The sequence below is a fragment of the Streptomyces sp. NPDC046335 genome (assembly GCF_055587985.1).
Genome location: NZ_JBVJFF010000006.1, coordinates 55,734 through 111,948, shown reverse-complemented (window position 1 = coordinate 111,948; position 56,215 = coordinate 55,734). Strand labels below are relative to the sequence as shown.

Sequence of the window (56,215 nt, the reverse complement as noted above, 5' to 3'; positions counted from 1 at the left end):
CGCCTGGCGGGAGACCCTGGCCGGGGTCGACGAGGCGACGCGCCTCGCGCCCGCCAGCACCGGGACCGGCGTCGAGCGGCCGGGCCGCGTGAGCGTCGGGCTCGGGCAGGAGTTCAGCGACCGGCTGCGGTCGTTCGCCCGTGAGCAGGGCGTCACCCTGACCACGGTGCTCCAGACGGCCTGGGGCCTGCTGCTCGGCAGGCTCACGGGGCGCCGTGACGTCGTGTTCGGCTGCCCGGTGTCCGGGCGGCCCGCCGAGGTCGGGGGCGTCGAGTCGATGATCGGCCAGCTCGGCACCACCATCCCGGTGCGCGTGCGCCACACTCCGGACCGGACGGCCCGTGACCTGCTCGCGGACGTGCACGCCGAGAGCGTGGCGCTCGCCGACCACCACCACATCGGCCTGCCCGAGATCCAGCGGGCCATGGGCGTCGGTGAACTCTTCGACACCATGCTGGTGATGGAGAACTTCCCGCTGTCCAGCAGGAAGCGCACCCCGCTCGCCCCCGGGCTCGACCTGGCCGGGGTGGACATCACCGACGCCACGCACTACGCCCTGACCGTCATCGTCATCCCCGACGACGAGATCACCATCGGCCTCGGCTACCAGCCGCGCGCGTTCGCCGAGTCGACCGTGGAGGACTACGGCCGCTGGCTGGTCAACCTCCTGCGGGAGATCGTCGAGGACCCGGCGCGGCCGGCGCTCCGGCTGCCCGCGCTCGACCCCGCCGAGCGGGAGCGGGTGCTGCGCACCGGCACCGAGATCGTCGCGGCCAAGGAACGCGGCCCCTGGCTGGCGGAGTTCGCCGCCCGGGTCCGCCACAAGCCCGACGCCGAAGCCCTGGTCTGCCGCGACCGCAGCCTCACCTACGAGGAGCTGGACCGGCAGGCCAACCGGCTCGCCCACGCGCTGATCCGGCGCGGGGTACGGCCGCAGGACCCGGTGGCGGTCCTGCTGGGGCGTGACATCGAGATGACCGTGGCCCTGTTCGCCGTGGCCAAGGCGGGCGCGGTGTACGTGCCGATGGACGCGAGCTACCCACGCGAACGCCTCGCGTACATGCTCGACGACATCGTCCCTGCGGCCGCCGTGACGACCGGCGCCGACGTCCCCTCCGCCCGCGACATCCCCGTACTGCGGCTCGACGACCCCGCCACGCTGGCGTCGATGCCCGACACCGACCCGGCAGAGGCACGCGCCAGGCTCACCGACGACGCGCTCGCCTACGTCATCTACACCTCCGGCACCACCGGGCGCCCCAAGGGCGTCGGCGTGACCCACCGCGGCGTGCCCGACCTGATCGCGCTCCAGGAGGAGGTCGTCGGGGTCACCGAGCACGACCGGTACCTGCACTTCGCCTCCACCAGCTTCGACGTGGCGTTCTGGCAGACCATGGTGCCGCTGCTCTCCGGCGGCACGTCCGTGATCGCCCCGGAGGAAGTGCGGGTACCCGGCGACGAGTTGCTCGACTACATCGTCGAGCACCGGGTGACCGGCGTGAACCTGCTGCCGTCGTTCCTGGCCGCCATGCCCGACGACCGCACCGTCGACCCTGACGTGTTCTTCGTCGTCGGCGCCGAGCGGCTCGACCCTGAGCTGGCGCGCCGCTGGGGAACGGGCCGCAAGGCGCTCTTCAACGCCTACGGCCCCACCGAAGTCACCATCAACGCCGTGACCTGGCACTACGACCCGGCGGACCCCGGGCCACTGCCGATCGGCCGCCCCGACCCCAACGTCCGCGCCTACGTGCTCGACGGCGGACTCCAGCCCGTCGGCACCGGCGTCACGGGCGAGTTGTACCTCGGCGGACCCAGCGTGGCCCGCGGCTACCTGGGCCGCCCGGGACTGACCGCATCGGCGTTCGTCGCCGACCCCTTCGGCACGCCGGGGGAGCGGATGTACCGCACCGGCGACCTCGTGCGCCGGCGGCCCGACGGACAGCTCGTCTTCCTCGGCCGCGTGGACCACCAGGTCAAGATCCGCGGCTTCCGCGTCGAGCTGGGCGAGATCGAGTCCACACTGACCCGCCACCCCGACGTCCGCGCCGGCGCGGTGATCATCCGGGACGACCGGCTCGTCGGCTACGTCATCCCGACCGACGGCGCCGACCTGGACACCGCCAAGGTGCGCGCGTACCTGGCGGAGGAGCTGCCGGACCACATGGTGCCGACCGTGCTCGTGCCCATCGACCGGCTGCCGCTCACCCCGGGCGGCAAGCTCGACCAGAGCGCTCTGCCCGCCCCTGAGATCGCCTCCGCCGCCCGGCGCGAACCGGCCACCGAGGCCGAGGCCGTGCTGCTCGGCGTCTTCCGTGACGTCCTCGGCACCGATGACATCGGCCCCGACGACGCGTTCTTCACCATCGGCGGCGACAGCATCGTGTCGCTGCAAGTGGTCTCGCGGGCCCGTCGCCAAGGGCTCGGCCTGACCGCGCGGGACGTCTTCGAGGGGGAGACGGTCGCGGGCATCGCCGCCCGGGCCCGCGCCCTGGACGGCGGCACGGCACCCGCGACCGGCGACGCGCCGCTGACCCCGGTCATGCGCGACCTGCTGCGCCGCGCGGGCACCGCCGCCGACGGCTTCTGCCAGTGGGTGGAGGTCTGCGTCCCGCCGGGCGGCGACGAGTCGGCCTGGCGGGCCGTGCTCGACGCCGTCCTCGCCCGGCACGACATGCTGCGCGCCCACCTCTCCGGCGACGTGCTGCGCGTCCCGCCGGTCGGCGCCGTGACCGCCGCCGAGGTCCTGACCCGCGTACCGGCCACGGACGACATGCGTACCCAGATCGCGTCGCACATCGCCGAGATCCGCGCGTCGATGGACCCGCGCACCGGTCCGCTGCTGCGCGCCCTGTGGGTGGACGCCGGGCCGGAACGTCCGGGCAGGCTCGTCCTGATCGCCCACCACCTCGTGGTCGACGGGGTCTCCTGGCGCGTACTGCTCGACGACGTGGAGCACGCCCACTCCGGCGGCACGCTGACCCGGCACGGCCAGTCGTTCGTCGGCTGGGCGCGCTCCCTGCGCGACGCCGACCGGCGGGCCGAACTGCCGCACTGGCGGCGGATGACCGCCACCCCGGCGCTCACCGAGGCACTCGACCCCGCACGGGACACCGTGGCCACCGCCGCGCACCACGAGATCTGGCTCGACGCCGAAGCGACCCGCGCCCTGATCACGACCCTGCCCGCCGCCCACCGCACCACCCCGGACGCCGTACTGCTCACGGCCCTCGCCCGGGCGGTACGCGACTGGCGCGGCACCCCGGAGCTCCTGGTCGCGCTGGAGAGCCACGGCCGGCCGCCGCAGGTCGACCTCTCCCAGACGGTCGGCTGGTTCACCGCCGTCCACCCCGTACGGCTCGACGCGGGCGACGACATCCAGGCGGTCAGGGAGCGGCTGCGGGCCCAGGGCGACGGCCTCGGCCACGGCATCCTCACCTCGGCGCACCTGCTCGACCCCGTACGGCCGGAGGTCGCCTGGAACTACCTCGGGCAGTTCCCCGGCGCCCCGGCGAAGGAGACGGCGTGGCAGGCACCGCCGGACGCCGACCCGCTGGGCTCCGGCGGCACCGACGGACTGCCGCTGCCGCACGCCCTGATGATCAACGCCCTGGTGCGCGACGACGCGCTCGGCATCCGGATCACCTGGCCGTCCGCGCTGTTCACCGCCGAGGAGGTCGAGGACCTGGCCGAGCACCTGCGCATCGCCGCTCGGAGCGTCGCCGCCGCACCGGAGATCAAGGGGCTCGGCGGAGGCCGCCCGGTCGCCGAGGTCCAGCCGCTCACCCCGCTCCAGGAGGTGATGCTGCGGCACTCGCGCACCGAGCGCCCCGACCCGTACACCGTCCAGTCGGCGTTCACCCTCGCGGGACACCTCGACGTCGACGCCCTGCACGCCGCGGGCGCCGACCTCCTGGCCCGGCACCCGAACCTGGGCGCCGTCTTCCCCGCGGACCTCGCGGTGATCCCCGAATCGCCGCGCCCCGACTGCCGGGTGTCCGACGAGCCGCCCGAGGAGGTGCTGGCGGCCGACCTGGCCGAGCCGTTCGACCTCGCCGAGGGACCGCTCGTCCGCCTGACCGTCATCCGGCGCGAACCGGACCTGGCCGACCTGGTCCTGACCACCCATCACGTACTGTCCGACGGCTGGTCGGCCCCGCGTATCCTCACCGAACTGTTCGCCCTCTACACCGCGCGCGTCCGGGGTGAGGAGCCCCGCCTGCCCGCGCCCGTGCCGTTCGCCGACTATCTGCGCCGGCGGTCCGAGCACGAGCCGGACCTCGACGCCTGGGCCGCCGAGCTGGACGGCCTGCCCGAAGGCGACTACCTCACCCGTGACTTGAACGGCGGTGACGTGGGCCCCGCCTGGCAGGAGCCCACACTCATCGAGTTCGACGCGGCGCTGGTGGACGGTCTCTCCGACCTCGCAGCCCTCCACGGCCTGACCAGGAACACGCTGGTCCAGGGCGCCTGGTCGCTGCTCCTCGCGCGGCGCTCCGGCCGCGAAGACGTCTGCTTCGGCGCCATGGTCGCCTGCCGGCCGCCGGAGGTGACGGGCGTCGAGGAGATCATCGGCCTGCTGGCCAACACCGTGCCCGTACGAGCACGGCTCAGCGGCACGCTCGCCGAGACGCTCGCCGATCTCCAGGCCCGGCAGCAGGCGTTGGTCGAGCACCACCACGTCGCCCTGACCGACCTGGAACGGCTGACCGGCCGCCGCAGGCTCTTCGACAGTCTCGTGGTCTTCGAGAACTACCCGGTCGACCCCGACCGGCTCCGCGAACCCGCCCCCGGGCTCACGGTCGTCGGGACCCGCTTCCGCGAGTCCACCCACCACCCGGTGACCCTGACGGTCATGCCGGACGGCGACGGCTGGACGGGCGTACTCGGCCACCGCGCCGGGGTGGACATCGACGGACTCGCCGACGAACTGCTCGACGTACTCCGTACGCTGGGCAGCCACCTGGACGCCGACGTGTCCGCACTCCTGGAGCGCCCGTGAGCGAGAAGGCGGCGAACGAGACGGTGGAGGCGCCACCCGCGCGGGTCGACGCCGGGCTGCTGCGGATCGCGTTCATCCTGGTGCTCGGCACCTTCATGGCCACGATCGACGCCACGATCGTCAGCGTCGGCATCGACACCCTGGCCGCGGAGTTCGACGCCTCGGTCACCGAGATCCAGTGGGTGTCCACCGCCTATCTGCTGGCCGTCGTGGGCGCCGTGCCCGCGTCCGGCTGGCTCGCCGGGCGGTTCGGCGGACGGCGGACCTGGCTCGCCGCCATCGGGGTGTTCCTGCTCGGCTCGGTGCTGTGCGCCCTTGCCTGGTCGGCGCCCAGCCTGATCGTGTTCCGGGTGATCCAGGGCCTCGGCGGCGGGCTGCTCCCCGCGACAGGGCAGGCGCTGCTCGCCCGTGCCGCGGGGCCCGGCCGCACCGGCCGGGTGATCAGCATCGTCGCGGTCGTCCCGCTCTTGTCACCGGTCCTCGGCCCGCTGGCCGGCGGCTCCATCCTCGGCGTGGCGCCCTGGCCGTGGCTGTTCCTGGTCAACCTGCCGATCGGCGCGGCCGCGGTCCTGCTCGCCCGCCGCCATGTGCCGGACGTACCGCCCTCCGCCGAGCGCACGGCGTTCGACCTGCGCGGGGCGGCGCTGCTCTCACCCGGCCTCGCCGTACTGGTCTACGGGCTGACCGAGGTCTCGCACGGCGGCACCCTGTCGGCCACGGCCGGCATCGTCGCGGGTGTGGCGATGCTGGCCGGGTTCACCGTCCACGGCCTGCGTACGCGCGGCACACCGCTGGTCGACCCCCGCCTCTTCACCCGGCCGCCGTTCGGCGCCGCCGCGCTCGCGCTGCTCGTACTGGGCGCGTCGGTGTTCGGCACGATGTTCCTGCTGCCGCTGTACTTCCAGACGGGCCGCGGCCTGTCCGCGTTCGAGGCCGGGCTGCTCCTGGCCCCGCAGGGGGTGGGCGCGGCGGCCGGGTCGGTCCTGGTCAACCGTACGATCGACAAGGTCGCCCCGCGCACCCTGGTGGTCACCGGCATCGGTCTGATCCTCCTGGGCACGATCCCGTTCACCCAGCTCGGCCACGCGCCCCCGGACGCGTTGATCGCCGTGGCGCTCGCGGTACGGGGCGTCGGCATGGCCATGATCGGCGCGCCGGTGATGAACATCGTCTACAGCCGCATCGAGCCCGCCCAGCTCCCTCGCGCCTCGGGAGCGCTCAACCTCCTCAACACGGTGGGCGGTTCGCTCGGCACGGCGGTGCTCGCCGTGGTCCTACAGAGCCGCCTCACCACCCGTGGCCAGGACGTTCCCCAGGCGTTCGCCGACACCTTCTGGTGGGTGCTCGGCTTCTGCCTGCTCGCGGCGGCGGGCGCGACGAGGCTGCCGAGGACGTCGAACCAGAAGCGTCCCGCTGCATGATGTAGGCATGATCACCGTTCACCTGACGTATGAGATCGACGCCGACAGGATCGAGGACTTCGAGGAGTACGGCCGCCGCTGGGTCGGTCTCGTCAACCGCTTCGGCGGGACCCACCACGGCTACTTCCTGCCGAGTGAGGGCGACAGCGACATCGCCTACGCCCTCTTCTCGTTCCCCAGCCTCGCCGCGTACGAGCGGTACCGCACGGACAGCGTGTCCGACCCGGAGTGCCAGGACGCCTTCGAACTGGCCCGCCGCACGCGGTGCATCAAGCGGTACGAACGCCGCTTCCTGCGGCCGCTCGACGGCGTGTCCCAGGCCGCCGCGAGCCGCGAGGCCTGACCGTTCCCACGCAGGGCGGCAGGTCCGCCCCTTGACGTCGGTGGCCACAGCCAATAGTTTGCGGTGGCCATCGACCTGCGACCAGTGAAAGGGGCGACCAGCGGATGAACACCAACTCCGACCTCGGTCGCCTCGCCCAGCGCACGGTCTGGATTCCGGGGCGGATCGCGCACGGCGCCTGAGTCCGCCGCCCTGATGTGCCCGTCCGCGGCACGCTGATGCCCCCGTCGCCGGTGGCACATCCAGGGTTCCGCATCCCCCTTCCTTCGCTCTCTTCCGGCACGCCACTGCCGCGTGCTGTCTTGCGCTGCTCCTCTTCACGCGGCGGCGTGCCTGAACACAGAAAGCTGCCTGAAATTGGCGAACATGACTGAATCGACCGACCGTGCACCGAAACGAAGGCCTGTCATGACAGAGGCGCGGATCACGGTCAACGGGAAAGAAACACCGATCGCACCGGCCGCACCCCACACCACGGCGCTGGATTTCCTGCGCGAGCGGGGCCTCACCGGTACCAAGGAGGGCTGCGCCGAGGGTGAGTGCGGCGCCTGTTCGGTCCTGGTGGCCCGCCCCGGGGTGAACAAGCCCACCGACTGGGTGGCGGTCAACGCCTGCCTGGTCCCGGCCGCGGCTCTCGACGGCCAGGAGATCATCACCTCCGAAGGCCTCGCCACCGCGGGCGAACCCGGCACACCGGCCACCCTGCACCCGGTGCAGGAGGAGATGGCGGCTCGCGGCGGTTCCCAGTGCGGTTACTGCACGCCGGGGTTCATCTGCAGCATGGCGTCCGAGTACTACCGGCCCAACCGCTGCGCCCACGCGGATTCGTCGGACAGCACCGACCCGGCCGAAAGCGCTGACGCCGAGCACGGTCCGAACGGTTTCGATCTGCACGCGCTGAGCGGAAACCTGTGCCGCTGCACCGGCTACCGCCCGATTCGCGACGCCGCGTTCGCCGTAGGTACGCCCACCGACGACGACCCCCTGGCCCAGCGCCGCGAGCAGTCCCCGCCCGCGCCCGTCGCGACCCAATACACCCAGGACGGCAGGGAGTTCCTCCGTCCGAGCACCCTGGCCGAGGTGCTGCGGCTGCTGCGCGAGCGGCCCGACGCGGTGGTGGTCGCCGGGTCCACCGACTGGGGCGTCGAGGTGAACATCCGCTCCCGCCGCGCGGACTGCGTGGTCGCCGTCGACCGGCTGCCCGAACTGCGGGAGCTGCGCGTCGAATCCGACTGCGTCGAGATCGGGGCGGCGCTGACGCTCACCGAGACCGAACGCCGCCTCGACGGCCGCGTCCCGCTGCTTGCGGAGCTGTTCCCGCAGTTCGCGTCCCGGCTCATCCGCAACAGCGCGACCCTCGGCGGCAACCTGGGGACCGGCTCTCCCATCGGTGACAGCCCGCCGGTGCTGCTCGCCCTCGACGCGTCGGTGGTGCTCGCCGACGCCGACGGCGAGCGCGAGGTCCCCCTGTCCGACTACTTCACCGGTTACCGGCAGAGCGTGCGCCGTCCCGGCGAACTGATCCGCGCGGTGCGTGTCCCGCTGCCGCTGTCGCCGGTCGCGGCCTTCCACAAGATCGCCAAGCGGCGCTTCGACGACATCTCCAGCGTCGCCGTCGCCTTCGCGCTCGACATCGAGGACGGCATCGTCCGCAAGGCCCGCATCGGCCTGGGCGGCGTGGCCGCCACCCCCGTCCGTGCCCTCGCCGTGGAGGCGGCCCTGGAGGGTGAGCCCTGGGAGGCGCGGACCGTCGAGGCCGCGGCCCGGGTGCTTGAGAGGGAGGGCACGCCGATGGACGACCACCGCGCCAGCGCCGGTTACCGCTCCGCGATGCTCGGCCAGAGCCTGCTGAAGCTGTACGCACAAACCACCGAGGGTGTGTCGTCATGAGCCAACTGTCCGAGCGCCCCGAGAAGCCCGTCGTCGGCGTCTCCATGCCGCACGAGAGCGCCACCCAGCACGTCACCGGCACCGCGCTCTACACCGACGACCTGGTCCAGCGCACCAAGGACGTCCTGCACGCCCACCCCGTCCAGGTCATGAAGGCCCACGGCAGGATCACCGCGCTGCGCACCGAGCCCGCGCTCGCCGTGCCCGGCGTGGTCCGCGTACTGACCGGCGCCGACGTGCCCGGCGTCAACGACGCAGGCATGAAGCACGACGAGCCGCTCTTCCCCGACGAGGTCATGTACTACGGCCACGCGGTCGCCTGGGTGCTCGGCGAGACCCTGGAAGCGGCCAGGCTCGGCGCGGCGGCCGTCGAGGTGGACCTCGACGAACTGCCCTCCGTGATCACGCTCCAGGAAGCGATCGCGGGCGGGAGCTTCCACGGGGCCCGGCCCGTCATGCTGACCGGCGACGTCGACTCCGGCTTCGCCGACTCCGCGCACGTGTTCACCGGCGAGTTCCAGTTCTCCGATCAGGAGCACTTCTACCTGGAGACGCACGCCGCGCTCGCTCTCATCGACGAGAACGAGCAGGTGTTCATCCAGAGCAGCACCCAGCACCCTTCGGAGACCCAGGAGATCGTCGCGCACGTCCTCGGCCTGCACAGCCACGAGGTGACCGTGCAGTGTCTGCGGATGGGCGGCGGCTTCGGCGGCAAGGAGATGCAGCCGCACGGGTTCGCGGCCATCGCCGCGCTCGGCGCAAGGCTGACCGGCCGGCCCGTCCGGCTGCGGCTCAACCGGACCCAGGACCTGACCATGTCCGGCAAGCGGCACGGGTTCAACGCCACCTGGAAGATCGGCTTCGACGACGACGGACGCATCCGCGCCCTGGACGCCACCCTGACCGCCGACGGCGGCTGGAGCCTGGACCTCTCCGAGCCCGTCCTCGCCCGTGCGCTGTGCCACATCGACAACACGTACTGGATTCCCAACGCGCGCATCGCCGGGCGCATCGCCAGGACCAACAAGGTCTCCAACACCGCGTTCCGCGGCTTCGGCGGACCGCAGGGCATGCTGGTCATCGAGGACATCATCGGCCGGTGCGCGCCACTGCTCGGCCTGGACCCGATGGAGTTGCGCGAGCGCAACTTCTACCAGCGGGGCCAGACGACGCCGTACGGCCAGCCGGTCACCCAGCACGAACGGATCTCCGCCGTCTGGCACAAGGTCCAGGAGAACGGCTCCATCGCCGCCCGTCGGCGCGAGATCGCCGCCTTCAACGCCGCGCACCCGCACACCAAGCGGGCCCTCGCGGTCACCGGCGTCAAGTTCGGCATCTCGTTCAACCTCACTGCCTTCAACCAGGGCGGCGCGCTGGTCCTCATCTACAAGGACGGCTCGGTCCTGATCAACCACGGCGGCACCGAGATGGGCCAGGGCCTGCACACCAAGATGATCCAGGTGGCCGCGACCACGCTGGGCATCCCGCCGCACAAGGTGCGCCTCGCCCCGACGCGGACCGACAAGGTGCCCAACACCTCGGCCACCGCCGCGAGTTCGGGGGCGGACCTCAACGGCGGGGCGGTGAAGAACGCCTGCGAGCAGTTGCGCGAACGGCTGCTCCAGGTGGCCGCGACCCAGCTCGGCGCGAACGCCTCGGACGTACGCATCGTCGAGGGCGTCGCACGCTCCCTGGGCGGCGACAAGGAACTGGCCTGGGACGACCTGGTGCGCACGGCGTACTTCCAGCGGGTGCAGCTGTCGGCGGCCGGTTACTACCGGACCGAGGGGCTGCACTGGGACGCGAAGGCGTTCAGGGGCTCACCGTTCAAGTACTTCTCCCACGGCGCCGCCGCGGCCGAGGTGGAGGTCGACGGGTTCACCGGCGCGTACCGCATCCGGCGGGTGGACATCGTGCAGGACGTCGGCGACAGCCTGTCCCCGATGATCGACATCGGTCAGGTCGAGGGCGGCTTCGTGCAGGGCGCGGGCTGGCTGACACTGGAAGACCTGCGCTGGGACACCGGTGACGGGCCGAACCGCGGGCGTCTGCTCACCCAGGCCGCGAGCACCTACAAGCTGCCCAGCTTCTCGGAGATGCCCGAGGAGCTCAACGTCACGCTGCTGGAGAACGCCACCGAAGACGGCGCGGTGTACGGCTCCAAGGCGGTGGGTGAGCCGCCGCTGATGCTGGCGTTCTCGGTCCGTGAGGCCCTGCGGCAGGCCGCCGCCGCGTTCGGACCGAGCGGGGCGAGCGTCGAGCTGGCCTCGCCCGCGACACCGGAAGCGGTGTACTGGGCGATCCGGGCGGCCCGCCAAGGCGGTGTCTCCGGCGGTGGATTGGTCCACGACGGCTCAGCCGCCAACGGCCATGCCGTCGACGCCGGGGCCCGAAGCGACGTGAAGACGCTGAGTGGTGCCTGACATGACATGGGTCGCCGCGGTCGCACGGCTGCGAGCGCGCAGGGAGCCCGGCGTGCTCGTGACCGTCGCGGCCGTGCGCGGCCACGCCCCGCGCGACGCCGGCGCGAAACTCGTCGTGGGGCAGACGCAGGCGTGGGGCTCGATCGGCGGTGGCAACGTCGAGGCCGTCGCGATCGACCGGGCCCGGGAGATGATCGCCGCGTCGACGCGGGAGCCGGAGCTGATGGATTTCGCCCTGAACGACAAGGTGGCCAACCGGCACGGTGTGCAGTGCTGCGGCGGCACGGTCACCGTGCTGCTCGAACCGCTGGCGGTGGTACGGGCGGTGGCGATCTTCGGCGTCGGACACGTCGGCCTGGAACTGGCGCGCGTCCTGGCACGTCAGGACCTCGACCTCCATCTGGTCGACACCCGCTCCGACATCCTCACCGAGGAGCGGCTCGGCGTCCTCGCGGACGCGGTGGGGCAGGTGCACGTGCATCACACGCCGCTGCTGCCCGAGGAGGTGCTCGCGGAGCTGCCGCACGGCACCCACGTCCTGATCATGACCCATGACCACGCCGAGGACGCCGCTCTGTGCGACGCCGCCCTGCGCACGACCCACCTCGGCTCCATCGGTCTCATCGGGTCGGCGGCCAAGTGGGTGCGGTTCCGCAAGCGCCTCGCCACCGAGGGCGGTCACGACAAGGCCACCATCGACCGGATCAAGACCCCGATCGGGCTCGCGGACGTCAACGGCAAGGATCCCGCGACGATCGCCGTGAGCGTCGCCGCCGATCTGCTGCGCACTTTCGAGACGGAGGGGAACTGACCAGGAGTACTGACCAGGGGAACTGACTCTCCCTCCGGGGCGCCCGGCCGACGTGACGGGCCTGCTGCGCGCGGTCAGGCGATCCCGGTGCCGCGCAGCAGCAGCAACGCCACGTCCACCGTCGCCACGGCCACGGCCGCCGCGAACGTCGCCCGCTCCCTGCGGCGTCCCAGCACCGCCCCCGCCACCGCGATCAGCCCGGCCGCCGCGAGCGCCGTCACCCCCCACCCGCCGGGCGCTCCGGCCGGGCCCAGGGTGAGGACGGCGGACGCGGTCACCAGGGGCACGGGCAGCAGCAGCCGTGCGCGTTCCGCGCCCAGCCGGTGCGGCCATCCCCGTACGCCCGTCGCCAGGTCCGCGCGAATGTCCGGCAGTACGTCCCCCAGGTGGGCGCCGACCCCGAGCAGCGCCCCGGCCGCCACGACCCACCAGGCCGGCCAAGGCTGTCCCGGCAGACCGAGCGCCACGAACGCCGGGAGCGCGGCGAAGCCCAGCGCGTACGGCACCCACGACCAGACCGTCGCCTTCAGGCGCAGGTCGTACGCCCACGCCGCCGCCACCCCGGCCAGGTGAACGACGCCCGCCCATGGGCCGCAGGCAAACGAGAGCGGCACACACAGAGCCAGCGAGGCGTACGCGGCCACCCACACCTGCCGCACGCCGACCGCACCGTCGGCGACCGGTTTGCCGCGGCGGCCCGCGGCGATGTCCCGGCGCGCGTCGAACGCGTCGTTGCACCAGCCGATGGACAACTGCCCGGCCAGCACGGCGGCAGTGGTCAGGAAAGCACGCGCCACGCCCTGTCCCGCGGTCACGGCCAGCGCCGCCGTCAGAGCGGTGACCGCCACGACAGGACCCGGGTGACACGAGCCGGCCAAGCCGCCGACCCGGCAGGACCGACGCATGACCGCGCCGCCGGCCGTCGACTGCTCGGGAGTGCCCACCCGGCCGATCGTAGGCGGGGCCGGCCCCGCACCCGCCGACCCACGCGGCCGGACGGGCGATCCCTGGTGCGGAACCACCGGACCGGGGAACAGATGCAGGCAACTCACTCCAGTCGGTACACCGGGCGGGAAACATATGACGCGGATCGCCGCCGTTCGCGGTGCCCTCGCAGCGCACCGTCACACCCAGTCCGAGATCACCGACATGGTGGCCCGCACCTGTCTGCCGCAGGGCGCCGACCGCCGGGTCCTCGACCGGCTGCACCGCGGCGCGAAGGTCCGTCGGCGGCACATGACACTGCCGCTCGAACGGTACGCGGAGCTCGACGGTTTCGGGACCGCCAACGACGCCTTCATCGAGGCCGCTCCCGCCCTGGGCGCCACAGCCGTCCGGGACGCGCTGCGGGCGGCCGGTCTGGCCCCGGCCGACGTGGACCTGCTGATCTTCACCTCCGTGACCGGTGTCGCCACCCCCTCGATCGACGCCCGGCTGGTCGGCCGCCTCGGGCTGCGGCCGGACGTCAGGCGACTGCCCCTGTTCGGCCTGGGCTGTGCCGCGGGCGCCGCCGGCCTGGCCCGGATGCACGACTACCTGCTGGGCAGGCCCGACGACGTGGCGGTCCTGCTGTCGGTCGAACTGTGCTCGCTCACCTTCCAGCGCGACGACGCCTCCATGGCCAACCTCGTCGCCACCGGGCTGTTCGGCGACGGCGCGGCCGCGGTCGTCGCGTGCGGCGCCGACCGCCCGCACGGGATCGCGGGCCCTACGGTCGTGGACACGCGCAGCCACCTGTACCCGGACACCGGGCGCGTCATGGGCTGGGACGTCAAGGACTCCGGCTTCCGCGTCGTCCTCGACCCGAGGGTCCCCGACGTGGTGCGCGAGCACCTCGCCGACGACGTCGAGGGGTTCCTCGGCGACCACGGCCTGAAGCCGAAGGACGTGACCGCCTGGGTCTGCCACCCCGGCGGCCCCAAGGTCCTGCACGCCGTCACCGAGGCCCTCGACCTGCCAGAGGAGGCTCTCGACGTGACCTGGCGCCACCTGGCCGACGTGGGCAACCTGTCCTCGTCGTCGGTGCTCCACGTACTGCGCGACACCCTCGCCGAACGCCGCCCGCCGCCGGGCACGCCGGGGGTGCTCCTGGCGATGGGGCCGGGCTTCGCCTGCGAACTGGTCCTGCTGCGCTGGTAGTTCGGCGGCCGACGGGCATGGCGGAGGGACATGGGCGAGAGGCGTGGTCGGGGGAGATGGACGAGGGGTGTGGTCGGAGGCTGTGGAGCACATGATCTGGTACGGGCTGCTGGTGGCCGCCGTCGCCGCCGAGCGCGTCTGCGAACTCGTCGTCGCCCGCCGCAACGAGCGCTGGAGCACCCTCCGCGGCGCGACCGTGTCCGGCCAGGGCCACTACCCGGCGATGGTCGCCCTCCACACCGGCCTGCTGCTCGCCTGCCCCGCCGAGGCGTGGCTGGCCGACCGGCCCGTGCTGCCCGCCCTGGCCTGGCCGATGCTGACCGTACTGGCGGCATCCCAGGCGCTGCGGTGGTGGTGCGTCCACACTCTAGGGCCCCGTTGGAACACCCGGGTGATCGTGGTCCCCGGGCTGCCGTTGGTGACGGGCGGCCCCTACCGGTGGCGGTGGCTGCGGCATCCCAACTACGTGGCCGTCGTCGCCGAGGGCGTGGCCCTGCCCCTGGTGCACACCGCGTGGATCACCGCCGCCGCGTTCACGGTCCTCAACGCCGCCCTGCTCACCGTGCGCGTCCGCTGCGAGAACCGGGCGCTGGCCGCCGAGTCCACCCCGGCCACCTCCGTTCCGGCATGATCGACGTCCTGGTGGCAGGCGGCGGACCGGCCGGCCTCGCCGCCGCCATCCACGCCGCGCGGGCCGGCCTCGAAACCGTGGTCGTCGAGCCCCGGAACGGACCGGTGGACAAGGCCTGCGGCGAAGGAGTCATGCCCGGCGGTGTCGCCGCCCTGAGGACACTGGGCGTCGAGGTCACCGGCCGCGAACTGCGGGGCATCCGCTACGTGGACGGCACCACCCGTGCCGAAGCGCCCTTCCGGGGACACGGCGGACGGGGAATCCGCCGTACGACGCTGCACTCCGCTCTGCACCGGCGCGCTCTCGGCCTCGGGGTGCGGATGGTGCGGGGCAAGGTCGGCGAGGTGCTCCAGAACGCGGACACGGTCACCGCCGCCGGGATCACGGCCCGCTGGCTGATCGCCGCCGACGGCCTGCACTCCCCGGTCCGCAGGGGCCTGGGTCTTGACCTGCCGGGGCGCCCCCACGGCCGTTACGGACTGCGCCGGCACTACCGCGTCGAGCCGTGGACGGACTTCGTCGAGGTCCACTGGTCCCGGCACGGCGAGGCCTACGTGACGCCGGTCGGTGACCACCTGGTGGGCGTCGCCGTCCTCAGCCGCGTCCGGCGCGGATTCGACGAGCACCTGGCCGACTTCCCGGCCCTCGCGGCGTCGCTGCGCGGCCCGGCCGCGACCGACGTGCGCGGAGCCGGACCGCTGCGACAGCGCGTACGGTCCCGGGTCGCCGGCCGTGTCCTGCTCGTCGGCGACGCCGCGGGGTACCTGGACGCCCTCACCGGTGAAGGCATCGCCCTCGGCCTTGCGACGGCCGGGGCCGCCGTCCACGCCCTGGCCACCGGACGACCGGAGGAGTACGAGCGCGCCTGGACCCTGCTGACCCGGCGCCACCGGCTGCTGACGGGGGCTCTGCTCGCCGCGGGGCGCCGCCCGGGGACCGCCCGCCTCATCGTCCCCACGGCCGCCCGGCTGCCCTCGGCGTTCGCGGCCACCGTGCGCGCCTTGCAGTAGCGGAGCGGGGGCGAGGGACGGAGGGGGCGCGGCAGGGCCGCCATGTTTCGGTGAGGTTACGCCACTTCGGGCAGGCCGGAAGTGCCGCTTGACCAGGGGTTTGACGCGGGCGGGCGGCAGTTGCGCCACCCGCCCTCTCACCCTGTGAATGCCGCATGCCGGAAGTCTTGTTCCACGACCGGCGGTAGTCCTAGGGTCGGGCCACCCCGCACGACCGACCTGGCGTACGGCTGACTCCGGGCTTCGCCGTACGCACGGCACACCCTTGTCACCCGCACGCGGGGCACGGCGTGCGCGGAGTGGCAACGGCGCAGGCATGCGGAGTACGGAAGCGGGCGAGTGAGTTGGCGAGCGAGCAACGGAACGAGCGGTCGGCGGAGCAAGGCCGGAGCGAGGGGCAAGAACCGGCGCGGGCGGGTCTGGGGGAGCGGCCCGGCAGACGCAGGTTCCTGGTCGGGACGGGGCTGGCGGGTGCGGCCGGGCTCATCGGCGCTCCGGCCGCCGGGGCCGACTCACCCGGCGCGTTGCGGGCGGAGCAGTTCAAGGGGGCCAAGAAGCTGCTCGTACCGGAGCTGTTGATGCTGCCGGGCGGCCCGAAGCGGGGGCAGGCGGTACTCGTCGACGGCAGGAAGTTCCGGGCGGTCGGCCCGGCGCGCAAGCTCATGGCGGCCCACCCCGGCCTGCGGCCGGTCCGCCTGGACGGGCACCTGATCATGCCGGGCTTCGTCGACGCGCATCACCACCTGACCCAGAGCTTCGGCAAGGCCCAGTCGTTCGGGCAGCCCTCGGAGATCTTCAAGACGATATGGGAACCGCTGGAACACGCGCTCGACAAGGAGAGCGCCTACGTGTCGGCGAAGCTGGCCGCCCTTGAGGCGCTGCGTGGCGGCTTCACGACGGTCGCCGATGCCGGGACTCGGGCGCCGGTCGACGTGGCCGTCGTGGCGAAGGCGACAGAGGAAGCCGGTATCCGATGCGTACTGTCCAAAGTCGTTTCCGACGGGAAGGGCGGACCGGAACACCTGGGCCGGTGGGACGCGCACCCACTGATCCATCCCTCGCTGGCCATCCCCGTACCCGAGGACGCGTCCGCGAAAGTCCTCAAGCGGACGGCGGACCTGTGCCGCGAGGCCGACGCGGTCTTCCAGGTCCACGTCAATGAACATCTGGCCTCCGTGGAGAGGTCGTTGAAGAGCGTGGGCCGGCGCCCGGTCGAGTACCTGCGGCATCTCGGCGCGCTGGGCCCGCGGACACTGGGTTCGCATGCCACTCTGCTCACGCCCGGCGAGATGCGGATGCTCGCCGACTCCGGCGCCGCCATCAGCTACAACCCCGTGGCCAGCGCCTGGAAGGGCAACGCCGTGGCGCACGCCACCATGCTGGCCGCGATGGGGGTGCGCTTCGGTACAGGCACGGACGGGACGCGCGGCGACGGATTCCGCCTCGTCGACGCCGCGGAGACGGCGCAGCGGCTGGCGTACGGCATGGCGTCGGGGGATTCCTCGTGCGGCGCGGGGCGCATGTGGCTGGAGCATGCGACAACGCTCAGCGCCGACGCGCTCGGTCTCGGCAAGGTGACCGGGGAGATCGCGGAGGGAAAGGCCGCCGACTTCCTCGTCGTGGATCTCAATGTCCCCGAGCTCACTCCTTCGTATGACCTGGAGTGGGAACTCGTCCGCCTGGCCAACCGCGACCAGATCACCGCCGTCGTGGTCGACGGCAAGCTGCGGCTGTGGGAGGGCTGGCCGCCGGACTGGGACGGCCGCGCGCTGGTGGCACGGGCGGCGAAGATGGGCCCCGAGGTGGTGCGCCGAGCGAAGCTGGAGCGCGTGGAGCCGCGGTAGTCGTCGGGCTCACCGCTCCGGCGGGAGCCACCTGGCGACGGCGAACGCGACCACCGTGATCGCGGCGGCCAGGGTCAGCGTCGCGGTGTGCAGGCCCCCGGTGAACCCGTCGACGACCGCCCGGTGCAGGTGGGGGTCGGAGGTGCGGGACACGGCCTCCGCGACCGTCGTCGGCCGATCGGGACCGGACAGCCGCGAGGGCAGTCGGGCCGTGAACACGGCAGCGGTGATGGTGCCGGTGACGGCGATGCCGACAGCACTGCCCAACTCCCTCGCGAGGCTCTGCAACGCGGAGCCCGTTCCGGCCCTCTCATCGGGCAGCGCGCTCATCATGGCGTGCGAGAGCAGCGGGCTCGCGGTGCCGCAGCCGAGGGCGGTGAGCCCGGCGCCCAGGGCGTAGAGCTCGTACGGGGTGCGGGCGTCGGCGGCCGACACCACGCACAGCCCGGCGGCCAGTACCAGCATCCCGATGAGGACGGTGCCGCGCCGGCCGCACACCCGCTCCAGCAGCAGGCCGATGCGCGGTCCGGCAAGGAGCGCCGCTGCCATCGGCAGCAACCGCAGCCCGGATTCGAGCGGCCCGTACCCCTTCGCGTACTGGAGGTACTGGCCGTTGAGGTAGAAGAGGCCGAACATCCCGGCGAAGAGCGCGGCCATCCCTGCCGCGCCCGCCCGCACGGCGGGCCGCGCGAAGAGCCGCGGGTCGAGGAGCGGGTCACGGGCGCGCAGTTCGTGCCGGGCCCAGGCGGCCAGCAGTACGACCGCCGCCGCGCAGGCGGCCAGCACGGGCGGGGCGCTCCAGCCGGATTGCGGGCCGGAGACGATCGCGTAGAGCAGGGCCAGGAATCCGGCGGTGAGCAGGGCGCCCGCGAGCGGCGCGGCGGGGCTCGGACGGCGGGCGGTGACGGGCGCAACGGCGGCCACCAGGAGCAGCGCGCACAGCGCGAGCGGGATCAGGCAGAGGAAGAGCGTGCGCCAACTGCCGTACTCGATGGCGGCACCGCCGCCCACGTTGCCAAGGACGGCAGCGAGCCCCGTCATCGACGCCCACACGGCGACGGCCTTGCGCCGGGCACGGTCGGGCAGGCCCTCGACCAGCAGGGCGAGCGTGGTGGGCAGCACGGCGGCCGCGCCGACGCCGCTGATCATGCGTCCGGCGATCAGCACGGCGATGTGCGGGGCAGCGGCGCAGATCACCGCGCCGAGGGTGAAGACCCCCATGCCGCACATGAGCGTCCCCTTGCGGCCCCTGCGATCGGCGAGCGCGCCGGCGGGCACCAACAGGCAGGCGAACATGACGACATAGCCGTCCACGACCCACACCACGGCCTGGGCGGAGGGCCGCAGGGCGTCGGCCGACAGGTCGGGGATGGCGAGGTTGACGGCGGAGACCATGCCGATGACCAAGGTGACGCACAGGCACATCGCCAGCGTGGTCAGCGCGGGCGGGCGGTTTGGGTGTGAGTGTGGGCGTGGATGTGGATGTGGGTGGACGGTGTCGGGGTGGCCGGTGGTGGGCACGGCGCGGGTGGCAGGGGTGGGATCGGCGTGATCCAACGGGACCTCCGTGGAACGGGCGTCGGCCCGCGAAGCCGCTACAGCAAGGAGCTGTCGTTGCTGTCGGAGCCGTCGTTGCTGTCGGCGCTGAGGGCGCGGTCGGTGTACTTGGTCGCCCGGTCGAGCGTGGCGTGCAGGGTCAGCCGGTCCCCGCGCAGGTGCAGGAACTCCAGGTCGGCCGGGCGGCCGTCGGCGAGGCGGGTGAGGCGTTCGACGGCGAGGATCGCGCCGCCCTCGGGCATCTCCAGGACCGCGCAGGTCGCCGGATCGGTGACCGTGGCGTGGACGGACACTTCGGCCGAGCCGAGGGGCATGCCCGTCGCGGTCTCGATCAGGTCGAAGACGTCGTGGTTCTCCAGCGTGCGTGGCGTCTTCCCGGCGTGCGCCAGGAGGGGCTCGCCCACCTCGGGAATCAGATACGTGCAGTCCAGGGAGAGGGGGACGCCGTCCACCCGGCGCAGCCGCTCCAGGTAGACGGCCGGGCCCCCTTCGGGCAGCTCCAGCCGGCGCGCGACCGTGAGCGGCGGCCGCAGGACGCGGGCCTCGCGTACCTCGTTGACGACGGTGCCGTGCCGCTGGAGCACCTCGGCGAGCCCCGAGAGTTCGCCCAGCGGATGCTCGTAGGCGCGGCCGATCACGACCGTGCCCACGCCCCGGCGGCGTTCGACTAGACCTTCGTCACGCAGGAGCCCCAGGGCCTCCCGGACGGTGTTCCGGGTGGCGTCGAACTCGGCGATCAGGGCGCGCTCGTCGGGCAGTACGCCACCGGGGAAGGCACCGCGCATGACCTGCCTGCGCAGCACACTGGCCACGGTCCGGGCCCGGTCGGCCCGCGTCAGCGGCACGCCGGACCCGTCACCCCTCGGCTTCGGATCGCGCATGGCTCCCTCAAGGTGGATACGTGGGTGTCCGGCGCGGGCAGAAACCCGTGCCGGACACCGACGCTAGGCGAGCAATGTTGCCGCGAAGTTACGCCACCCCATGTGACCTGCGGCGATGCCATGACCTGGGGTTTCATGGGCCGGCCGGCAGGGGTGCGCCACCAGCGCCGGTGGGCGGACCGAGGGGCCGGTCGGCGGACCGGGGAAAGGTGGGTCAGTCGGTGGAGTGGGGGACGGCGGGGTCGGGTCACTCGGGGCGCGCGGGCCTGGCCGCCAGTGACGCCGTGACGACCACCGGTGCCAGTCGCCCCGCGTCGCGCAGAGCCTCAGCGGTCATCTCCACCAGCCACACCGCGATGTCCGGCGACCACTCCCGTGTGCCGCAGCCGAACCGGACCGCCTCGCGCATCCCCTCGGTGTGCACCGCCCGGTCGAGATCGAGGTCCAGCCCCGGAAGCCCGCCGTCCGCCCCCGGTGTGAAGACGTCCACCGCCCCCTGCGACTTCTGCCGTACCGCCTCGCACAGGGCCGCCGCGTCGCGCGCGTCCGCGCCGCCCTCGCCGGGGCGGCAGGAGACGGTCACCACCACCTCGTACCGGGCATCCGGATCGGCAAGCTCGAACCACGACGCCAGCTCGGTCTGGTGGAAGGCCGTGTCGCGCTCGGTCGCCCCCAACGGCAGGTGGGCGTGCAGGCCCGTGAACGTCACCGCGCCCACGCGGGCCAGCGTCTCGGACAGCACCAGGGCGATCGGCCGGACAGGAAGTCCCGGACGCGCAGGATCGGTGCGAACCCCCGCACCCAGCCACGCCAACCGGCGCACCTCACCGTCCTGCGTCCAGTCGCCGCCGACCTCTTCGTGGGCCCACGCCGTGGGTTCGTGCTCGGCCGTGACCTCGCCGTCCTCGTGCAGCAGACCGCCCACGGTCCGCCAGCCGTAGGAACCGGCCCGGTCGACGGCGAGGAAAAGGAGGTCTTCCTCGACGGACCCCTCGGTATCAGCGTTGGCATCGGTGTCCCGCGTCATCACCCGGTCGAACCACGGATGAAGCTGGAGGGTCCCGTGCAGACCGACGACGACGGTGGGGGGAAACACAGGCAGGCACTCCCGGAAAAGAAAAGCAGGCGGTGCCGGAAGAGTATCTTCCGGCACCGCCTCAGCCGTTGATCACAGGCCGCAGGTCAGCTTCTGCGTCGCGGTGGTCTTCTTGGAGCTGTCGTCCGGGTAGCCGATCAGATCGACGTCGATGACGCTGCGGAAGGAGTTCACGCCCACGTTGGCCGTGCACTTGTACGCGGCCGCCGTGCGCTTGCCGCTGCCGCCCCCGGAGTAGACGTTCTTCGCCGCCTTGGTCAGGGTCTTCCACTCACCCCCGCGCTTGACCTGAAGCCAGACGGTGACCTTGGCCTTGACGCCCCTGGCCGGGCCGCTCAGGTTCTTCCACCAGCCGTGGGCGTTGATGTTTCCCCGCACGGTGTGCGAGAAGTGCACGGCGTCGCCACCGGTCTGGAACGCCCCGATGCCGGAGGCGCGGCTGGAGGTCGAAGCGGCGGCGCCGCTGTTCTGCGGAGTGTCGGAGCCGGCGGCCTGGGCCGGTGCGGCCACACCGACGGCGAGCAGAGTGGCAAGGGCGGCGGAAGCCGCTCCCATACGCATACGCACGTGAAATTCCCCCAAGAATCGTTCGGTCGCGGCATGTTCGGCGCGACGCTCGTACGTGCCGCAGTCTAAACACCTGGTCGGGGGCCTGTTCGCGGCGGTCCCCCCCATGAGCGGAGAGGGCGTGGCGTCAGTGGTCGCGCGGCGCGTACATGAGGACGCCCATCCCGATGAGGCAGATGACGGCGCCGGTGATGTCGTAGCGGTCGGGACGGTAGCCGTCGGCGACCATGCCCCAGGCGATCGACCCGGCGACGAAGACACCACCGTACGCGGCGAGGATGCGTCCGAAGTCGCCGTCGGACTGGAGGGTGGCGACGAATCCGTAGAGGCCGAGCGCGATGACGCCGGCGCCGATCCAGATCCAGCCCTTGTGTTCGCGGACGCCCTGCCACACCAGCCACGCCCCTCCGATCTCGAAGAGTGCGGCGACGGCGAACAGGGCGACGGAGCGGGCGACGAGCACGGTGGCGGGAGCTTTCTGTGGAGGAGCGGAGGCGGTAGCCGGGGCACGGTCGGCACTGCCGCTCGGAGGTGTCTCCGTCCGACGATCCGTCGGCTCCCGGCCCGTCTCAGTGGTGCGCGGGAAGCGTGATGCCGTAGGCCCTCATCTTGCGGTAGATCGTCGTACGGGAGATGCCGAGCCGCTGCGCCGCCAGCAGTTTGTTCCCGTCCGCCGCCAGCAGGGCCCGGACCAGGGTGTCACGCTCGGACGCCTCCCACGCGCTCAGGGACCGGCCGCCCGCGCTGTGCAGGGACGGTGGCAGGTCGCGGAGTTCGATCCGGTACGTGCGGCGGCCCGCGGCGGCCTTGTTCAGGACGAGATTCAGCTCGCGGACGTTGCCGGGCCAGTCGTGCCGGCGCAGCACAGGCAGCACCTCCGGTGCGCACTCCACGCCCGCGCCGACGCGTCGCAGCAGGCAGTCGACCAGGACCGGCAGGTCCGCGAGCCGGTGCCGCAGGGCGGGTACCGCTGCCGCTTCGGCGAAGCAGCGCCTCAGGGGCTCCGGCACGCCGGGAGCGCTGTGGAGCGTGCCCACGATCCATGTGCCCTCCGCCGCCGCGGCGTCCAGCGCCCGGGCGACGGCGAGTCCCTGCTCGGGGGGCACGGCGCCGACGTTCCGCAGGACCAGGGCGCGGCCGGGCCCGGTGGGCGCCGCGCGCAGGGCGGCCGACAGGTCGGCCCCGGTGCCGGCGGCCTGTGGGTCAGTGGCGTCCACGATCACCGGCACCCAGGCCGCCCCGGTCAGCGTGTGCGCGGCACGGACCAGCGCGGACTTCCCTGTCCCGGGCTCGCCGTGGAGCAGGAGCGGTGCCCGTTCGCGGGCGCGGCGCGACACCGTACGGGAGACGGCGTTCCATGCCGGGTCCGTCCCGGCCAGGCCCGGCAGCGGCCACGGCCGGTTCGCGTCCAGCTCCGCACGGGAGCGAGAGCCGGTACGCGAGCCGGTACGCGGACCGGTACTTGACCCCGCTCCGATACCGGAATGGCGGGCCTGGTCGGCGGGGCGGTCCACGAAGGCCAGTTCCAGCAGGTACCCGGCCGCGCCCGCCGGGCTGTCGATCCGGCGGCACCGCATCAGCACGGTCTCCCCGCCGGTCAGCTGCACCTGCTTGCGGGTGCGCGGCGCGTGCCCCAGTTCGGCGGCGGCCTCGTGCAGCAGCCGGTGGTCGTCGCCGGTGAGCCTCGCCGTGGCCGCGGGGTTGGCGAGCACGAGATCCTGGCCGAGGCAGAGCACCGGCCGGTCCCCGTAGTGGGTCACTTGCTGGAACGCCTCCAGCAGGGCCCGCTGGTGCGAGCTGCCGAACTCGTACATCGTGCGCTCGATGTCACCGGCGGCCTCCTGCACCAGGGCTGCCATGAGCGTGCGTGCCGGTCCGTTCCAGCAGGTCAGGTTCATGGCTCCCTCGACCCGCCCGGTGACCGAGTTGCGGATCGGGGCGGCCGCGCAGGAGACGTTCTGGAGGCGTTCGTTGAAGTGCTCGGTGCCCAGCACCACGTTGGGCCGACGGTCCTCCAGCGCGACTCCGATGCCGTTCGTACCGACGAACTGTTCGGCGTAGTTGAAGCCGGGCGCCAGGTGGACCCGGTCCAGGTGCGCCGAGAGCCGCTTCTCCCCGACGCGGCGGTCGCGTACCCAGCCTTTGCGGTCCGTCACGATCACACAGGCGTCGGAACCCGCCAGCGCCTGTTCCAGCCGGTCGAGGACCGGCGTGGCGGCGCGGACCAGGCGGCTCTCCCGGTCGTAGTCCGGCTGGTAGGGGACGACCACCTCGTCCGTGCCGATCCCCAGGTACTTGGAACGCCGCCAGGAGTTGCGGATGCCCTCGGGCACGACCTCCGCGGGCAGCTCCGCGTTCTCCAGGAACTTCAGGCGCGCTCGCGCGATGGTCCGGTCCCGCGCTGTGCCGTCGCTGAGCATGGCGCCTCCGATGAGCGTGTTTCCGCCATATTACGAACGCGTTTGCGCCTGTCAACGGGTGGTTCGCCATGACTTTCCCGGCCGTTCGCCGTGCCCGGCCGGGGGCGGCCCTGGTGTGTTCCACATTGAAAAACTCGACGGCGTCTCCCGCCCCCACGCTGATGGACAGCACCGCGGCACCGCAGCGACCTGCGGCCGCTCACCGTCGAGCACAGGAGCAGCACCATGACTTCCTCCGACAACGCGCCCCGTACCGCGATCGTCACCGGTGCCGCCCGTGGCATCGGCCGCGGCATCGCGGAGCGGCTGGCCCAGGACGGGCTGGATGTGGCCGTCGCCGACCTCCCCGGCATGAGCGAGGAGCTGAGCGAGGTGGCGGCCGGCATCGAGAAGACGGGCCGCCGCGCCCTCGCCGTGCACGCCGACGTGACGAGCAAGGAGCAGACCGACGCGCTCGTCGAAGAGGTGGCGGGCCGCTTCGGCAGGGTCGACGTCTACGTGGCCAACGCCGGTATCGCCAGGGTCACCCCGCTCCTCGACACCGGGGTCGAGGAGTTCGAGCAGATCATGGCCGTGAACCTGCGCGGCGTCTTCCTCTCCTACCAGGCCGCGGCACGGCAGATGATCGCCCAGGGCGGCGGCGGCAAGATCATCGGCGCGGCCTCGATCGTCGCGTACCGCCCGTTCGCGCTGCTCGGCACGTACTCGGCGTCGAAGTGGGGCGTACGCGGTCTGACCCAGGCCGCGGCCATGGAGTGGGCGCGGCACGGCATCACCGTCAACGCGTACTGCCCGGGCATCGTCGGCACCGACATGTGGGACCTGATCGACGAGCGGCTGGCCGAGGAGGGGGGTCTCCGGAAGGGCCAGGCCATCAGCAAGCACGCGGAGGCGATAGCGCTCGGCCGGGTCGAGGAGCCCGCGGACGTCGCGTCCTTCGTCTCCTACCTGGCCTCGCGGGACTCGGACTACATGACGGGACAGTCCGTCATGATCGACGGCGGAATCCAGTTCTCCTGACGCGCTCCGACTTCTTCCACGCATCGCGAACTGAGGAGACAACGATGTATTCCAAGGACGGCGAGAACTACTTCATCGTGGACGCGCACGTCGCGCTCTGGGACGCGCGCCCGGAGAACCAGCTCAACATCCACGGCAAGCAGTTCATCGACTGCTTCTACGACTACCACCGCAACCTGAGCCCGGAATCGGAACTGTGGCCGTACGAGGAGTACCTCTACTACGGCGGCGAGCGTCTGATGAAGGACCTTTTCGTCGAGGGGTACGTGGACCACGCCATCTTCCAGCCCGCGCGGCTGGGAGCGTTCTACCGCAACGGCTTCGGGCAGACCGAGGAGTCCTTCGCGCTCGCCCGGCGGCACCCGGACAAGCTGACGTACAACCACTCCTGGGACCCCCGGTACGAACAGAAGGGCCTCGACCAACTGCGGCGGGACGCCGAGCGGTTCCAGCTCAAGGGCGTGAAGCTGTACACCGCCGAGTGGAAGGGCGACAGCCGCGGCTACAAGCTCGACGACCCGTGGACCTACCGCTACCTCGAAGCGTGCCAGGAACTCGGGATCAACAACATCCACGTCCACAAGGGGCCGACGATCCGGCCGCTCGACCGCGACGCGTTCGACGTGGCGGACGTCGACAGGGCGGCCACGCGGTTCCCCGAGATGAACTTCGTCGTCGAGCACTGTGGCCTGCCCCGCCTTGAGGACTTCTGCTGGATCGCCACGCAGGAGCCCAACGTGCACGCGGGGCTCGCGGTCGCGATGCCCTTCATCCACAGCAGGCCGCGGTACTTCGCGCAGATCATCGGCGAACTCCTCTACTGGCTGGACGAGGACCGCATCCAGTTCTCCAGCGACTACGCGCTGTGGACGCCCCGCTGGCTGATCGAGCGGTTCGTCGACTTCCAGATCCCCGAGGACATGACCGAGTACGCGCCGATCACCCTGGCGCAGAAGAAGAAGATCCTCGGACTGAACGCGGCCACGATGTACGACATCGAGGTCCCGGCCGGGCTGGGCGTCGCCGAACCGGCGGTGGCCTGAGATGCCCGCCGACCCACGGGAAGAGGCAGCTCGCGCGGCCCTCGACGCGGTCCTCGACCCGGAGCTGGACGAGCCGATCACCGACCTCGGCTTCGTACGCTCCGTGACGGTGACTCCCGACGGCGCCCTCACCGTTCACCTCAGGCTCCCCACCTCCTTCTGTTCGCCGAACTTCGCGTACTTGATGGCCTCCGACTCCAAGGACGCGCTGACGGCGCTGCCCTGGACCCGGGACGTCGTCGTGCTGCTCGACGACCACCACGACTCCGACCTGATCAACCGCGGCCTGGCAGCGGACGCGGGCTACCGCGGGACGTTCGGGGCCGAGGCGGAGAAGGATCTCGAAGCGCTCCGGCTGACCTTCCGCCGCAAGGCCCATGCCGCGGCGATGGAGCGGGCGCTGGCCCTCCTGCTCCGGGCACGGCCCGGCCTCGCCGAGGAGGACCTGTACGACGTGGTGCTCGGCGACCTGCCCGACGCGGCGGCGTCCGGCGCGCTGCTGCGACGGCGCGCGGCGCTGGGCCTCGGGGTGGCACCGTCCGACCCGGTCCTGGTGGACGAGGAGGGGCGGCGCCACCCGCCGGGGGAGATCCCGCTCCGGCTGCGCTTCGCCCGTGCGGTACGGGTGTCGATCGACGGCAACGCGCACTTCTGCCGGGGGCTGCTCCGCACCCGGTACCCGCAGTCAGCGGCCGACCAGTCCCCGCGCGCGGGGGAACCCCTCCACCTCACCGCTCCGCGGAAGGAGAACGTCTCGTGAAAGCAGTCCAGGTCGTCGGCTACGGCCAGAACCTCAAGATGGCCGAGGTCCCGGCGCCCGGGATCACCGGCCCGTACGACGTGATCGTCAGGATCGGCGGAGCCGGGGTGTGCCGCACCGACATCCACATCCTGGAGGGCCAGTGGGCCGAGAAGTCCGGGGTGGCGCTGCCCTACACGATCGGACACGAGAACGCCGGCTGGGTCCACGCGACCGGCAGCGCCGTCACCAACGTCTCCGAGGGCGACAAGGTCATCGTGCACCCGCTGATCACCTGCGGACTGTGCCGGGCCTGCCGGGCGGGTGACGACGTGCACTGCGAGAACAACCTCTTCCCCGGCATCGACACGGCCGGCGGTTACGCCGAGTACCTCAAGACCTCCGCGCGCAGCGTCGTGCGGATCGACGACTCCCTCGAACCGGCCGATGTCGCGGCCCTCGCCGACGCGGGCCTGACGGCGTACCACGCGGCGGCCAAGGCAGCCCGGAAGCTGCGGCCGGGTGACCGCTGCGTCGTGATCGGCGCGGGCGGCCTCGGACACATCGGCGTACAGGTGCTCAAGGCCATCACCGCCGCCGAGATCGTCGTCGTCGACCGCAACCCCGAAGCGGTCTCCCTCGCCGTCTCCATCGGGGCCGACCACGGCGTCGTCGCCGACGGCGGCCAGGTGGACCGGGTGCGCGAACTGACCGGCGGGCGGGGCGCGGAGACGGTCATCGACTTCGTCGGTGAGGGCGGCTCCACCAAGGACGGCGTCGGCATGCTGCGCCAGGCCGGCGACTACCACGTCGTCGGCTACGGCGAGAACATCGACGTCCCGACCATCGACATCATCTCCGCCGAGATCAACTTCATCGGCAACCTCGTCGGGTCCTACAACGACCTGTGCGAGCTGATGGTCCTCGCCGCGCAGGGCCGCGTGCGCCTGCACACCGCCAAGTACCCTCTCGACCGCTTCCAGGACGCCCTGGACGACCTCGCCGGCGGCCGGATCCGGGGCCGGGCGATCCTCACCCCGTGATGACGTCGGCGGCCTCCGGTGCGACGGGTGTGGCGTACAGGACGAGGTTGCGCTGGTACCGGCGGGCCGCCCGGTCGTAGGGCCCGGCGCAGGTCACGAGCGCCAAGCGGTGGGGGCCGCCGCCGGTGAAGAGGTCGGCCGGCAGCCGTTCCTGCCGGTATGTGCGCCGCGCCGCGACCCGGTAGACGCGGACCCGCTCGTCGGCACCCGCCACTTCGATACGGGCGCCCAGCGGCATCCGGTGCAGAGCGGCGAAGGACCCGAGTCCGCCCTCCCGGGTGTCGACGTGCCCGGCGATCAGCACGGTGCCCTCCGAGGCGCCGACGCCGGCCCCCAGCGCCCACCATCCGCCGGTGCCCCCGCTCTCCGGCAGGGACAGGGCCCCGTCACGTCCGGCGGCGACCGGTACGACGGCGGCGTCGAGGCCCTCCGGTCCGCGGACGCGTGCCGGGGGCGAGGCGGCCGCCCTGGCACCGCCGACCGCACCGCGTACGGCGGCGGGCAGCGCGCCCGCGTCCGCCGCGCCGGGGTGCGCCGTGCCGGGGAGCAGCCACCCGGCGGCCACCGCGCTCAGCCCGCATCCGGTCATGAGCAGGGCGGCCGACCGGTGGCGTGCCATGGCTTCAGCGACGCTCGGCCGAGCGGCGCCGGGTGCGCCAGGACCAGGCGGCTCCTCCGGCGGCGAGGAGACCGCCGAGCATGCTGAGAACCCCTGTCACGGCCAGGGAGTCGTCACTGATCAGGGAGGTGTCGGCGGCCAGTTGGCCGCTGACGCCGGCGCGGACCGTCCCGGCGTCCTCGGCCGTGTGACAGGTGCCGCCGCGGACCATGTCCAGATGCATCGCCACGACCGGGCGTGCGGCGCGCGCGGCGGCCTTGACCTCGGCGTTCTTGCCCGCCTTGAGCTCCTGGTCGATCAACGCGAGCGTCTTGCGGTGCGCGGCGTCCTGAGCGGTGAGCCAGGCCGCGTCATACGCGCGACTGCCTGCCTTCGCCTGCACGGCGGCCAGTTCCTTCTTCTGCTGCGCGGACGGCGAGCCGGGCAGCGTCACGTTCAGCTTTCCGGCGAGCGTCTTCAGGTCCGCGTCCAGTTTGGAGTGGTCCCGCACCAGGACGTCACCGGCGTGCTTCACACACGGGGTGGTGGCGTTCTTCCGGGCGTCGTGGCCTGCCGCGATCTCCGCGAGATTGCCCTGATGGGCCTGGGCCGCGAACATCTTGTCCTGGTTGTTCACCTCGGCGGCGAACGCGTACGGCGCGGATATACCGGACAGTGTCACCGCCACGGCGGCGGCGGACAGCAGTCGTCTACGCATGGGTACTGCTGCCTTCGACCCGGCCGAAGAACGCTCCGTGCGTCGGCCGGTGATCGGAAACGTGCGCTGGTCAGCGCCCCGTTTCTGCCATGCCTCCCACCCTCGGCGCCGGAACTCACCGACATGGCGGGGCGCTCACCCGTACGGCCGACACGTGCGAGCGGCCCACGCCCTGACGCCCGCGGCCGCCCTCAGCCCACATAACGGCGGGCGGACGAGTGCTGCTGTGCCTCTTCCAGGGCCCGCAGCCGCGCCTCGGCGGCCCGGGGCAGCACGCGGCGCTCGCGCACCACCCACGGCAGAACGGCCGCGGCTTGCGCGAAGGCCCGCAGGGACACCGCGTCGCGTGGGACCGTGCGGGCCAGATACGCGGTCCGGCGCAGGGCGGGCCAGGCCGGGCGCCGCAGCCAGGTGAACCACAGGGTGTTGCGGATGCCGTGGGCCCTGCGCAGCGTCGCGTCCCGTACGCGGGACGGGTGGTGATGAACCGTCAGTTGGTCGGCGTACACCAGCCACCAGCCGGCCGCGGCCAGATCGGCGGCGAGCAGTTCTTCCTCACCGCCCAGCCACAGCCGGGCGTTGAAGCCGCCCGCGGCGCGGAAGGCGTCGGTGCGCAGTACGGTCGCCGCGGCCAGGAAGGAGCCGAGGGCGGGCCCTGGCAGCCAGTCGGGGCCACGCACGGGCGAGTTGCGCAGCTCCTCGGTGATCGGGTCCTCGGTGCCCTCGGGTTCGACCAGGATGCGGGCGGTGACGGTGGCGATACCGGGATGCCGGTCGAGGAGGTCGGCGGCGCCGGTCAGCGATCCGGGCGCCCACCAGGAGTCGTCGTCGCAGAACGCCACGTAGGGCGTACGGACTCCGTGCACGGCGAGGTTGCGGCCGACGGCGCCCAGATTGCGGCCGGGGCGCAGCAGCCGTACCGACGGATGGTGGCGGGCGACGGCGTCCGCGGTGCCGTCGGATGAGGCGTTGTCGACGACGACCACCTCCGGTTCCTCGGGGAGTTCGGCCAGCCGGTCCAGGGTGCGCAGCAGCTCCGGGCGGCGGTTGTGGGTGATGACGACGACGGTGGTGCGGGGGTCGCTCATGGCGGTGCTCCGTCCAGCGTGCAGGCGGCTTGCTCGAGGTGCTGGGGGAGGGGACGGCGGGCACGCAGGGCGTTCGGCAGACGGGCGATGGTCTCGCGCAGGGCCTGCCGGGCGGCCGGGTCGTGGAGGGCGTCGGCGGCCAGGCGGCGGGTGCGGGCGAGGGCGAGCGGCAGGGGGCGGCGCAACCACAGGGTGAGGAGTTCGTTGCGCAGCATTCTGGCCGGGCGGCCGCCGCGGGGGGCCGGGTCCGGGTGGTGGTGGGCGACCACGTCCGGGCAGTGGGTGACGCCCCAGTCGCGTGCGGCCAGGTCGTAGGCGAGCATCGTCTCCTCGCCGCCGAAGAACAGCAGCGGATGGAAGCCGCCCACGCCGAGGTACGCCTCGCGGCGGAAGACGGAGGCGCAGGCGAGGAAGCCGAGAACTTGAGTGCCCGGCAGGTCGTCCGCCGGGCCGAGGGGGGAGGTGGCGAGGACGTCGTTGAGGGGGTCGGGTTCCTCGTCCGGGCCCACCAGGGTGCGGGCGGAGATCAGGCCCAGCCGCGGGTGCGTGTCCAGCAGTTTGGCGGCGTGCTCCAGGGCGCCGGGTGCCCACCAGGAGTCGTCGTCGCTGAAGGCCACGTAGGGGGTCCGCAGGGCCCGTACGCCGTTGGTGCGGGCCAGAGCGCCCCGGTTGCGGGGCAGGGACATCACCCGGACCCGCGGGAAGTCACGGGCGAGCCGGGCGCGGGTGCCGTCGGTGGAGGCGTTGTCCACGACCAGGATCTCCGGCTGCTCGGGCAGGTCGAGCAGGTGCCGCAGGGTGCGGGCCAGGCTGTCCGCGCGGTTGCGGGTGGCGATGACGACGCCGGTTTCGGGGCCGGTGCCGGGGCCGGTGCCGGGGCCGGTGCCGGGGGTGTGGTTCATGAGGCGTGGGGGAGTCGGTCGAGGGCCTGGAGAACGTCGTCGGCGTTGATGCGCAGCAGTGCGGGGTCGGTGCGGCGGCCGTGCGGGTCGCCGTCCGGGCCGGGGTGCCACAGCACTTGGTGGCGGGGGTCGTCCGGTGGGCCCCAGAGGCTCGGCGGGACCGGGCCGAACAGGGTGACCGAGGGGGCGCCGTGGGCCACGGCGAGGTGGGCGATGCCGGTGTCACCGCTGACGACCGCGTGGGCTCCGGCGACGAGCGCGGAGAGCCGTTCGAAGGGCGGGCCACCGGCGAAGGTGTCCGTGTCGGGCAACTGGGCTTGCTTGGCGAGGCGGGCCACGAGGTCATCCTCGCCCGGACCTCCGGTGACCACGACCCGGCGGCCCCGCTCGCGCAGGGCGCCGGCGACGGCCGCGTAGCGGTCGACGGGCCAGCACCGCGAGGGGGCGCCCGCGCCGGGGTGCAGGACGACGGCGTCGGGTGCGGGGGAGGGATCCGGCGGGGCAGGCAGCCGTAGGTCGGTGGGGTCGGCCGGGATGCCGTAGAACTCCACGAAGCGGCACCAGCGCTCCCGTTCGTGTTCCTCCGCCCACCATGGCGGTCCCTCGATCTCCGGGGTCTCCGGGTGGGCGAAGGCGAACAGGCGCCGCGGGTTCAGCGTCTGGAGCAGGCGGTGGCTGGGCGGCCCGTTGCCGTGCAGGTCCACGGCGATGTCGGGCGGCGGGCCCGACCAGTCCAGGCGCTCCGGTACGGCTCGGCCGGGGGCGGACGCGGGCAGCAGCCGGTCGACGACGCCGCTCGCCGCGGCGACCGGCGCCAGCTCGGCGGGCGCGGCCAGCACCAGTTCATGCCCGGGGAAGCCTCGCCGCAGGGCACGGAGCGCCGGTACCGCGGCGAGCAGATCGCCGAGCCCCAACGCACGCAACACAAGTAGCCGCCCCCGCATCATCGCCCCCACTCCGCTGCCGTGCCTTGCGCGTCCCGGTCCACCGGGGCCCGCTCGACTGCGCCCCGCCCACGCGGAACGCGGGCCTCCGCCTGGGGGACGCCTGTGCCCGCGGCTCGGTTGGCCGGGGGTTCGGCGGCCCGGGCATCAGAGGCCCCGGCGTCTGTGGTTCGGGCGTCCGTCGCCCCGGCGCCTGCGGCTGGGGCAGCTGCGATCCCGGCCGCGGCGGTTCGGGCATTAGCGGCCCCCGCGTCCGTGGTCAGGGCGTCCGAGGCCCTCATGACTGCGACCCCCGCCTCCGTGGCTCGGGTATCCGTGGCCTCTACGTCCGTGGCTCGGGTATCCGTGGCCCCGGCGCCTGCGGCTGGGGCAGCTGTGTCCTCCGCGCCTGCGGCTGGGGCATCCGGGCCGCCCACGTCCCGGGCCTGGGCAGTCACAGCCCCCACACTCCCGGCGCTCCCGCCCCCCGAAGCCCCCGGGACGGCGTCTCCGCTCCGGGCGGCCCCGTCTCGCGCCGCTCGGGCGATGAGTGACGTCGAGGATCGGCCGTCGAGGTACGGGAGCAGCACCGCCTGGCCGCCCCACTCCTCCAGGAGCGTCGCCTCGGGCAGGTCCGCGCCGGAGTAGTCACCGCCCTTGACCCATACGTCAGGGCGCAGCCCGGCCAGCAGCCGCTCCGGAGTGTCCTCGTCGAAGACGGCCACCGCGTCGACGCACCCCAGGGCTAGCAGTACGCGGGCCCGGTCGGCGAGCGGGTTCACGGGACGGCCCTCCCCCTTGCGGCGCCGCACCGACGCGTCGGAGTTCACGCAGACGATCAGGCAGTCGCCGATGCGGCGGGCCGTCTGGAGCAGACGTACGTGCCCGGCGTGCAGCAGGTCGAAGCAGCCGCCCGCGGCGACGACAGCGCCACCGGCGGCCCGCGCCCGGGCGAGCACGGCCCGCGGCTCAGGGGCCGCCTCGTCGGGGGGCATCGCATCGGGAGCCACCTCGTTGGGGGCCGCCCCATCGGGGGTCACCTCATCGAGGGCCACCCCGTCGCAGGCCGCCTCCGCGCCGCCCCGCACGGCAGGGCCGCGCGGCCGGTGGCGGGCGTGTGCCCCATGCACAGCGGAGGTGTCGGCCCCGGCCTGGCGCTCGGCGACGTACTCGCTCGTGGAGGTCTCGGCCCCGGCCCGGCCTCCGGCGACGTACCCGCTCGCGGAGGTCTCGGCCCCGGCCCGGCCTCCGGCGACGTACCCGCTCGCGGAGGTCTCGGCCCCCGCCCCGCCCCCGGCGACGTACCCGCTCGCGGAAGTCTCGGCCCCCGCCCCGCCCCCGGCGGCGAACCCGCTCGCAGCGGTCACAACCCCCGCCCCGCCCCCGGCGACGTACCCGCTCGCGGAAGTCTCGGCCCCGGCCCGGCCCCCGGCGGCGAACCCGCTCGCAGCGGTCACAACCCCCGCCCCGCCCCCGGCGACGAACCCGCTCGCGGCGGTCACAGCCTCCTCGACCGTCGCTCCCACCAGCGCCCCGTCGGCCAGCAGACCCGCCGCTGTGGCGGCGAACCGGTCGCCGGCACCGCAGGTGTCGCCGTGGTGGGCCGCGGGCGCAGGGATGAACAAGGGGTGCTCGCCGTAGGAGAGCAGAGCGCCGCGTGCGCCCATGGTCACCGCGACGGAGGCCGCCTCCCAGCGCCCCACGAGCGCGGCCGCGTCGCGGGCGGCGTCGCGCAGGCCGCCCGTAGGCGTGCCGGCGTCGCCCCGCCCGGCGTCGCCCCGCCCGGCGTCGCCCCGCCCGGCGTCGCCCCGCCCGGCGTCGCCCCGCCCGGCGTCGCCCCGCCCGGCGTCGGCGGAGTCGTCGGCTGCGGCGAACGCGCGCGCCTCCGACCGCGCCGGCGTCACCAGCCGCGTCCCCGCCACCGGAGGCCCACCGCGCGGGTGCGGGTCCCAGACCATCGGCGGACGAGCGGCCAGCACGTCCCGCAGGGCATCGGCCGCTCCACGGCCGTAGTCGGCGACCAGGACGGCCGGGGCCGAGCGAACCGCCCGCCGCGCCTCGTCGGTGGCCTCGCGGACGCGGCCCTCCCCGCGGTCAACGCGGACGACCGGGCGCCCCTGGGCGAGAACCCGGGTCTTCTCCGGCAGCGCGCCGGTCAGCGGCAGGCCGATCACCCTCACCCGGCCGTCGAGCAGCCGGCACAGCTCCTCGCTCGCCGGATCGTCGCCGACACCGGTGACCAGGGTGACGTCCCGGCCGTCATCGGCCGCGAGACGAGCCGCGAGAGCGGCACCGCCCGGCCGCACCCGCCGCCCCCGCTCGGCGACGACCGGCACGGGCGCGTCGGGAGCGAGCCGGTCGGCGGTGCCGGTCACGTCACGGTCCAGCAGCGCGTCGCCGACCACGAGCAACGGAGCCCGGACGCCGCTCATGCCGCCCCCCTCCCGACCGCCGCGTCGAACGCGGCGCACACCATGTGCACCGCCACCAGGTGCAGTTCCTGGACGGTCGCGGTGGACGCGCCCGGCACGCACAGCGCCTCGTCGCTGCCCGCCCCCAGCGGGTTGGGCGCGGGCCCGGTCAGCGCCCACACGGTCATGCCCGCCGCGCGCCCGGCGTCGGCGGCCGACAGCAGGTTGGCGCTGGCGCCGCTGGTGGACAGCAGCATCAGTACGTCACCGGCGCGGCCGTGGGCGCGCACCTGGCGGGCGAACACCTCGTCGACGCCGTAGTCGTTGGCGATGGCGGTGGTGCTTGAGGTGTCGGCGTGCAGCGCGATCGCCGAGAACGGCGGCCGGTCGTCGCGGTAGCGGCCCACCAGCTCGGCGGTCAGATGCTGGGCCTGGGCGGCGCTGCCGCCGTTGCCCGCCGCCAGCAGCCGGCCACCGCCGCCGAGGACGGCGGCCAGCTTCCCGCCCCACCGCTCGGTGAGAGCGGCCCGGTCACGGAACCGGGCCATGGCGTCCAGGTGTTCGTCACAGTGCGCGGTGACGGACGATTCGGCGTGGGTGCTCATCAGGCGACCTCCGTACGCAGTTGACGCGGTTCTCGACGGCCCAGGGCGGTCATCCGGTACACCTGTTCCACTCCGTCCGCGACCCGCCGCCACGTGTAGCGGGCCAGCACGCGCTCACGGCCCGCCTCACCGAGGCGGCGAAGCCCGCGCTCGTCCCCGAGCGGCCCACGGACGGCGTCGGCGATCGCCGACGCCTCGCCCGGCGGCACGAGCCGCCCGGTGCGGCCGTCGACGACGGTGTCCTTGTGGCCGCCGACGTCCGTCGCCACGACGGGCACCCCGCAGGCCATGGCCTCCAGCGGGACGATGCCGAAGGGCTCGTACGACGGTGTGCACAGCACCAGGTCGGCGCTGCCCAGCAGCGCGGGCATCCGGCGGGGGTCCACCGCGCCGAGCAGCCGCACCCGGTCGGCCACGCCTTCCTTCTCGGCCACTTCGCGCAGCCGTTCGGCCTCGGGGTCGGTGTCCAGCCGGTCGGCGGGCGGGCCGCCGGCGATGAGGAGTTCGGTGTCCGGGATCTCGGCCAGGGCCCGGATGGCCTGGTCGTAACCCTTGCGGGGGACCAGCCGGCCGCAGGCGAGCAGACGGTGCCGCTGCTGACGCGCGGGGATGTCGGCGGCGTCCGCCCCGGGGCGGAACCGGCCGGCGTCCACTCCGCACGGCACGACGGATACCGTGCGCCGGGGCACGCCCATGGCGGCGAGTTCGCGCACCTCGTCCGAGCAGGTGGCGAGCACCCGTTCGCAGCTCCGGCCGAGCTGCCGCTCGATGCCCGCCCGCTCGGCCGGGCTGGTGTCGTCCCGGCCCTGGTGGCGCCGCTTGACCGTGCCGAGGGCGTGGAAGGTCTGGACGATCGGGACACCGTACGGGCTCGCGCCGAGCCGGGAGGCCATGCCGGACATCCAGAAGTGGGCGTGCACCACGTCGGGCCGCTCGTCGCGCCAGGCGCGGGCCAGGTGCGCCCCGAAGGCGGGCATGTGCGCGAACAGGGCGTCCTTGGGGATGGCCTCGGGCGGCCCGGCGGGAACGTGTTCGACGACGGCGCCGCCGGGCAGCGGCACCCGGTCGGGCAGCTCGGTGGAGTCACGCCGGGTGTGGACGGTGACGTCGTGCCCGCGCCGGGCCAGCTCTTCGGCGAGGCGCGCGACGTACACGTTCTGCCCGCCGGCGTCGACTCCGCCGAGCGCGGCGAGCGGGCTCGCGTGTTCGGACACCATGGCGATCCTCATCGGGCCACCTCCTTCAGCAGCCGCTCCCAGTCGTCCAGGAAGCGGGACAGCCCATAGCGGCCGAGCGCCGCCGTGCGCGCCTCGTCGCCGACCTCCCGGGCGTACTCCGGGTCGGCGATGAAGTCGTGGACGGCGTCGGCCAGCACATCGATACGGGTGGAGACCACCCCGGCGCCGGGCGGCACCGCCTCGGTCACCTCGGTGGTCGCGAGCGCGACCACGGGCATGCCGAGGTGCATCGCCTCAAGGAGGGAGAGGCCGAGGGAGGTCCAGCGGACCGGATGGAGGTAGAGGCGGCGTTCGGCCATCGCCGCGTGCAGGTCCCGCTGGACGAGTTCGTGCGAACGGCAGCGCTCCGGCGGCAGCCCGAGGTGGTCGGCGAGCCCGTCGGTCCCCATGCCGAAGACGTCCAGCGGGGCGGCCCGCGCGAAGACCGGCAGCAGGTCGGTGCCCGTCGTACGGCCGCGCCGGACCGGTTCGTTGGTGACGACGGCCGCGTGCGGGATCTCGCCGGTCCACCGGGCGCCGGGGTCGACGATGCCGTGTTCGATGACGGTGGTGTCGGCACGTCCGGTGTCCCACATCAGGCGGTTGAAGTGGGTGACGTGCACCACCGGGACGCCGGGCAGATCGGCGGCCGGATGCCGGGTGTCGGGCACGTCGCCGTCGGGGGCGTTGTGCTCCAGGTACACCATGGGCGGCCGGCGGCCCAGCCACCGCTGGGCGAGGGCGTACTCGTGCGGGCGTTGCAGGATCACGACGTCGATACCGGCGTCCCGCAGCTCCTCCGGCGGGAGTTCGATCACCGAGTCCGGCCAGTCGAAGGTGCGGGCGCGGCCGAGCCCGTCCGGCCCGCGGTCGGGGGTGACCGGGACGACGTAGGTGTGCGGGCCCTGGACGAACGCGGTGGTCCAGGAGCCGTGCACGTGCCAGATCAGAATCCTCATTCGGCGACCATCACCTTTCCTACGGCGGCCACGACGTCGTGCGCGGTCACGGACTCCAGACACGGGTGGCCGGGCACCGGGCAGTTCCTGGCGCGGCTGCCCGCGCACGGCGCGCCCTGGTCGCCCAGCAGGACGTACGGAACGCCGTAGGGGCGCCAGCGCTCGGCCGGAACGACCGGGGCGAACAGGGAGACGACGGGGGTGCCGACGGCCGCGGCGAGATGACCTGGCCCGGTGTTGCCCGTGACGACGGCATCGGCCCCGGCGAGCACGCCGGCAAGTTCGCCCGGGTCGGTGCGCCCGCCGAGGTCGAGACCGTGCTCTCCGGCCACGGCCGCGGTCAGCTCGCGTTCGCCCGGGCCGCCGGTCACCACGACCCGGTGCCCGGCGGCCGTCAGCTTCCGTACGGTCTCCGCGCACCGGTCCACGCTCCAGGCGCGGGCGGGGACGCTGGCGCCGGGGTGCAGCACGACGTATGGCCCGGGACCGCTGAGGCCGGTGGTGACGGGCGGGGGCAGGACGCTCAGCCGCCCGTCGTCCGGTCGCGGGAACCCGGCGGCCTCGGCCAGGTCCAGGGCGGCCTCGGCCTCATGGGCGTGCGGGGCGCGCTGGTGGCGTACGTCGAGCAGCGAGCCGGGGTAGTCGACGCTGTCCGCGGCGATGTGCTGCACACCGGCCAGCCGCAGCAACAGGGCAGCGGGCAGCGGCGATTGGTGGAAGGACGTCAGGATCAGGGCGGTGTCGGCGTCGATCGTGTCGACGAGCTGGTCGAACTCGCCGCGGCCGACGGGCGGCGGTGTGAACCCGGCCCAGGGCGCGTCCCATACGAGGATGTCGTCCACGCCGGGCAGCAGGCGGGCGGCCGGGGCACCGAGCGGCCCGCACAACACGGTGACGTGGTCGGCGCGGGCGGCCACGGCACGGATGGCGGGTCCGGCGAGCAGCACGTCGCCGAAGCTGTCCAGGCGGGTGACAAGAGCCCTCATCGCACCCTCCCGGCGGCGTCGTGGACGAAGTCCTGCTCGGCGAGTACGCGCGGGAACGGCGGGCCCGCCAACACCGCGCGCACGGCGGACAGCGGGTCGGGCGCCACATGTTCGGCGGCCGCGACCTCCTCGGGCCGGGTCAGGGGCGTGGGGACGAGGACGCCGAGCGCCCCGGCCCGGCGGGCGGCCTCGACGTCGGCGCCGATGTCACCGATGACGGCGACGCGCTCCGGAGGGGTCCGCAGCCGCTCGGCGGCCGTGATGATCATGCCGGGCTCCGGCTTGCGGCAGCCGCAGCCGTCGTCGGGGCCGTGCGGGCACATGGCCCAGACGTCGAAAGGCCCCACCAGTTCGGCCAGCCGTTCGTTGACCCGGCGCACGTCGGCCGTACGGAGCAGCCCTCGCGCGACGCCGGACTGATTGGTGACGACGCCCGTGCCGATGCCGCGCGAACGCAGCAGGGCGAGGGCCTCACGGGCGCCGGGAACGGGACGGACCAGGTCGGGGTCGCCGTTGTAGGGGACGTCCTCCACCAGGGTGCCGTCGCGGTCGAACAGCACGGCGTCGATCGCGTTCACGGAGCCACCTCCAGCCAGGGCCCGGCGTCGCGGTGGCGCCACATTCCGCTGAGCCGGTGCCAGGTGGCGGCCGGCGGAATCAGCACGCTGGTGGCGAGCATGGCCCCGACCTCCTGCCGGGTGCGCGGTCCCGGCGCGATGCGCGCCCAGGCGAACTCACCGGTGGCGGCGGCCCAGCCGAGCGCGGCCACCGCGGCGGCCCGGCGGCGTCCGGCCACGGCGAGCGCGCAGGCGGCGAGCCCGGCCGCCGTGATCGCGACGTGGCCGCGCAGCCGGCCGCGCGGCGCGGCGGCCCGCTCCCACCAGTCGGCACCGTGCAGGCGCCGCATGAGGGCGTCGTCGGCGTTGCCCCGCTGGGCGCGCAGGGACACCCAGCGGTCGGCCCGCCGCACCGGATGCCGTGTGGTGCGCCGGCCCCGGTCGATCCGCCACCCGGCGTCGAGGACGCGCAGGGCGAGGTCGGCGTCCTCGCGGAAGGCCCGCGGGAACCGCTCGTCGAAGCCGCCGACCTGCTTCAGCGCCTCGGCGCGGAAGGCCATGTCCGCGGTGATCCACCGGGCCTGTGCCAGCCCGGCGGTGCCGCGCTCCCAGTCGGTGGGGCGGCGTTCGCCGGGCAGCGGCACGGTGATGACGCCCTGCACGCCGCCGGTATCGGGCTCGGCCGCCGCGAGGTCCTGGGTGAGCTGGTCGCACCAGTGCGGCCCGACCTGCACGTCGTCGTCGAGGAAGGCGATCCAGGGCGTGGTGGTGGCGCGCAGCCCGGTGTTGCGGGCGGCTGCGGGGCCGCGACTCGTGCTGTGGACGACCAGGGTGCGCTCGCGCAGGTCGCCGAGGACACTCAGCGGGTGCTCCAGCGCAGCGGGGTCGGGTTCCGCGTCGGGCCGGTCGTCGACGAGGACGATCTGGTCGGGCTTGGGACCGGTCGCGGCGGCGAGCGCGGCGAGGCAGTCGGCGAGGGTGTCACGCGCCAGCGTGGGAATCACCACGGCGTAAGCGGTCATAGGTCAGGCCCTCCCGAACATCGCGCCCCGGCGGACCGCGAAGGGGCCGATCGCCAGCAGGTCCACGGGAGCGGAGCCGAAGCACTCCAGGGCGTCCCGCGGATCGTCGACCATGGGCCGCCCGGCGGTGTTCAGGCTGGTGTTCACCACCACGGGCAGCCCGGTGCGCCGCTCGAACGCGCTCAGCATGCGCGCCACCAGCGACTCCTGGCGGGCCTCGACGGTCTGGATGCGGGCGGTGCCGTCGACGTGCACGACGGCAGGGACGCGGTTGCGCCACTGTGCGGCGACGTCGTGCACGAAGAGCATGTACGGGCTGGGCAGCGGCCCGTGGAACAGCTCGTGGGCGCGTTCGGCGAGCACCATGGGCGCGACAGGCCGGAACTCCTCGCGGCCCTTGACGCGGTTGAGCCGCTCCAGGTTCTCGGCGCGGCCCGGATGGGCCGTCAGGGAGCGGTGCCCCAGAGCGCGGGGCCCGTACTCGCCGCGCCCCTGGAACCAGGCGACGACACCGTCCCGCGCCGGCTCGTCGGCGACGGTCTCGGCGATGTCGGGCGGCTCGTCGCAGGGAACACCGGCGTCCTCCAACCAGGCGCGGATCTCCTCGTCGCTCCAGCCGCGGCCGAGGTCCGCCCCGGTCATGGGTTCCGGGTTCTCGGCCAGGTGCAGGGCACCGCCGAGCGCGGTCCCGGCATCACCGGCGGCGGGCTGCACCCACACGTGCCGGTACGGGCCCTGCGCCGCGATCCTGCTGTTGGCCACGCAGTTGAGCGCCACGCCGCCGGCCAGAGCGAGGGCGGCCCAGTCGATGCCGTGGGTACGGAAGCCGCCGTCACCGGTGGCGTGCACGTCCTGGCGCGGCTGGGGCAGGAAGCGGGGCTTGCCGTAGGAGGCGAGCGCCATCACCTTGTACTCGTCGCTGCTGCGCAGGAAGCCGAGGTGCTGGGGCAAGTCCTCGTACACCAGACCGAGCGAGTGGGGCAGCGGCTGGGAGTAGAGCGTGTCGAGCTTGCCGCCGTCGTAACGCCCGGCCAGGTGGGAGGCGCTCTCGCCGCGGCCGTCCAGGACGAGGACGGCGCTGTCGCGGTGTGGGGCGGCGCGCCCGGCGGAGGCGGCGTGCGCGACGTGGTGCGGGACGAAGACGACCCGTTCCGGGTCGAGCCCCGGCAGGGCCTCGGCGAGGAACTCGGGGGCGCGGCGCGCGTAGTCCTGCCGCAGCGGGTCGAACGGGTCGTCCAGGCCCATGTCGGCGGCGGGCCGGGCGAGGCCGGGGTCGTAGGAGTAGGTGACCGCGTCCAGCTCCTCGGGACGGATACCCGCGTGCTCCAGGCACCAGCGGGCGGACAGCTCGGGAAGCTCCCACGCGGAGAACGGCACGGGTCGCTTGCCGTGCTTCCGGCGGCTGAAGCGCTCCTCCTCGGCGGCGGCCGACGTGCGTCCGTCCACGACGAGGGCGGCGGCCGGGTCGTGGAAGAGGGCGTTGATTCCAAGGATGCGCATCGGTAGTACTCCGTCCCGGGCGACGTAAACGGTCACTCTGGTCTCGGGTCCCGCACGGCAGTTGCCTCAAAAACTTGGAGACAGCTCCTTCGGCGCGCGGCTGCGGGTGCGGGTTCCGGTCAGGCGGCCACCGCGTGGGAGAACCAGCCGATCGTCCGCTTCAGGCCCTCCGTCCAGTCCACCTGCGGCTGCCAGCCGAGACGCTCGCTGGCCAGCCGGGTGTCGGGGCGGCGCCGGCAGGGATCGTCGACCGGGCGTTCGATGAAGCGGATGCGCGAGGCGGAGCCGGTGAGGTCGACGATGTGGCGGGCGAGGTCGACCATGGTGATCTCCTCGCCGCCTCCGATGTTGACCGGGCCCGACTCGCCGGAGCGCGCCAGGGCCACGACCCCCTCGACGGTGTCGTCGACGTAGCACAGCGAACGGGTCTGGCTGCCGTCACCGGCCACGGTCAGAGGCATGCCGTCGAGGGCCTGAGCGATGAAGGTGGGTACGGCACGGCCGTCGCCGGTGCGCATGCGCGGACCGTACGTGTTGAAGATCCGCACGATGGCAGCGTCGGTGCCGTGCACGCGGTGGTGCGCGGTGACCAGGGCTTCGGCGAAGCGCTTGGACTCGTCGTAGACGCTGCGCGGCCCGATCGGGTTGACGTTGCCCCAGTACGTCTCGCGCTGCGGGTGCTCCAGTGGGTCGCCGTACACCTCGGACGTGGAGGCCAGGACGAAGCGGGCGCCGTCGGCGCGGGCTCGCTCCAGCGCGAGGCGGGTCCCGTTGCTGCCGACGTCCAGGGTCTCCAGCGGCAGCCGCAGATAGTCGGCGGGGGAGGCCGGGCAGGCGAAGTGCAGTACGACGTCGAAGCGGTCGCGCAGCGTGCGCCAGACCGCGGGATCGGTGGCGTCGCCGTGCACGAAGCGGAAGCCGTCGCGCTGACGCAGTTCGGCCACGTTGCCGCGGGCGCCCGTGGCCAGGTTGTCCAGGCACACGACCTCACAGCCGTCGTCGAGCAGCCGACCGCAGAGGTGGGAGCCCACGAACCCGGCACCTCCGGTCACCAGAGCCCGTCGCCAAGTCTGTCCGAACACGGGGCACTCCTCACTCTTGGACACACATGCGTGTCGGTCTGGGTAACCGGATCCTCCTCTCGCATACGTGACAGCGCCTGACCGGCGGCCGGGCAAGCGCACCGGACCGGGGACGCCGGAAGCGGCAGCGCACGAGAACCACTCTGCGTGCCACGAGGAGCACCATGCGCGGGCATGCTGCGCCGAACGAGTGAGCGAGGCGTGGTCGACGCCCGGCGATGCGCACGCGCCCGGCGATCGTCATGCGCACGGCCCAACCGACGGCCCCGGCCTGGGCCGCGAGGTCTGGGCGGGCACCGGGCCCGACCAAGTGGCGGTGCGGCGGAGCGATGTGCAGACTTTGGGGGAGAGCGACCCGATCTCCGTACGCGCGGACGACGCGCTGCTGCGCTCGGCCGCCATCACGGGAGCGGACGTACTGCTCGTTCCCCTTGCCCTTCCCGACGAGCCGTCCCTGTCCGACGACGCGGACCGGGAAGCCACGGAGGCCGCGGACGGCACCGGAGGCACGGCGGACACCGACCTCCCCGCCGGGGGCATCGGCGCACTGCTGCGCTGGACGTACTGACCATTCGGACAAGCGGAGGTGCGCACGCATGGAGCGAGGCAGCAACCAGGTCGGTCCCCGCAAGGACGACGAGATGAAGCACGAACTGGAGGGTTACCTCCGGTCCGGTCAGCACACGCACGTGGAGGAGGGCAACGACCCCGAGCCGCCGGCGGACGACGACATCCGTGTCGACCCGGGGGGACCGGTGCCCCCGCCGGGCGCCGAACGCGACCAGGCCCAGGCGGCCGCCGAGGCGGAGTCGTTGCGCCTGGAGATCGCGCGCCACCTGGAGAACACCGTCTTCCCGGCCAACCGGCAGGCGGTACTGGACGTCCTCCAGGCACACCACGCGCCGGACACCGTGCTGGAAGCCGTGCGGCGCCTGCCGGACAAGGGCACGTACGCGAACGTCACCGAGGTCGCCGCCGCCGCAGTCGCCGGAACCCGACGCCAAGCGGAGTGACAACCACCGAACCAACCGAACAACCAACCGAACCATCAGAGGAAACAAGGAGAGACACCATGGCGGACATCAGCCCGATCGACCTTCAGAAGGCGCTCAAGGGCGCCGAGTACCCCGCGAGCCGGGACGACCTGGTCTCGTTGGCCCAGGACAACGGCGCGGACGACGCACTCGTGAGCAAGCTCGGTGACGCTTCGGCGGACCAGTTCGATGGACCGAATGAGGTCCAGAAGGCTGTGTTCGACAACGCGTAGCGGGGACCCGTTCCTACAGCCCGAACCCGTCCCACATCCGGAGGCGATGGCCATGCCCGAACCAGGAAGCAAGAAGTACGACACGCGCCGCGCGCGGCTGCGCAAAGACGCGGAGCAGTCGGGAATCTCCGATCAGGACGCCAACGAGGCCGCGAACGAGACGCTCCAGAACGACCCTGACTGGCAGAGCCGGGGCCCGCGCACGGAACGCGGCCGGGGGCCGAAGGGCGAACGTACGGGTAACGCCGAGCAAGGAGACGTGTGATGACGAAGGCGCGGGACATCATGACCGGCGGGGCCGAGTGCATCGGCGCGAAGGAGTCGGTGCTGGACGCCGCCCGCAAGATGAGGGAGCTCGGCGTGGGCGCGTTGCCGATCTGTGGCACGGACAACAAGCTCAAGGGCGTGCTGACCGACCGGGACATCGTGGTGAAGGTGCTCGGCGCGGGCAAGGACCCCGCCACCTGCGAGAGCGGTGACCTCGCGCAGGGCGAGGCGGTGACCATCGGCGCGGACGACGACGCGGAAGAGATTCTGCGCACGATGACCGCCCACAAGGTACGCCGTCTGCCGGTCATCGACGGCCACGACCTGGTCGGCATGGTCGCCCAGGCCGACGTCGCCCGAGCGCTGCCCGACCCGAAGGTCGGTGAACTCCTCGAAGCCCTGTCCACCGACTGAACCACGCCGCTGCTCGCACACCACTGCTCTGAGCCCGGGCCGGCCGGCCCGCTCGCGGGTCGATGGGTATATCCGTGTGAATCAACGGACCGTCTCCGGCGTATCGGCCTTGTGTCAGCGAATCGAGGCGGGGGCCCGCCGTACAGTCGGCGCCCGTGGCGCACACCTTCGACGAACTCGTCGCTATGCAGCGCGCGGCCGACGCCGCGCACGACCAGGCCGAGCGGCTGCGACAGCAGTACGGGCCGCCCGCCGCACAGCGCTGGTCCGATCAGCAGTTGCAGACGTACGAAACGGCGTGGCGAGCCTGGCGTGATCTGGCCCGGAACATGCAGATCGCGCTCGCCGCGTACGCGAAGGAGCAAGGCGAGACCCGGCAGGACGCGGAAACGCGCGTGAAAACCGCTGCCGGGCGGCCGGAGTAGCACCGGAGCAGCACCGCGCCCGTCAGGAACCGGTGACGGGGCTGTCGGCGGGCAGGGGCAGCCGGATGCGGAAGGTCGCGCCCTGGCCGGGGGCGGTGTCGACCTCGACGTGTCCCCGGTGTGCGCCCACCAGGGAGTGCACGATGGACAGGCCCAGACCGGCGCCGCCCGTCTGGGTACGGCCGCGGGCGGTGTCGGCCCGGTAGAAACGGTCGAAGACGTGGGCGGCCTGCTCGGCCGTCATCCCGGGACCCTGGTCGCTCAGCTCAAGGACGGCCTGGCCGTCCAGCGTGCCCACGCCGATGCGCACCGGCGTGCCGGGCGGCGTGTGGGCGATGGCGTTGCCGACGAGGTTGGAGGTCACCTGGCGCAGGCGCGCCTCGTCACCGAGCACGGGGGCGCGGCCGGGCGGGCCGCCACCCGGACCGGTCAGGGTCACGGGGCGCTCGGGCGCCATGGCCCGCAGGTCGTGCAGCGCGTCGGCGGCCAAGGTGCGCAGGTCCATCGGAGTGAGCCGCAGGGGCAGACGCGCCTCGGCTGTCGCCTCGTCGTCGAGTCGGGCGAGCAGCAGGAGGTCCTCGACGATACGGACGAGGCGGGCCGCTTCGCGTTCGACGCGGTTCATGGCGGAGTCGACGTCGGTGCGCAGGGGCATGCCGCCCATGCGGTACAGCTCGGTGAAGCCCTTGATGCCGAACAGGGGAGTGCGCAGTTCGTGGCTGGCGTCGGCGATGAAAGTGCGCATGCGCTCGTTGGTGACCGCGCGGGCCGCGTCTCCGGCTTCGATCCGGTCGAGCATGCCGTTGAGCGCCGCCGACAGACGTCCCAGTTCGGTGTTGGTGGAGGCCGGTTGCGGGACACGGCTGGACAGATCACCGCCCGCGATGGCCGCCGCCGTCGTCTCGATGCGCCGCAGCGGCCGCAGGCCGGCCCGTACGGCGTACCAGGCGATGACGCCCAAGAGGACGAGGACCAGGGAGTCGATCACCAGCATCCACACGCCCAGGTGCCGGATCGTGGAATGGACCGACGCCAACGAGCCGGCCGCCACCACGCTGCCGGAAGCCGCTTCTCCCGCGCTCGGCAGGCTGACCTTGCCCGCCTCCACGGTGACTGTCACCACCCGCCAGTCATCCCCGTCGTCGCTGTCCGGTACCTGGAAGGAACGCCCGTCACGTGCCTCGACCGACGCCCCGTCGAGTACCGGAAGCCGTGGGGTGCTGTCGGTGGCCGGGCTGAGTGTGTGCTGGATACGCCCCTCGGCGTCGAGGAAGGCGACGTACACATCGCCCATCAACTCGCCCTGCACCGCCCCGCGTAGTTGTGCTGGGGTGGTCCGCCGGTGGTGGTCCGCCGGCACTTGGTCCAGGCCCGGCAGCCGCGCGGCGGTCGTGGCAGCCGTGCGCAGCCGGTCGTCCAGCTGGTGCACCAGCTGCCGCTCCAGCAGCGTGACGAGCAAGGCGTTGCTGGCCAGCAAGGCGGCGACGACGAGCAGCAAGGCGATGGCCACGACCCGACCGCGCAGCGACAGACGGCTGGTCGGCCCGGCCGCGCGGACGGCAGTCATGCGCGGGCCCTGCGCAGGACGTATCCGGTGCCGCGCACGGTGTGGATCAGCTTCGGCTCACCTGTGTCGATCTTGCGGCGCAGGTAGCTGATGTAGGAGGCGACGATGGAGTCGTCCCCGTCGAAGTCGTAGTGCCAGACCTGGTCCAGGAGCTGATCCCTTGACAGGACCTGCCCGGCGTTCTGCATCAGTACGCGCAGCAGGCTGAACTCCGTGGGCGACAGCTGTACCGGCTGACCTCCACGGGTCACCTGGTGGCTGTCGGGGTCCAGTTCCAGGTCGTCCACGACCAGCAGCCCGTCGCTCCGGCGGCCGCTGGTGCGGCGCAGGACGGCCCGGATGCGCAAGGTGAGCTCTTCCAGATTGAAGGGTTTGGTGACGTAGTCGTCCCCGCCGGCCCGCAGTCCGCTGATCCGGTCCTCGGCCGCGTCCCGCGCGGTCAGAAACAGGATCGGCGGATGCCCGACCCCGACCCCTTGGCCGACGGGGTGCTCCCGCAGCCGGCGGGCGACCTCGAAGCCGTCGAAGTCGGGCAGCATCACGTCGAGGACGATCAGGTCGGGGCGCTGTTCGCGGACCGCTTCCAAGGCCTGGGTGCCCGTCTCGGCTGTGATCACCTGAAAGCCGGTCAACTGCAAGCTGGCGGAGAGCAGCTCACGCAGCGTGGGTTCGTCCTCCACCACCAGCAGTCGCTGTGTCGTCATCACGGTTACCCATCCCCGACCGGTGGTCCTCTGTCTTCACTGTTCCGACTGCTCTGACTGCTCTGACTGTTTCGACTGCTCTGACTGTTCCGACTGCTTCGACCTGCTAGGCGTCACGCTTGCGGAAGACGACGAATGCGGCCACCAGCAAGGCCCCCACACACCCGGCCATGACACCCAACCCTGCCCAGGGTCCCAGCAATTCGGGATCCTGGACGCTGGTGATGATCTGGCCGCCGGCGATCGGCGGCCAGTACGTCGACACCCAGTCGCCGACTCCGCCGGGCAGGGCCGGAGCGAACGCCTGGACGATCAGCATGACACCGAACAAGGTGGTCACCGTCGCCGTGGTGGAGCGGATCACCGTGCCCAGAGCCAGACCGAAGAGCCCGGCCAGTGCCAGATATAGGCCACCACCAGCGATGCCGCGCAGCGCCACGCCGTCGCTGAGCGCCAGGTACGGAGCGCCCGCCCCCGACAGCGTCGCCTGCCCGACCAGAAAGCCGGCCAGCGACACCGCGATCCCGACCGGGAACACCACGCCCACCAGTACGACGGCCTTGGAGACCAGCACCCGTGCCCGGTGCGGCACGGATGTGAGCGTGGGGACGATGGTGCGCGCCCCGTACTCGCAGGTGATGACCAGGCCACCCAGCAGACCGAGCGCGATCTGCGCGAGCAGGTAGCCGCGCATGCTGGTGGCCAGCGGGTCGAACGTGGCCTGGTCCGCGGGGCTCATGTCCGCGAACTCGCTGCCTGCGGACGAGCCGTTCAGCGCGGCCAGCCCGACGGTGAACGCCAGGGTGCCCAGAACCACGAACAGCGTCGACCGCATCGTACGGATCTTGATCCACTCGGCGTGGAGGCTGTGCCGGAAGGTCACCTTCCCGCCCTGCGTACGGTTTGATCCGCGCCGCATACGGTCTGAGCTGCCCTGCGTACGGTTTGATCCGCCCTGCGTACGGTCTGAGCCGTCCTGCGTACGGTTTGATCCGCGCTGCGTACGGTCTGAGCCCCACCGAGGGCGTCGCAGGAAGGCGGGCCGGCGGCGTCGGCGGGGCTTCGCCGGCTGGGCGGGGGGTCGCGTGGTGGTGCGGCTCATCGGCTCGTCTCCTCGTCTGCCCGGTACTCGACCGCATCGCGGGTCAGATCCATGAACGCCTTCTCCAGGGATGCCTGGCGCGGGGCCAGCTCGTGCAGCTCCACCCCGCCGGCTGCCGCAAGAGCTCCGATCTTGGCGGCTTCCAGACCGGTCACGACCAGGGTGTCGCTGCTCTCGCCACGAACCTGCGCGGCCGCGGCGAGCATGCCGCGCAGCTCCTCGGCCTGCGGGGTGCGGACCAGGACCTCGCGCTCGGAGTGCGCGTCGATGAAGTTCCTCATCGTCATGTCGGCGATCAGCCTTCCGCGGCCGATGACGATGAGGTGGTCGGCGGTCAGTTCCATCTCGCTCATCAGATGGCTGGACATCAACACCGCGCGCCCTTCGGCGGCCATCTTCCGCATCAGCGAGCGGATCCAGACGATCCCCTCCGGATCAAGGCCGTTGAGCGGTTCGTCGAAGACCAGCACCGGAGGATCGCCCAGCAGCGCCGCGGCGATACCCAGCCGCTGGCGCATCCCGAGGGAGAAGGTCCCCGCCCGGCGCCGACTCACCTTCTCCAGGCCGACTTCCGCCAGCGCTTCGTCCACCCGGCCGCGCGGGATCGCGTTGCCGGCCGCGAGCGCCAGCAGGTGGTGATAGGCGGTGCGGCTGGGCAGCACCGCCCCGGGGTCCAGCAGCGCACCGACGGCTTTCAGCGGCGCGGGCTGCTCGGCGTAGGGCCGCCCGCCCACGGTGGCCGTGCCGGAGCCGGCGGCATCCAGGCCCAGGACGATGCGCAGGGTGGTCGACTTTCCGGAACCGTTGGGCCCCAGAAACCCGGTCACCTCGCCGGGACGGACAGCGAACGTCAGATCGTCCACGGCGAGGACATCACCGTAGCGTTTGGTCAGGCCACGTACTTCGATCATCGAGACTCCAGAAACCGGTGGCAGAGGCGCATGCGACAGCCGCATGCGCTGCGTTGCTCCACCGTCGGTCCACGACGTGAGCCGGACCTGGACGAACATGTGCGCCTCATGACAACGCCAGGCCCCCGACCAGGGAAGACGTCATAGACGACGCTCGACGAGACCGAGACTCACATGAAACGCACATGACCCTCGTACGAAGCGAAGCGAACCGCTGCGGCTGCAACCGCCGCGCATTGCCGTAACCGCCGCGCATCGCCGTAAACGCTCGCACCTTTTGGAGTCACGTCCCGCCAACGGCGCGTTTCGGCAGGATGATTGCCATGGCTGAGACAACACGGCGTTCTCCGAGTTGAGGCTGACGATCTCCGGAGAAGACGCATTGGAGCACTTACGCGCCCTACGCGATTGGCTGGCCCTCGAAGAAGCACTTCGTGGTCGACTGGTACTGCATGGCGAGGCTCCAAAACCCGGCCATATGGGCACGTCCCTGGACGTGCTGATGGTAGCTCTCGGTTCGGGCGGTGCCGGCGCTGTGCTGGCACGCTCCCTGACAACGTGGCTGACCCAGCGGCGCGCCGCCGCACAAGCCCGGCTGGCAGCGGGGATTCACATCGGCGATCTCGACCAGGCTGCTGCCGCCGCCCGCGCCATCGACCATCCCGACCAGCAGGCACTCTCCCTGATCGATGTCGCGCGCGCCCTCGCCGCGGCGGGAGAAACGGAACGCGCGATCACGGTCGCCATGACGATCACCACTCCAGACCGGCAGGCCGACGCACTGTCCGAGGTGGCCCGGCTGGCCGCGACTCGCGGCGAACTCGACTCGGCTGAACACGCAGCGCTCGCCATCACCGTACGTGGCGGCCGATCACCTGCACTGCTTGGCGTGGCCTGGGAAGCCGCCCGCGCCGGCGACCTCGACCGCGCGGAACGAATCGTGGCTACGATCGCCGACGAAGCATGGCGTCAGGTGGGCATGCACGCTGTCCGAGCCCGACACGACTTCTTTCCGGCAGGCCACCTCCGAGGCGAGACACCGCCCGCCAGCCACCTTCGGTGTGACACCACCGCTTCGACCGCCAATCCAGAGCAGAGAGCCGAAGAACTGCTCAACGAGGTAAGCGCCGCGCCTGCCGATCCGTCCGCCGTCAAACTCATGGCCGAGGCGATACACATCGGCCCCGTAGTGCCGGCGATGGCCTCACTCGGCCGCGTCGACCCTCAGGCGGCAACTGCCACCGCCGACGCGCTACTGACTCTCCTCCAGTGACATCGTGCCGACGCGGACTCGACCGGGCCCTGCCCGGTGGTCACAGGCCGAAGCGCACTCGGCCCCTGGAGGTCGGCCAGGGCGGTGATCGCAATGTGTCAGTCTCCGCCCCGGGGGCAAGGCAGAGCAGGCGCAGCAGGCGTGGAGCACGCCACGATGCTGAACATGTGGCAAGCCTGGCCCCCGGCAGGGCCGCGCCCGTGCCTGTCAGGCGGCGTTTCCCGCCGAGGTCCGTGCGGCTTCAGGGACCGGGACGGCGCCCGTGTCCTCGGCGACTGCGGCTTTCGCCGGTACCCCGATTCCGAGCTTCTCGAGGATCTTCTTCTCGATCTCGTCGGCGAGGTTGGGGTTGTCCTTGAGGAAGTTGCGGGCGTTCTCCTTGCCCTGGCCGAGCTGGTCGCCCTCGTACGTGTACCAGGCTCCTGCCTTGCGGACGAAGCCGTTCTCCACGCCCATGTCGATCAGGCCGCCCTCGCGGCTGATGCCATGGCCGTAGAGGATGTCGAACTCGGCCTGCTTGAAGGGCGGCGCGACCTTGTTCTTGACGACCTTGACTCGGGTGCGGTTGCCCACCGCGTCCGTGCCGTCCTTCAGGGTCTCGATCCGGCGGATGTCGAGCCGCACCGAGGCGTAGAACTTCAGCGCGCGGCCACCGGTCGTGGTCTCCGGGGAGCCGAACATGACGCCGATCTTCTCGCGGAGCTGGTTGATGAAGATCGCCGTCGTCCTCGTCTGGCTGAGCGCGCTGGTGATCTTCCGGAGCGCCTGGCTCATCAGGCGGGCCTGGAGGCCCATGTGGGAGTCGCCCATCTCGCCCTCGATCTCCGCGCGCGGCACCAGGGCCGCGACGGAGTCGATCACGATCAAGTCGATCGCGCCGGAGCGGATCAGGATGTCGACGATCTCCAGAGCCTGCTCGCCGTTGTCCGGCTGGGACAGGATGAGATTGTCGGTGTCGACGCCGAGCTTCTTGGCGTACTCCGGGTCCAGAGCGTGCTCGGCGTCGATGAACGCCACCGCGCCGCCGGCCTTCTGCGCGTTCGCCACTGCGTGCAGCGTCAGCGTCGTCTTGCCGGAGGCCTCCGGCCCGTATACCTCCACCACACGGCCGCGGGGCAGGCCGCCCACACCGAGCGCCACGTCCAGCGCGGTCGACCCGGTGGGGATCACCTCGATGGGCTCGTTGGGCCGCTCGCCGAGGCGCATGACCGCACCCTTGCCAAATTTCCGCTCGATCTGTGCGAGCGCGGTGTCCAGCGCCTTTTCGTGATCGGTTCCTGCCATGAGCTTTCACCCGGTCCGATTGTGTGGCACGCCGCACGTCGGAGAACGTGAGCGTCTACTGCCGACAACGGACGTCTCGGAGATCCCAATAAACGAACATCCGATCGATTTACGTGTCCAGTGAAAGGTACCAAACCGAGGGGGAGCGGGACGTGTGGAACGCCTCCACCGGCTTCGCGACGTATGAAACCTCACTACGGCCGGCCTTTCACCGGCCTTTCGCTGGCTGAGGTGCACTCAGGTGGCCGGCGCCGACCCAGGCGTACGTGGTGGTGCGCCGTCGGCCTTCGTCGTGGAGGTGCGGCTGTCGTTGCGCAGCGTGACCTACGAGCTCGTCGTCCCACGCGACATCCGCCGCCAGGTCAAGGCGCTCCCCGTGGCCGACCAAGGCGAGCTCATCACCTTCTTCGACCGGCTCCAAGCCGACCCCGACCAGGCCACCGGCACCTTCGGGCTCGACATACCCGACCCGGTCCGCATGAAGACCGCCGGCCTCAGCCGGTTCATCGTTGCAGTCCTGATCGACGAGCCGGCCCAGCACGTCACCGTGGTCAGGCTCGACGACCCGTTCGCCGACTGACACCACCGCGCTCCGGCCCGCACACGCGGACCGGGGCAGGTGCTCCTCGATGAGCACGCCGACCTGGGCGCACGGCGCCTGCCCCAACGCTCCCTTGGTCCGCGACCGGATCACCGCAGCCTTGGACGGCCGGCAGGCCGACGTGGAGCTGATCGAGGTGCGCGAAGAAGCGGAGGCGGCCCGGTGGGGGATGACCGGTTCGCCGCCGGTGCTGGTGGACGGCGTCGACCCGTTCGCCGTGAAAGTTCGGCGAGCGGGACTGACCGCCGGACCGGATGACGCTACCGGTTCTGGGCGACGGCGACCGTCGTGTTCCAGACCTTGCAGGGCGACGGCCCTGGTGCAGCTGTCGGCCGGCTGCACCGCGAACCTAATCGGCTTCCGTGACAGGTGTGACGGCCCCGGGCCGGTCCGCGTCCGGCGGACCGACCCGGCAGCGCGCCCCAGGGAGGACGATGGAGATATCACCCAGACACGGACAGGGCTCCCGAAGGAGGTCACCGTGATGGCCGAATCCCTCTCCACCCCGCCGGGCGGGCTGGTCCTGGTGATCGCGACGGCCGGTGCCGGACGTGCCGTCCTCACTCTTCGGGGAGATGTGGGGGCCGACTGCCTATGTGAGCTGGAGGGGCGACTCAGTGCGCCGCCGGTGAGCGAGGCCGTCGAGTGGATCGTGGACATGAGTGGCGTCACCCGCTTCGACCTCGCCTGCGCGTACGCCCTGCTGCGCGCGGCTACGCTGCGGCCGCATACCGCAGTACTGAGGATCCGCGGGGCGCGGCGTCCCGTTCAGCGCACCTTGCGGCACGCCGGGCTCGAAGCGGTCGCGGTGTTCGAAGGCTGATCCGGCACCTCACGTCTGCCCTCCCGCCTGCTGTCAGGCCGACCGCAGGGGGTGCCGGGGCAGTGTGCCGACGAGGGCCATACCGAGGCGCATCAGGCCGGTGGACGGGCCAGTGAGGCGAGCGAGCCACAGCGGCAGCACGCAGGTGGCGGCCGCGGTCGTGGCGTGAACCGAAGGCGTGGCAGAGGACTTGCGGGGGCGTTCCCACTCGGGCCGGTCGCGGCCGACGGCCCAGCGCAGCACTGGCCGCAGGGCCCATTCCACGGCGGAGACGCTAGGCCGCCCGCTCCTCGCCGCAGCGGCTGTGTGCCTGCGGGTTCCTGTGGGTGCCTGCGGCACAGACGCCAGCGGCTCATCGCCCTGTGCGTGAGTCAGGCCCGGATTCTCCAGCGCCGCCGTGTGCAGATCCGCCGCTACGGCACGTTCCAGGCGGAGAACGGCCTCCACGTCGGCGAGGGCATCCAGGACATCCAGGGCGCTCACCGCCGCTCGGCCGGTCCTGGCCGCCTGCCGGACCTGCCGTCGGTGTCGGTCATGGCGGTTTTCTCCTTCAGCGAAGGGTGTGGTCCAGCAGTGTGGATCGTGACCAGCTGGATGGCCGACGGAGCCGGGGCGACGGACGTAGCGCAGACGTAGACTCGGCACCCGATATCGGTTTCATCACTGCCCGGAGGGGCGGGGAGGTGGGGTAAGGGTGCGGGAGTTCCAGCGGGGTGCGGTGCGGCTGCACATCCTGCATCACGCGGCCGAGGAGGAGATCCACGGCGCGTGGATGACCGAGGAGCTGGCCTCCCACGGCTACAAGATCAGCCCCGGCACCCTGTACCCCACGCTGCACCGCCTGGAGGCGGACGGGCTGCTGACCTCCGAGCAGCGGGTGGTCGACGGCCGTACCCGGCGGGTCTACAAGGCGACCGAGGCCGGGAAGAAGGCCCTCGCCGAGGACCGCCAGGCGCTCAAGGAACTGGCCCGCGAAGTCCTGGGCGGGCAGGCCCTGTAGAGCGGCCGAGGTCGGCGGACCGTGGCGGCCAACTTTTCCTGCACACGCCCAGTTGAGTCATTTAAGTGCCCCTCTGCCTTGGAGGGTGAGTATCGGGTCTCGCTACCGCCCTGCGAGGCAGAGGGCCACCGGCGGTTTTCCGTCCGCCCGGTGCCCGTCCGGTGCCCGTCCCGTGCCCGCTCGCCCGGGGCGGGCGCGCGTCGTGTCTAGGAGCGCCGTGCGGCCACAGCGCGGCGCGCCCCGTAGGCGGCGATGCCGACGGCCAGGACCGCGGCGCCCCAGACCACCGAGGACACCGGCAGAGCGAAGGCCAGGACCAGGCAGCCCGCCAGCCCGACGGCCGGGATGACCCGGGCCGGGCGGCCCTCTTCGGGGGTGAGGGTCCAGGCGGAAGCGTTGGCGATGGCGTAGTACGCGAGCACGCCGAAGGAGGAGAAGCCGATCATCCCGCGCACGTCCGTCGTCGCGGCAAGGACCGCCACCACGGCGCCCACCGCGAGTTCAGCACGGTGGGGCACCTTGAACCTCGGGTGGACCGCGGCCAGAGCGTGCGGCAGGTGCCGGTCGCGGGCCATGGCCAGCGTGGTGCGGGAGACGCCGAGGATCAGCGCGAGCAGCGAGCCGAGCGCGGCCACCGCCGCACCGACACGCACCACTGGGGTGAGCCAGTCGGCGTCCGCTGCCCGGACCGCGTCGGACAACGGTGCGGCACTCTCCGCCAGTCCCTTCGGGCCCAGCACCGTCAGTACGGAGACGGCGACGGCGGCGTAGACGACCAGGGTGATGCCGAGGGCGATCGGAATGGCCCTCGGGATGGTGCGCTGTGGGTCGCGGACCTCCTCGCCGAGGGTGGCGATGCGCGCGTACCCGGCGAAGGCGAAGAACAGCAGACCCGCCGCCTGGAGCACCCCGCCGAAGCCGGCGTCGTCCCCGACGTCGAGCCGGGCCGCGTCCGATGCCGAGGAGGTGAGGGCGGCAACCGTCACGGCGGCGAGCACTGCCAGGACCACGGCCACGATCACCCGGGTCAGCAGCGCCGACTTCTGCACCCCCGAGTAGTTCACCGCCGTCAGCGCCACCACCGCGGCGACCGCGACGGCATGGGCCTGCCCGGGCCAGATGTACGAGCCGGCCGTGAGCGCCATCGCCGCACAGGAGGCCGTCTTGCCGACCACGAACGCCCAGCCCGCCAGGTAGCCCCAGAAGTCCCCCAGCCGTTCGCGGCCGTAGACGTACGTGCCACCCGACGCCGGGTACCTGGCCGCGAGCCGGGCCGAGGAGGTGGCGTTGCAATACGCGACCACCGCGGCCAGGCCCAGGCCGATCAGCAGCCCTGAGCCGGCGGCGTGAGCCGCCGGGGCGAGCGCGGCGAAAATCCCGGCGCCGATCATCGACCCGAGACCGATCACCACGGCGTCGGACACCCCTAGCCGCCGGTGCAGCTCATCCGGCACCCCGGCGGCGGTCGCTGACTTGCCCATGGCCCCACTCCTCTGGCGGCACGCCCGCACGCCCTACGGAATTCGATATCGGCAGACGATACGGGACTGCACGGACCGCTTCGACCGAACCTCGTGCCAGAGAGCGCGCGGCGTGGATTCCCATGGGCCCCGGGCACTGGCCTGCCTGTGAAACCGACGAAGACGGATGGGAGGCCGTCGGAGAAACCTGAGATCTACGGAGTGCGGGGTGGGCGTATGGGCGATGGGCCGACATGCTTGGCGCCGGCCGGTGCGCACAGGGCGTCGCCGCGGGAGGTATCTGTCCGTGATCGAGGACATCCGCGTCACCCGCGGCCCGGGCAAGACCAGTGCGCTCGTGCGCCAACTGGTCCCGGGCCCACGGGTGTTCGACGCCGAGAAGGTCGGCGAGACGCTCATGGACATCACGCCGCGGCTGCCCTGGACCGGCAATTTCCAGGACCGGCCGCCGTGGCGGCCGACACGTGGCTGCACGCCGAGGCCGAGGTCGTCGACACCACGCACCTCACACCCGTCCGGGATCCGGGCCGCCCAGCAGATCGCGGAGGCCGTCAAAAGTTGAGGCAACGGCCCTCCGGGGCCCCGGCTCCCGGCCGAGCCCTACCGCGTGACGATCGGGAAGCGGGTGTCGGGCCGGTCGGTGAGTGATCC

At 72.6% G+C, this 56,215-nt stretch carries 53 protein-coding genes and 3 pseudogenes (2 of these 56 only partly in view); 26 read left to right on the top strand and 30 right to left on the bottom strand.

Going from position 1 to position 56,215, the window contains the following annotated elements; translation table 11 throughout:
• The 6 genes from ACZ6JY_RS15990 to xdhC all read left to right on the top strand — a co-directional run.
• Positions 1–4,999, top strand: the 3' portion of a protein-coding gene (locus ACZ6JY_RS15990) for an amino acid adenylation domain-containing protein (RefSeq protein WP_469196369.1). It extends 5,012 nt beyond the left edge of the window; only the last 4,999 of its 10,011 coding nucleotides appear in the window; its start codon lies beyond the left edge, outside the window; the stop codon is at positions 4,997–4,999.
• Complete coding sequence (locus tag ACZ6JY_RS15985) at positions 4,996–6,420, top strand: MDR family MFS transporter (RefSeq protein WP_469196367.1); 1,425 nt, start codon at positions 4,996–4,998, stop codon at positions 6,418–6,420. The genes ACZ6JY_RS15990 and ACZ6JY_RS15985 overlap by 4 nt, the downstream gene beginning before the upstream one ends.
• Before the next feature lie 7 nt (positions 6,421–6,427).
• Positions 6,428–6,763: an NIPSNAP family protein gene (locus ACZ6JY_RS15980; protein ID WP_469196365.1), complete on the top strand. Its 336-nt coding sequence runs from the start codon at positions 6,428–6,430 to the stop codon at positions 6,761–6,763.
• 408 nt (positions 6,764–7,171) lie between these two features.
• Positions 7,172–8,653, top strand: a complete 1,482-nt coding sequence (locus tag ACZ6JY_RS15975; protein WP_469196363.1) for a xanthine dehydrogenase small subunit — start codon at positions 7,172–7,174, stop codon at positions 8,651–8,653.
• Positions 8,650–11,076, top strand: a complete 2,427-nt coding sequence (xdhB, locus tag ACZ6JY_RS15970; protein ID WP_469196361.1) for a xanthine dehydrogenase molybdopterin binding subunit — start codon at positions 8,650–8,652, stop codon at positions 11,074–11,076. The genes ACZ6JY_RS15975 and xdhB overlap by 4 nt, the downstream gene beginning before the upstream one ends.
• A 1-nt stretch (position 11,077) precedes the next feature.
• A complete protein-coding gene (gene xdhC / locus ACZ6JY_RS15965; protein ID WP_469196359.1) occupies positions 11,078–11,887 on the top strand; it encodes a xanthine dehydrogenase accessory protein XdhC in 810 nt (269 codons plus the stop codon).
• A 74-nt stretch (positions 11,888–11,961) separates the two neighbouring features.
• Here xdhC and ACZ6JY_RS15960 read toward each other — a convergent pair whose 3' ends face one another.
• On the bottom strand, positions 11,962–12,831 hold the full coding sequence (locus ACZ6JY_RS15960) for a UbiA family prenyltransferase (protein WP_469196357.1): 870 nt from the start codon (positions 12,829–12,831) through the stop codon (positions 11,962–11,964).
• Between the two features lie 136 nt (positions 12,832–12,967).
• Between ACZ6JY_RS15960 and ACZ6JY_RS15955 the strand changes: the two genes are divergently transcribed.
• The 4 genes from ACZ6JY_RS15955 (at position 12,968) to ACZ6JY_RS15940 (ending at position 17,511) form a co-directional block, all read left to right on the top strand.
• Positions 12,968–14,026, top strand: a complete 1,059-nt coding sequence (locus ACZ6JY_RS15955) for a type III polyketide synthase (protein WP_469196354.1) — start codon at positions 12,968–12,970, stop codon at positions 14,024–14,026.
• Between the two features lie 91 nt (positions 14,027–14,117).
• Positions 14,118–14,657 carry an isoprenylcysteine carboxyl methyltransferase family protein gene (locus ACZ6JY_RS15950; RefSeq protein ID WP_469196352.1) on the top strand — a complete coding sequence of 180 codons (540 nt, stop codon included), beginning with the start codon at positions 14,118–14,120 and terminating at the stop codon, positions 14,655–14,657.
• Positions 14,654–15,667, top strand: coding sequence for an NAD(P)/FAD-dependent oxidoreductase (locus ACZ6JY_RS15945; RefSeq protein WP_469196351.1), 1,014 nt, complete (start codon positions 14,654–14,656; stop codon positions 15,665–15,667). Before ACZ6JY_RS15950 ends, ACZ6JY_RS15945 begins: the two co-directional genes overlap by 4 nt.
• Positions 15,668–16,191: 524 nt before the next feature.
• Positions 16,192–17,511, top strand: a complete 1,320-nt coding sequence (locus tag ACZ6JY_RS15940; protein WP_469196948.1) for an amidohydrolase family protein — start codon at positions 16,192–16,194, stop codon at positions 17,509–17,511.
• 9 nt (positions 17,512–17,520) lie between these two features.
• On the opposite strand, the gene ACZ6JY_RS15935 is transcribed toward ACZ6JY_RS15940, so the two are convergent.
• The 6 genes from ACZ6JY_RS15935 to ACZ6JY_RS15910 all read right to left on the bottom strand — a co-directional run bounded on the left by ACZ6JY_RS15935 (position 17,521) and on the right by ACZ6JY_RS15910 (position 24,032).
• Positions 17,521–18,936, bottom strand: a complete 1,416-nt coding sequence (locus ACZ6JY_RS15935) for an MFS transporter (RefSeq protein WP_469196348.1) — start codon at positions 18,934–18,936, stop codon at positions 17,521–17,523.
• Positions 18,937–19,106: 170 nt separating this feature from the next.
• Positions 19,107–19,949, bottom strand: a complete 843-nt coding sequence (locus ACZ6JY_RS15930) for a GntR family transcriptional regulator (RefSeq protein WP_469196346.1) — start codon at positions 19,947–19,949, stop codon at positions 19,107–19,109.
• Positions 19,950–20,196: 247 nt separating this feature from the next.
• Positions 20,197–21,045 (bottom strand): hypothetical protein, encoded by an 849-nt coding sequence (locus tag ACZ6JY_RS15925; RefSeq protein ID WP_469196345.1) that lies wholly within the window; start codon positions 21,043–21,045, stop codon positions 20,197–20,199.
• A gap of 72 nt (positions 21,046–21,117) precedes the next feature.
• Positions 21,118–21,612: a hypothetical protein gene (locus ACZ6JY_RS15920; RefSeq protein WP_469196343.1), complete on the bottom strand. Its 495-nt coding sequence runs from the start codon at positions 21,610–21,612 to the stop codon at positions 21,118–21,120.
• Positions 21,613–21,739: 127 nt separating this feature from the next.
• Positions 21,740–22,075, bottom strand: a complete 336-nt coding sequence (locus ACZ6JY_RS15915) for a YnfA family protein (protein WP_469196340.1) — start codon at positions 22,073–22,075, stop codon at positions 21,740–21,742.
• A gap of 106 nt (positions 22,076–22,181) precedes the next feature.
• The gene (locus ACZ6JY_RS15910; protein ID WP_469196338.1) at positions 22,182–24,032 is read right to left on the bottom strand and encodes a sigma-54-dependent Fis family transcriptional regulator; all 1,851 of its coding nucleotides are present in this window, start codon (positions 24,030–24,032) and stop codon (positions 22,182–22,184) included.
• 225 nt (positions 24,033–24,257) lie between these two features.
• On the opposite strand from ACZ6JY_RS15910, the gene ACZ6JY_RS15905 reads away from it, so the two are divergent.
• The 4 genes from ACZ6JY_RS15905 to ACZ6JY_RS15890 are packed head-to-tail and all read left to right on the top strand — an operon-like array spanning position 24,258 to position 27,877.
• A complete protein-coding gene (locus ACZ6JY_RS15905; protein ID WP_469196336.1) occupies positions 24,258–25,052 on the top strand; it encodes an acetoin reductase in 795 nt (264 codons plus the stop codon).
• A gap of 44 nt (positions 25,053–25,096) precedes the next feature.
• On the top strand, positions 25,097–26,095 hold the full coding sequence (locus ACZ6JY_RS15900; RefSeq protein WP_469196334.1) for an amidohydrolase family protein: 999 nt from the start codon (positions 25,097–25,099) through the stop codon (positions 26,093–26,095).
• Position 26,096: 1 nt separating this feature from the next.
• Positions 26,097–26,855, top strand: a complete 759-nt coding sequence (locus tag ACZ6JY_RS15895; RefSeq protein WP_469196332.1) for a metal-sulfur cluster assembly factor — start codon at positions 26,097–26,099, stop codon at positions 26,853–26,855.
• Complete coding sequence (locus tag ACZ6JY_RS15890; protein WP_469196330.1) at positions 26,852–27,877, top strand: NAD(P)-dependent alcohol dehydrogenase; 1,026 nt, start codon at positions 26,852–26,854, stop codon at positions 27,875–27,877. The genes ACZ6JY_RS15895 and ACZ6JY_RS15890 overlap by 4 nt, the downstream gene beginning before the upstream one ends.
• On the opposite strand, the gene ACZ6JY_RS15885 is transcribed toward ACZ6JY_RS15890, so the two are convergent.
• The 15 genes and pseudogenes from ACZ6JY_RS15885 to ACZ6JY_RS15815 all read right to left on the bottom strand — a co-directional run bounded on the left by ACZ6JY_RS15885 (position 27,867) and on the right by ACZ6JY_RS15815 (position 42,445).
• Positions 27,867–28,496 carry a class F sortase gene (locus tag ACZ6JY_RS15885; protein ID WP_469196328.1) on the bottom strand — a complete coding sequence of 210 codons (630 nt, stop codon included), beginning with the start codon at positions 28,494–28,496 and terminating at the stop codon, positions 27,867–27,869. The genes ACZ6JY_RS15890 and ACZ6JY_RS15885 overlap by 11 nt on opposite strands.
• Before the next feature lie 4 nt (positions 28,497–28,500).
• Positions 28,501–29,193 carry a DUF4142 domain-containing protein gene (locus ACZ6JY_RS15880; RefSeq protein WP_469196326.1) on the bottom strand — a complete coding sequence of 231 codons (693 nt, stop codon included), beginning with the start codon at positions 29,191–29,193 and terminating at the stop codon, positions 28,501–28,503.
• A 191-nt stretch (positions 29,194–29,384) separates the two neighbouring features.
• Positions 29,385–30,281 (bottom strand): glycosyltransferase family 2 protein, encoded by an 897-nt coding sequence (locus ACZ6JY_RS15875; protein ID WP_469196324.1) that lies wholly within the window; start codon positions 30,279–30,281, stop codon positions 29,385–29,387.
• On the bottom strand, positions 30,278–31,183 hold the full coding sequence (locus ACZ6JY_RS15870) for a glycosyltransferase family 2 protein (protein ID WP_469196322.1): 906 nt from the start codon (positions 31,181–31,183) through the stop codon (positions 30,278–30,280). Before ACZ6JY_RS15870 ends, ACZ6JY_RS15875 begins: the two co-directional genes overlap by 4 nt.
• Entirely contained in the window at positions 31,180–32,130 is a 951-nt protein-coding gene (locus ACZ6JY_RS15865) for a glycosyltransferase family 9 protein (protein WP_469196320.1), read from the bottom strand. Before ACZ6JY_RS15865 ends, ACZ6JY_RS15870 begins: the two co-directional genes overlap by 4 nt.
• A 506-nt stretch (positions 32,131–32,636) precedes the next feature.
• Positions 32,637–33,197: pseudogene (gene rfaE2, locus ACZ6JY_RS15860) on the bottom strand (D-glycero-beta-D-manno-heptose 1-phosphate adenylyltransferase); the annotation flags it as partial.
• A gap of 375 nt (positions 33,198–33,572) precedes the next feature.
• Positions 33,573–34,538 (bottom strand): annotated as a pseudogene (locus tag ACZ6JY_RS15855) (PfkB family carbohydrate kinase); the annotation flags it as partial.
• Complete coding sequence (locus ACZ6JY_RS15850; protein ID WP_469196318.1) at positions 34,535–35,122, bottom strand: D-sedoheptulose-7-phosphate isomerase; 588 nt, start codon at positions 35,120–35,122, stop codon at positions 34,535–34,537. The gene ACZ6JY_RS15850 and the pseudogene ACZ6JY_RS15855, both read right to left, overlap by 4 nt.
• Entirely contained in the window at positions 35,122–36,351 is a 1,230-nt protein-coding gene (locus ACZ6JY_RS15845) for a glycosyltransferase (RefSeq protein WP_469196316.1), read from the bottom strand. The genes ACZ6JY_RS15850 and ACZ6JY_RS15845 overlap by 1 nt, the downstream gene beginning before the upstream one ends.
• On the bottom strand, positions 36,348–37,298 hold the full coding sequence (locus ACZ6JY_RS15840; RefSeq protein WP_469196314.1) for a glycosyltransferase: 951 nt from the start codon (positions 37,296–37,298) through the stop codon (positions 36,348–36,350). The genes ACZ6JY_RS15845 and ACZ6JY_RS15840 overlap by 4 nt, the downstream gene beginning before the upstream one ends.
• Positions 37,295–38,284 (bottom strand): glycosyltransferase family 9 protein, encoded by a 990-nt coding sequence (locus ACZ6JY_RS15835; RefSeq protein WP_469196312.1) that lies wholly within the window; start codon positions 38,282–38,284, stop codon positions 37,295–37,297. The genes ACZ6JY_RS15840 and ACZ6JY_RS15835 overlap by 4 nt, the downstream gene beginning before the upstream one ends.
• Complete coding sequence (locus ACZ6JY_RS15830; protein WP_469196310.1) at positions 38,281–38,862, bottom strand: D-glycero-alpha-D-manno-heptose-1,7-bisphosphate 7-phosphatase; 582 nt, start codon at positions 38,860–38,862, stop codon at positions 38,281–38,283. Before ACZ6JY_RS15830 ends, ACZ6JY_RS15835 begins: the two co-directional genes overlap by 4 nt.
• On the bottom strand, positions 38,859–39,863 hold the full coding sequence (locus ACZ6JY_RS15825; protein WP_469196307.1) for a glycosyltransferase family 2 protein: 1,005 nt from the start codon (positions 39,861–39,863) through the stop codon (positions 38,859–38,861). The genes ACZ6JY_RS15830 and ACZ6JY_RS15825 overlap by 4 nt, the downstream gene beginning before the upstream one ends.
• Positions 39,864–39,866: 3 nt before the next feature.
• Entirely contained in the window at positions 39,867–41,363 is a 1,497-nt protein-coding gene (locus ACZ6JY_RS15820; protein WP_469196305.1) for a carbamoyltransferase family protein, read from the bottom strand.
• A 119-nt stretch (positions 41,364–41,482) separates the two neighbouring features.
• A complete protein-coding gene (locus ACZ6JY_RS15815) occupies positions 41,483–42,445 on the bottom strand; it encodes an NAD-dependent epimerase/dehydratase family protein (protein ID WP_469196303.1) in 963 nt (320 codons plus the stop codon).
• Positions 42,446–42,635: 190 nt separating this feature from the next.
• Between ACZ6JY_RS15815 and ACZ6JY_RS15810 the strand changes: the two genes are divergently transcribed.
• From ACZ6JY_RS15810 to ACZ6JY_RS15785, 6 genes are all read left to right on the top strand, one after another.
• On the top strand, positions 42,636–43,013 hold the full coding sequence (locus ACZ6JY_RS15810) for a hypothetical protein (RefSeq protein WP_469196301.1): 378 nt from the start codon (positions 42,636–42,638) through the stop codon (positions 43,011–43,013).
• Positions 43,014–43,041: 28 nt separating this feature from the next.
• The gene (locus ACZ6JY_RS15805) at positions 43,042–43,458 is read left to right on the top strand and encodes a DUF2795 domain-containing protein (protein ID WP_469196299.1); all 417 of its coding nucleotides are present in this window, start codon (positions 43,042–43,044) and stop codon (positions 43,456–43,458) included.
• A gap of 59 nt (positions 43,459–43,517) precedes the next feature.
• A complete protein-coding gene (locus ACZ6JY_RS15800) occupies positions 43,518–43,712 on the top strand; it encodes a DUF2795 domain-containing protein (RefSeq protein WP_469196297.1) in 195 nt (64 codons plus the stop codon).
• A gap of 52 nt (positions 43,713–43,764) precedes the next feature.
• Complete coding sequence (locus tag ACZ6JY_RS15795; RefSeq protein WP_469196295.1) at positions 43,765–43,977, top strand: hypothetical protein; 213 nt, start codon at positions 43,765–43,767, stop codon at positions 43,975–43,977.
• Positions 43,977–44,393 carry a CBS domain-containing protein gene (locus ACZ6JY_RS15790; protein WP_469196293.1) on the top strand — a complete coding sequence of 139 codons (417 nt, stop codon included), beginning with the start codon at positions 43,977–43,979 and terminating at the stop codon, positions 44,391–44,393. Before ACZ6JY_RS15795 ends, ACZ6JY_RS15790 begins: the two co-directional genes overlap by 1 nt.
• A gap of 155 nt (positions 44,394–44,548) precedes the next feature.
• Positions 44,549–44,818 (top strand): hypothetical protein, encoded by a 270-nt coding sequence (locus tag ACZ6JY_RS15785; protein ID WP_469196292.1) that lies wholly within the window; start codon positions 44,549–44,551, stop codon positions 44,816–44,818.
• Between the two features lie 22 nt (positions 44,819–44,840).
• Here ACZ6JY_RS15785 and ACZ6JY_RS15780 read toward each other — a convergent pair whose 3' ends face one another.
• The 4 genes from ACZ6JY_RS15780 to ACZ6JY_RS15765 form a co-directional block, all read right to left on the bottom strand.
• Positions 44,841–46,385 (bottom strand): sensor histidine kinase, encoded by a 1,545-nt coding sequence (locus ACZ6JY_RS15780; RefSeq protein WP_469196290.1) that lies wholly within the window; start codon positions 46,383–46,385, stop codon positions 44,841–44,843.
• Positions 46,382–47,089: a response regulator transcription factor gene (locus tag ACZ6JY_RS15775; protein ID WP_469196288.1), complete on the bottom strand. Its 708-nt coding sequence runs from the start codon at positions 47,087–47,089 to the stop codon at positions 46,382–46,384. Before ACZ6JY_RS15775 ends, ACZ6JY_RS15780 begins: the two co-directional genes overlap by 4 nt.
• A 106-nt stretch (positions 47,090–47,195) precedes the next feature.
• Positions 47,196–47,972: an ABC transporter permease gene (locus ACZ6JY_RS15770; protein ID WP_469196286.1), complete on the bottom strand. Its 777-nt coding sequence runs from the start codon at positions 47,970–47,972 to the stop codon at positions 47,196–47,198.
• Between the two features lie 215 nt (positions 47,973–48,187).
• Entirely contained in the window at positions 48,188–49,102 is a 915-nt protein-coding gene (locus ACZ6JY_RS15765; protein WP_469196947.1) for an ABC transporter ATP-binding protein, read from the bottom strand.
• A 352-nt stretch (positions 49,103–49,454) separates the two neighbouring features.
• Here ACZ6JY_RS15765 and ACZ6JY_RS15760 point away from each other — a divergent pair, with 352 nt between their 5' ends.
• Positions 49,455–50,375, top strand: a complete 921-nt coding sequence (locus tag ACZ6JY_RS15760) for an effector-associated constant component EACC1 (protein ID WP_469196284.1) — start codon at positions 49,455–49,457, stop codon at positions 50,373–50,375.
• A 207-nt stretch (positions 50,376–50,582) separates the two neighbouring features.
• Here the strand turns inward: ACZ6JY_RS15760 and recA are convergent, their stop codons facing one another.
• Complete coding sequence (gene recA, locus ACZ6JY_RS15755) at positions 50,583–51,659, bottom strand: recombinase RecA (RefSeq protein ID WP_469196282.1); 1,077 nt, start codon at positions 51,657–51,659, stop codon at positions 50,583–50,585.
• A 241-nt stretch (positions 51,660–51,900) separates the two neighbouring features.
• On the opposite strand from recA, the gene ACZ6JY_RS15750 reads away from it, so the two are divergent.
• A complete protein-coding gene (locus ACZ6JY_RS15750) occupies positions 51,901–52,239 on the top strand; it encodes a hypothetical protein (protein WP_469196279.1) in 339 nt (112 codons plus the stop codon).
• Between the two features lie 49 nt (positions 52,240–52,288).
• Entirely contained in the window at positions 52,289–53,083 is a 795-nt protein-coding gene (locus tag ACZ6JY_RS15745; RefSeq protein ID WP_469196277.1) for an STAS domain-containing protein, read from the top strand.
• A 33-nt stretch (positions 53,084–53,116) separates the two neighbouring features.
• Here ACZ6JY_RS15745 and ACZ6JY_RS15740 read toward each other — a convergent pair whose 3' ends face one another.
• A complete protein-coding gene (locus ACZ6JY_RS15740) occupies positions 53,117–53,347 on the bottom strand; it encodes a hypothetical protein (RefSeq protein WP_469196275.1) in 231 nt (76 codons plus the stop codon).
• A gap of 102 nt (positions 53,348–53,449) precedes the next feature.
• Between ACZ6JY_RS15740 and ACZ6JY_RS15735 the strand changes: the two genes are divergently transcribed.
• Together ACZ6JY_RS15735 and ACZ6JY_RS15730 are read left to right on the top strand one after the other, a co-directional pair.
• The gene (locus ACZ6JY_RS15735) at positions 53,450–53,719 is read left to right on the top strand and encodes a hypothetical protein (protein ID WP_469196273.1); all 270 of its coding nucleotides are present in this window, start codon (positions 53,450–53,452) and stop codon (positions 53,717–53,719) included.
• A gap of 58 nt (positions 53,720–53,777) precedes the next feature.
• Complete coding sequence (locus tag ACZ6JY_RS15730) at positions 53,778–54,083, top strand: Rv3488 family transcriptional regulator (protein WP_469196271.1); 306 nt, start codon at positions 53,778–53,780, stop codon at positions 54,081–54,083.
• A gap of 206 nt (positions 54,084–54,289) precedes the next feature.
• On the opposite strand, the gene ACZ6JY_RS15725 is transcribed toward ACZ6JY_RS15730, so the two are convergent.
• Complete coding sequence (locus ACZ6JY_RS15725) at positions 54,290–55,564, bottom strand: APC family permease (RefSeq protein ID WP_469196269.1); 1,275 nt, start codon at positions 55,562–55,564, stop codon at positions 54,290–54,292.
• Between the two features lie 286 nt (positions 55,565–55,850).
• Here ACZ6JY_RS15725 and ACZ6JY_RS15720 point away from each other — a divergent pair.
• Positions 55,851–56,024: pseudogene (locus ACZ6JY_RS15720) on the top strand (ATP-binding protein); the annotation flags it as partial.
• A gap of 140 nt (positions 56,025–56,164) precedes the next feature.
• Here the strand turns inward: ACZ6JY_RS15720 and ACZ6JY_RS15715 are convergent.
• Positions 56,165–56,215: the 3' portion of an alkyl/aryl-sulfatase gene (locus ACZ6JY_RS15715; protein WP_469196267.1), read on the bottom strand. It continues 1,866 nt past the right edge of the window; only the last 51 of its 1,917 coding nucleotides appear in the window; the start codon falls outside the window, past its right edge; the stop codon is at positions 56,165–56,167.

Bases quoted from the DNA above. Each gene is read 5' to 3' on its own strand.
- ACZ6JY_RS15980 (WP_469196365.1), top strand. From the start codon at position 6,428: ATGATCACCGTTCACCTGACGTATGAGATCGACGCCGACAGGATCGAG.
- ACZ6JY_RS15975 (WP_469196363.1), top strand. From the start codon at position 7,172: ATGACAGAGGCGCGGATCACGGTCAACGGGAAAGAAACACCGATCGCA.
- xdhB (WP_469196361.1), top strand. From the start codon at position 8,650: ATGAGCCAACTGTCCGAGCGCCCCGAGAAGCCCGTCGTCGGCGTCTCC.
- xdhC (WP_469196359.1), top strand. From the start codon at position 11,078: ATGACATGGGTCGCCGCGGTCGCACGGCTGCGAGCGCGCAGGGAGCCC.
- ACZ6JY_RS15955 (WP_469196354.1), top strand. From the start codon at position 12,968: ATGACGCGGATCGCCGCCGTTCGCGGTGCCCTCGCAGCGCACCGTCAC.
- ACZ6JY_RS15950 (WP_469196352.1), top strand. From the start codon at position 14,118: ATGATCTGGTACGGGCTGCTGGTGGCCGCCGTCGCCGCCGAGCGCGTC.
- ACZ6JY_RS15945 (WP_469196351.1), top strand. From the start codon at position 14,654: ATGATCGACGTCCTGGTGGCAGGCGGCGGACCGGCCGGCCTCGCCGCC.
- ACZ6JY_RS15935 (WP_469196348.1), bottom strand. From the start codon at position 18,936: ATGTGCCTGTGCGTCACCTTGGTCATCGGCATGGTCTCCGCCGTCAAC.
- ACZ6JY_RS15930 (WP_469196346.1), bottom strand. From the start codon at position 19,949: ATGCGCGATCCGAAGCCGAGGGGTGACGGGTCCGGCGTGCCGCTGACG.
- ACZ6JY_RS15910 (WP_469196338.1), bottom strand. From the start codon at position 24,032: ATGCTCAGCGACGGCACAGCGCGGGACCGGACCATCGCGCGAGCGCGC.
- ACZ6JY_RS15905 (WP_469196336.1), top strand. From the start codon at position 24,258: ATGACTTCCTCCGACAACGCGCCCCGTACCGCGATCGTCACCGGTGCC.
- ACZ6JY_RS15900 (WP_469196334.1), top strand. From the start codon at position 25,097: ATGTATTCCAAGGACGGCGAGAACTACTTCATCGTGGACGCGCACGTC.
- ACZ6JY_RS15895 (WP_469196332.1), top strand. From the start codon at position 26,097: ATGCCCGCCGACCCACGGGAAGAGGCAGCTCGCGCGGCCCTCGACGCG.
- ACZ6JY_RS15885 (WP_469196328.1), bottom strand. From the start codon at position 28,496: ATGGCACGCCACCGGTCGGCCGCCCTGCTCATGACCGGATGCGGGCTG.
- ACZ6JY_RS15880 (WP_469196326.1), bottom strand. From the start codon at position 29,193: ATGCGTAGACGACTGCTGTCCGCCGCCGCCGTGGCGGTGACACTGTCC.
- ACZ6JY_RS15875 (WP_469196324.1), bottom strand. From the start codon at position 30,281: ATGAGCGACCCCCGCACCACCGTCGTCGTCATCACCCACAACCGCCGC.
- ACZ6JY_RS15870 (WP_469196322.1), bottom strand. From the start codon at position 31,183: ATGAACCACACCCCCGGCACCGGCCCCGGCACCGGCCCCGGCACCGGC.
- ACZ6JY_RS15865 (WP_469196320.1), bottom strand. From the start codon at position 32,130: ATGATGCGGGGGCGGCTACTTGTGTTGCGTGCGTTGGGGCTCGGCGAT.
- ACZ6JY_RS15850 (WP_469196318.1), bottom strand. From the start codon at position 35,122: ATGAGCACCCACGCCGAATCGTCCGTCACCGCGCACTGTGACGAACAC.
- ACZ6JY_RS15845 (WP_469196316.1), bottom strand. From the start codon at position 36,351: ATGAGGATCGCCATGGTGTCCGAACACGCGAGCCCGCTCGCCGCGCTC.
- ACZ6JY_RS15840 (WP_469196314.1), bottom strand. From the start codon at position 37,298: ATGAGGATTCTGATCTGGCACGTGCACGGCTCCTGGACCACCGCGTTC.
- ACZ6JY_RS15835 (WP_469196312.1), bottom strand. From the start codon at position 38,284: ATGAGGGCTCTTGTCACCCGCCTGGACAGCTTCGGCGACGTGCTGCTC.
- ACZ6JY_RS15825 (WP_469196307.1), bottom strand. From the start codon at position 39,863: ATGACCGCTTACGCCGTGGTGATTCCCACGCTGGCGCGTGACACCCTC.
- ACZ6JY_RS15820 (WP_469196305.1), bottom strand. From the start codon at position 41,363: ATGCGCATCCTTGGAATCAACGCCCTCTTCCACGACCCGGCCGCCGCC.
- ACZ6JY_RS15805 (WP_469196299.1), top strand. From the start codon at position 43,042: ATGGAGCGAGGCAGCAACCAGGTCGGTCCCCGCAAGGACGACGAGATG.
- ACZ6JY_RS15800 (WP_469196297.1), top strand. From the start codon at position 43,518: ATGGCGGACATCAGCCCGATCGACCTTCAGAAGGCGCTCAAGGGCGCC.
- ACZ6JY_RS15795 (WP_469196295.1), top strand. From the start codon at position 43,765: ATGCCCGAACCAGGAAGCAAGAAGTACGACACGCGCCGCGCGCGGCTG.
- ACZ6JY_RS15790 (WP_469196293.1), top strand. From the start codon at position 43,977: ATGACGAAGGCGCGGGACATCATGACCGGCGGGGCCGAGTGCATCGGC.
- ACZ6JY_RS15780 (WP_469196290.1), bottom strand. From the start codon at position 46,385: ATGACTGCCGTCCGCGCGGCCGGGCCGACCAGCCGTCTGTCGCTGCGC.
- ACZ6JY_RS15775 (WP_469196288.1), bottom strand. From the start codon at position 47,089: ATGACGACACAGCGACTGCTGGTGGTGGAGGACGAACCCACGCTGCGT.
- ACZ6JY_RS15765 (WP_469196947.1), bottom strand. From the start codon at position 49,102: ATGATCGAAGTACGTGGCCTGACCAAACGCTACGGTGATGTCCTCGCC.
- recA (WP_469196282.1), bottom strand. From the start codon at position 51,659: ATGGCAGGAACCGATCACGAAAAGGCGCTGGACACCGCGCTCGCACAG.
- ACZ6JY_RS15745 (WP_469196277.1), top strand. From the start codon at position 52,289: ATGAGCACGCCGACCTGGGCGCACGGCGCCTGCCCCAACGCTCCCTTG.
- ACZ6JY_RS15725 (WP_469196269.1), bottom strand. From the start codon at position 55,564: ATGGGCAAGTCAGCGACCGCCGCCGGGGTGCCGGATGAGCTGCACCGG.